This window comes from Micromonospora sp. 050-3 (assembly GCF_046549335.1).
Lineage (GTDB): Bacteria > Actinomycetota > Actinomycetes > Mycobacteriales > Micromonosporaceae > Micromonospora > Micromonospora trifolii.
This window is the reverse complement of record NZ_JAJPVX010000004.1, coordinates 113336-168378: the sequence shown is the minus strand read 5'-3', so window position 1 is coordinate 168378 and position 55043 is coordinate 113336. Positions and strand designations below refer to the sequence as shown.

58 protein-coding genes and 1 tRNA gene (2 of these 59 running past the window's edge) are annotated in these 55043 nt (G+C 71.4%); 20 read left to right on the top strand and 39 right to left on the bottom strand.

Annotated features, from left to right (window positions below; genetic code table 11):
- The 3 genes from ACLJOK_RS32955 to ACLJOK_RS32945 all read right to left on the bottom strand — a co-directional run.
- Positions 1–406, bottom strand: partial view of a LamG-like jellyroll fold domain-containing protein gene (locus tag ACLJOK_RS32955; RefSeq protein ID WP_410822378.1) — the 5' end (the start) only. The gene continues 11192 nt to the left of window position 1, outside the view; 406 of the gene's 11598 nt are visible here — the first part of the coding sequence; the start codon lies at positions 404–406; the stop codon falls past the left edge of the window.
- Between the two features lie 109 nt (positions 407–515).
- A complete protein-coding gene (locus tag ACLJOK_RS32950) occupies positions 516–962 on the bottom strand; it encodes a hypothetical protein (protein ID WP_410822377.1) in 447 nt (148 codons plus the stop codon).
- Between the two features lie 190 nt (positions 963–1152).
- Positions 1153–3123, bottom strand: a complete 1971-nt coding sequence (locus tag ACLJOK_RS32945; RefSeq protein WP_410822376.1) for a potassium channel family protein — start codon at positions 3121–3123, stop codon at positions 1153–1155.
- A gap of 95 nt (positions 3124–3218) precedes the next feature.
- Here ACLJOK_RS32945 and ACLJOK_RS32940 point away from each other — a divergent pair, with 95 nt between their 5' ends.
- The 4 genes from ACLJOK_RS32940 (at position 3219) to ACLJOK_RS32925 (ending at position 7210) form a co-directional block, all read left to right on the top strand.
- Positions 3219–3707, top strand: coding sequence for an MSMEG_6728 family protein (locus ACLJOK_RS32940; protein ID WP_410822375.1), 489 nt, complete (start codon positions 3219–3221; stop codon positions 3705–3707).
- 24 nt (positions 3708–3731) lie between these two features.
- Positions 3732–5279, top strand: a complete 1548-nt coding sequence (locus tag ACLJOK_RS32935) for an FAD-dependent oxidoreductase (RefSeq protein WP_410822374.1) — start codon at positions 3732–3734, stop codon at positions 5277–5279.
- A gap of 67 nt (positions 5280–5346) precedes the next feature.
- Positions 5347–6555 (top strand): hypothetical protein, encoded by a 1209-nt coding sequence (locus ACLJOK_RS32930; protein ID WP_410822373.1) that lies wholly within the window; start codon positions 5347–5349, stop codon positions 6553–6555.
- Between the two features lie 211 nt (positions 6556–6766).
- Entirely contained in the window at positions 6767–7210 is a 444-nt protein-coding gene (locus ACLJOK_RS32925) for an HNH endonuclease (protein WP_410822371.1), read from the top strand.
- A 73-nt stretch (positions 7211–7283) separates the two neighbouring features.
- Here ACLJOK_RS32925 and ACLJOK_RS32920 read toward each other — a convergent pair whose 3' ends face one another.
- The 4 genes from ACLJOK_RS32920 to ACLJOK_RS32905 all read right to left on the bottom strand — a co-directional run bounded on the left by ACLJOK_RS32920 (position 7284) and on the right by ACLJOK_RS32905 (position 11052).
- A complete protein-coding gene (locus ACLJOK_RS32920; RefSeq protein WP_410822370.1) occupies positions 7284–8840 on the bottom strand; it encodes a serine/threonine-protein kinase in 1557 nt (518 codons plus the stop codon).
- Between the two features lie 78 nt (positions 8841–8918).
- A complete protein-coding gene (locus tag ACLJOK_RS32915; protein ID WP_410822369.1) occupies positions 8919–9434 on the bottom strand; it encodes a hypothetical protein in 516 nt (171 codons plus the stop codon).
- Between the two features lie 184 nt (positions 9435–9618).
- Positions 9619–10155: a hypothetical protein gene (locus ACLJOK_RS32910; RefSeq protein WP_410822368.1), complete on the bottom strand. Its 537-nt coding sequence runs from the start codon at positions 10153–10155 to the stop codon at positions 9619–9621.
- Positions 10156–10338: 183 nt separating this feature from the next.
- A complete protein-coding gene (locus ACLJOK_RS32905) occupies positions 10339–11052 on the bottom strand; it encodes an enoyl-CoA hydratase/isomerase family protein (protein ID WP_410822427.1) in 714 nt (237 codons plus the stop codon).
- 292 nt (positions 11053–11344) lie between these two features.
- On the opposite strand from ACLJOK_RS32905, the gene ACLJOK_RS32900 reads away from it, so the two are divergent.
- Complete coding sequence (locus tag ACLJOK_RS32900; protein ID WP_410822367.1) at positions 11345–11896, top strand: hypothetical protein; 552 nt, start codon at positions 11345–11347, stop codon at positions 11894–11896.
- Here the strand turns inward: ACLJOK_RS32900 and ACLJOK_RS32895 are convergent.
- The 5 genes from ACLJOK_RS32895 to ACLJOK_RS32875 all read right to left on the bottom strand — a co-directional run bounded on the left by ACLJOK_RS32895 (position 11884) and on the right by ACLJOK_RS32875 (position 14523).
- Positions 11884–12528 (bottom strand): histidine phosphatase family protein, encoded by a 645-nt coding sequence (locus ACLJOK_RS32895; RefSeq protein ID WP_410822366.1) that lies wholly within the window; start codon positions 12526–12528, stop codon positions 11884–11886. The genes ACLJOK_RS32900 and ACLJOK_RS32895 overlap by 13 nt on opposite strands.
- A gap of 67 nt (positions 12529–12595) precedes the next feature.
- Positions 12596–13264: a DUF998 domain-containing protein gene (locus tag ACLJOK_RS32890; protein WP_410822365.1), complete on the bottom strand. Its 669-nt coding sequence runs from the start codon at positions 13262–13264 to the stop codon at positions 12596–12598.
- Between the two features lie 10 nt (positions 13265–13274).
- On the bottom strand, positions 13275–13694 hold the full coding sequence (locus ACLJOK_RS32885) for a VOC family protein (RefSeq protein ID WP_088952055.1): 420 nt from the start codon (positions 13692–13694) through the stop codon (positions 13275–13277).
- Between the two features lie 35 nt (positions 13695–13729).
- Entirely contained in the window at positions 13730–14131 is a 402-nt protein-coding gene (locus ACLJOK_RS32880; RefSeq protein ID WP_410822364.1) for a helix-turn-helix domain-containing protein, read from the bottom strand.
- Positions 14132–14229: 98 nt separating this feature from the next.
- Positions 14230–14523, bottom strand: a complete 294-nt coding sequence (locus ACLJOK_RS32875) for a hypothetical protein (RefSeq protein WP_410822363.1) — start codon at positions 14521–14523, stop codon at positions 14230–14232.
- Between the two features lie 126 nt (positions 14524–14649).
- On the opposite strand from ACLJOK_RS32875, the gene ACLJOK_RS32870 reads away from it, so the two are divergent.
- Positions 14650–15423: a hypothetical protein gene (locus ACLJOK_RS32870; RefSeq protein WP_410822362.1), complete on the top strand. Its 774-nt coding sequence runs from the start codon at positions 14650–14652 to the stop codon at positions 15421–15423.
- Between the two features lie 24 nt (positions 15424–15447).
- Here the strand turns inward: ACLJOK_RS32870 and ACLJOK_RS32865 are convergent, their stop codons facing one another.
- The 3 genes from ACLJOK_RS32865 to ACLJOK_RS32855 form a co-directional block, all read right to left on the bottom strand.
- On the bottom strand, positions 15448–16227 hold the full coding sequence (locus tag ACLJOK_RS32865) for a hypothetical protein (RefSeq protein WP_410822361.1): 780 nt from the start codon (positions 16225–16227) through the stop codon (positions 15448–15450).
- A gap of 111 nt (positions 16228–16338) precedes the next feature.
- Positions 16339–16608 carry a hypothetical protein gene (locus ACLJOK_RS32860; protein WP_410822360.1) on the bottom strand — a complete coding sequence of 90 codons (270 nt, stop codon included), beginning with the start codon at positions 16606–16608 and terminating at the stop codon, positions 16339–16341.
- 227 nt (positions 16609–16835) lie between these two features.
- A tRNA-Thr gene (locus ACLJOK_RS32855) sits at positions 16836–16912 on the bottom strand.
- A gap of 341 nt (positions 16913–17253) precedes the next feature.
- On the opposite strand from ACLJOK_RS32855, the gene ACLJOK_RS32850 reads away from it, so the two are divergent.
- Both ACLJOK_RS32850 and ACLJOK_RS32845 read left to right on the top strand, forming a co-directional pair.
- Positions 17254–18345: an ABC transporter ATP-binding protein gene (locus ACLJOK_RS32850; RefSeq protein WP_210780867.1), complete on the top strand. Its 1092-nt coding sequence runs from the start codon at positions 17254–17256 to the stop codon at positions 18343–18345.
- 169 nt (positions 18346–18514) lie between these two features.
- Complete coding sequence (locus ACLJOK_RS32845) at positions 18515–19114, top strand: hypothetical protein (protein ID WP_410822359.1); 600 nt, start codon at positions 18515–18517, stop codon at positions 19112–19114.
- Positions 19115–19166: 52 nt separating this feature from the next.
- Here ACLJOK_RS32845 and rlmB read toward each other — a convergent pair whose 3' ends face one another.
- Entirely contained in the window at positions 19167–20300 is a 1134-nt protein-coding gene (gene rlmB / locus ACLJOK_RS32840) for a 23S rRNA (guanosine(2251)-2'-O)-methyltransferase RlmB (protein WP_238659111.1), read from the bottom strand.
- Complete coding sequence (gene cysS, locus ACLJOK_RS32835) at positions 20300–21715, bottom strand: cysteine--tRNA ligase (RefSeq protein ID WP_410822358.1); 1416 nt, start codon at positions 21713–21715, stop codon at positions 20300–20302. The genes rlmB and cysS overlap by 1 nt, the downstream gene beginning before the upstream one ends.
- A 255-nt stretch (positions 21716–21970) precedes the next feature.
- Between cysS and ACLJOK_RS32830 the strand changes: the two genes are divergently transcribed.
- On the top strand, positions 21971–22630 hold the full coding sequence (locus ACLJOK_RS32830) for an IclR family transcriptional regulator (protein WP_410822426.1): 660 nt from the start codon (positions 21971–21973) through the stop codon (positions 22628–22630).
- Positions 22631–23114: 484 nt separating this feature from the next.
- On the opposite strand, the gene ACLJOK_RS32825 is transcribed toward ACLJOK_RS32830, so the two are convergent.
- Positions 23115–23255: a hypothetical protein gene (locus ACLJOK_RS32825; RefSeq protein WP_410822357.1), complete on the bottom strand. Its 141-nt coding sequence runs from the start codon at positions 23253–23255 to the stop codon at positions 23115–23117.
- A 252-nt stretch (positions 23256–23507) separates the two neighbouring features.
- Between ACLJOK_RS32825 and ACLJOK_RS32820 the strand changes: the two genes are divergently transcribed.
- The gene (locus ACLJOK_RS32820; protein WP_410822355.1) at positions 23508–24107 is read left to right on the top strand and encodes an endonuclease domain-containing protein; all 600 of its coding nucleotides are present in this window, start codon (positions 23508–23510) and stop codon (positions 24105–24107) included.
- Between the two features lie 205 nt (positions 24108–24312).
- Here the strand turns inward: ACLJOK_RS32820 and ACLJOK_RS32815 are convergent, their stop codons facing one another.
- Genes ACLJOK_RS32815 through ACLJOK_RS32805 form a run of 3 tightly spaced genes read right to left on the bottom strand, consistent with a single transcriptional unit; the run spans position 24313 to position 27776 of the window.
- On the bottom strand, positions 24313–26007 hold the full coding sequence (locus ACLJOK_RS32815; RefSeq protein ID WP_410822354.1) for a S8 family serine peptidase: 1695 nt from the start codon (positions 26005–26007) through the stop codon (positions 24313–24315).
- 56 nt (positions 26008–26063) lie between these two features.
- Complete coding sequence (locus ACLJOK_RS32810) at positions 26064–26780, bottom strand: HAD family hydrolase (protein WP_410822425.1); 717 nt, start codon at positions 26778–26780, stop codon at positions 26064–26066.
- Between the two features lie 30 nt (positions 26781–26810).
- Complete coding sequence (locus tag ACLJOK_RS32805) at positions 26811–27776, bottom strand: EamA family transporter (protein WP_410822353.1); 966 nt, start codon at positions 27774–27776, stop codon at positions 26811–26813.
- 86 nt (positions 27777–27862) lie between these two features.
- On the opposite strand from ACLJOK_RS32805, the gene ACLJOK_RS32800 reads away from it, so the two are divergent.
- Positions 27863–28408: a CGNR zinc finger domain-containing protein gene (locus ACLJOK_RS32800; protein WP_410822352.1), complete on the top strand. Its 546-nt coding sequence runs from the start codon at positions 27863–27865 to the stop codon at positions 28406–28408.
- Here the strand turns inward: ACLJOK_RS32800 and ACLJOK_RS32795 are convergent.
- The 3 genes from ACLJOK_RS32795 to ACLJOK_RS32785 form a co-directional block, all read right to left on the bottom strand.
- Positions 28375–28974: a GNAT family N-acetyltransferase gene (locus tag ACLJOK_RS32795; RefSeq protein WP_410822351.1), complete on the bottom strand. Its 600-nt coding sequence runs from the start codon at positions 28972–28974 to the stop codon at positions 28375–28377. The genes ACLJOK_RS32800 and ACLJOK_RS32795 overlap by 34 nt on opposite strands.
- Positions 28975–29141: 167 nt before the next feature.
- Positions 29142–29324, bottom strand: a complete 183-nt coding sequence (locus ACLJOK_RS32790) for a DUF397 domain-containing protein (RefSeq protein ID WP_410822350.1) — start codon at positions 29322–29324, stop codon at positions 29142–29144.
- Complete coding sequence (locus tag ACLJOK_RS32785; protein WP_410822349.1) at positions 29315–30127, bottom strand: helix-turn-helix domain-containing protein; 813 nt, start codon at positions 30125–30127, stop codon at positions 29315–29317. The genes ACLJOK_RS32790 and ACLJOK_RS32785 overlap by 10 nt, the downstream gene beginning before the upstream one ends.
- Before the next feature lie 420 nt (positions 30128–30547).
- Between ACLJOK_RS32785 and ACLJOK_RS32780 the strand changes: the two genes are divergently transcribed.
- Positions 30548–30838, top strand: a complete 291-nt coding sequence (locus ACLJOK_RS32780) for a hypothetical protein (protein ID WP_410822348.1) — start codon at positions 30548–30550, stop codon at positions 30836–30838.
- Positions 30839–30919: 81 nt separating this feature from the next.
- Here the strand turns inward: ACLJOK_RS32780 and ACLJOK_RS32775 are convergent, their stop codons facing one another.
- From ACLJOK_RS32775 to ACLJOK_RS32755, 5 genes are all read right to left on the bottom strand, one after another.
- Entirely contained in the window at positions 30920–32329 is a 1410-nt protein-coding gene (locus ACLJOK_RS32775; protein ID WP_410822347.1) for a class II fumarate hydratase, read from the bottom strand.
- Between the two features lie 35 nt (positions 32330–32364).
- The gene (locus ACLJOK_RS32770) at positions 32365–35346 is read right to left on the bottom strand and encodes a BTAD domain-containing putative transcriptional regulator (protein ID WP_410822346.1); all 2982 of its coding nucleotides are present in this window, start codon (positions 35344–35346) and stop codon (positions 32365–32367) included.
- A gap of 259 nt (positions 35347–35605) precedes the next feature.
- Entirely contained in the window at positions 35606–37273 is a 1668-nt protein-coding gene (locus ACLJOK_RS32765; protein WP_030490011.1) for a fumarate hydratase, read from the bottom strand.
- Positions 37274–37398: 125 nt separating this feature from the next.
- Complete coding sequence (locus ACLJOK_RS32760) at positions 37399–38841, bottom strand: PQQ-binding-like beta-propeller repeat protein (protein WP_410822345.1); 1443 nt, start codon at positions 38839–38841, stop codon at positions 37399–37401.
- 72 nt (positions 38842–38913) lie between these two features.
- The gene (locus ACLJOK_RS32755; RefSeq protein ID WP_410822343.1) at positions 38914–39417 is read right to left on the bottom strand and encodes an Lrp/AsnC family transcriptional regulator; all 504 of its coding nucleotides are present in this window, start codon (positions 39415–39417) and stop codon (positions 38914–38916) included.
- Positions 39418–39556: 139 nt separating this feature from the next.
- Between ACLJOK_RS32755 and hppD the strand changes: the two genes are divergently transcribed.
- From hppD to ACLJOK_RS32725, 6 genes are all read left to right on the top strand, one after another.
- Positions 39557–40762, top strand: coding sequence for a 4-hydroxyphenylpyruvate dioxygenase (hppD, locus tag ACLJOK_RS32750; RefSeq protein ID WP_145789857.1), 1206 nt, complete (start codon positions 39557–39559; stop codon positions 40760–40762).
- 11 nt (positions 40763–40773) lie between these two features.
- Positions 40774–41475: an RDD family protein gene (locus tag ACLJOK_RS32745; RefSeq protein ID WP_410822342.1), complete on the top strand. Its 702-nt coding sequence runs from the start codon at positions 40774–40776 to the stop codon at positions 41473–41475.
- A gap of 76 nt (positions 41476–41551) precedes the next feature.
- Positions 41552–42544: an RDD family protein gene (locus tag ACLJOK_RS32740; RefSeq protein WP_410822341.1), complete on the top strand. Its 993-nt coding sequence runs from the start codon at positions 41552–41554 to the stop codon at positions 42542–42544.
- Positions 42541–43644: a histidinol-phosphate transaminase gene (gene hisC, locus ACLJOK_RS32735; RefSeq protein ID WP_410822339.1), complete on the top strand. Its 1104-nt coding sequence runs from the start codon at positions 42541–42543 to the stop codon at positions 43642–43644. Before ACLJOK_RS32740 ends, hisC begins: the two co-directional genes overlap by 4 nt.
- 139 nt (positions 43645–43783) lie before the next feature.
- Positions 43784–44338 (top strand): hypothetical protein, encoded by a 555-nt coding sequence (locus ACLJOK_RS32730; RefSeq protein ID WP_410822338.1) that lies wholly within the window; start codon positions 43784–43786, stop codon positions 44336–44338.
- Positions 44339–44498: 160 nt separating this feature from the next.
- Positions 44499–45380: a hypothetical protein gene (locus ACLJOK_RS32725; protein WP_410822336.1), complete on the top strand. Its 882-nt coding sequence runs from the start codon at positions 44499–44501 to the stop codon at positions 45378–45380.
- A 76-nt stretch (positions 45381–45456) separates the two neighbouring features.
- On the opposite strand, the gene ACLJOK_RS32720 is transcribed toward ACLJOK_RS32725, so the two are convergent.
- The 6 genes from ACLJOK_RS32720 to ACLJOK_RS32695 form a co-directional block, all read right to left on the bottom strand.
- Complete coding sequence (locus tag ACLJOK_RS32720) at positions 45457–45864, bottom strand: LPXTG cell wall anchor domain-containing protein (protein ID WP_410822335.1); 408 nt, start codon at positions 45862–45864, stop codon at positions 45457–45459.
- A gap of 101 nt (positions 45865–45965) precedes the next feature.
- A complete protein-coding gene (locus tag ACLJOK_RS32715) occupies positions 45966–47222 on the bottom strand; it encodes a PQQ-binding-like beta-propeller repeat protein (protein WP_410822334.1) in 1257 nt (418 codons plus the stop codon).
- Positions 47223–47303: 81 nt separating this feature from the next.
- A complete protein-coding gene (locus tag ACLJOK_RS32710; RefSeq protein WP_091403139.1) occupies positions 47304–47786 on the bottom strand; it encodes an SRPBCC family protein in 483 nt (160 codons plus the stop codon).
- Between the two features lie 144 nt (positions 47787–47930).
- Positions 47931–48140: a DUF397 domain-containing protein gene (locus tag ACLJOK_RS32705; RefSeq protein ID WP_354940223.1), complete on the bottom strand. Its 210-nt coding sequence runs from the start codon at positions 48138–48140 to the stop codon at positions 47931–47933.
- 167 nt (positions 48141–48307) lie between these two features.
- Complete coding sequence (fahA, locus tag ACLJOK_RS32700; RefSeq protein ID WP_410822333.1) at positions 48308–49504, bottom strand: fumarylacetoacetase; 1197 nt, start codon at positions 49502–49504, stop codon at positions 48308–48310.
- Positions 49501–50370, bottom strand: a complete 870-nt coding sequence (locus ACLJOK_RS32695) for a hypothetical protein (protein WP_410822332.1) — start codon at positions 50368–50370, stop codon at positions 49501–49503. The genes fahA and ACLJOK_RS32695 overlap by 4 nt, the downstream gene beginning before the upstream one ends.
- A 94-nt stretch (positions 50371–50464) precedes the next feature.
- Between ACLJOK_RS32695 and ACLJOK_RS32690 the strand changes: the two genes are divergently transcribed.
- Positions 50465–51631, top strand: coding sequence for a homogentisate 1,2-dioxygenase (locus ACLJOK_RS32690; protein WP_410822331.1), 1167 nt, complete (start codon positions 50465–50467; stop codon positions 51629–51631).
- 157 nt (positions 51632–51788) lie between these two features.
- On the opposite strand, the gene ACLJOK_RS32685 is transcribed toward ACLJOK_RS32690, so the two are convergent.
- Genes ACLJOK_RS32685 through ACLJOK_RS32670 form a run of 4 tightly spaced genes read right to left on the bottom strand, consistent with a single transcriptional unit; the run spans position 51789 to position 54567 of the window.
- Positions 51789–52820, bottom strand: a complete 1032-nt coding sequence (locus ACLJOK_RS32685; protein WP_410822330.1) for a tetratricopeptide repeat protein — start codon at positions 52818–52820, stop codon at positions 51789–51791.
- A gap of 10 nt (positions 52821–52830) precedes the next feature.
- The gene (gene ispF / locus ACLJOK_RS32680; protein WP_410822424.1) at positions 52831–53316 is read right to left on the bottom strand and encodes a 2-C-methyl-D-erythritol 2,4-cyclodiphosphate synthase; all 486 of its coding nucleotides are present in this window, start codon (positions 53314–53316) and stop codon (positions 52831–52833) included.
- Positions 53317–53329: 13 nt separating this feature from the next.
- The gene (ispD, locus tag ACLJOK_RS32675; protein WP_410822329.1) at positions 53330–54025 is read right to left on the bottom strand and encodes a 2-C-methyl-D-erythritol 4-phosphate cytidylyltransferase; all 696 of its coding nucleotides are present in this window, start codon (positions 54023–54025) and stop codon (positions 53330–53332) included.
- A gap of 56 nt (positions 54026–54081) precedes the next feature.
- Positions 54082–54567 carry a CarD family transcriptional regulator gene (locus ACLJOK_RS32670; RefSeq protein ID WP_088950500.1) on the bottom strand — a complete coding sequence of 162 codons (486 nt, stop codon included), beginning with the start codon at positions 54565–54567 and terminating at the stop codon, positions 54082–54084.
- Positions 54568–54895: 328 nt separating this feature from the next.
- Between ACLJOK_RS32670 and ACLJOK_RS32665 the strand changes: the two genes are divergently transcribed.
- Positions 54896–55043, top strand: the 5' end (the start) of a protein-coding gene (locus ACLJOK_RS32665; RefSeq protein ID WP_410822327.1) for a hypothetical protein. Its footprint extends 545 nt past the window's final position; only the first 148 of its 693 coding nucleotides appear in the window; the start codon lies at positions 54896–54898; the stop codon falls past the right edge of the window.

The window sequence follows — 55043 nt, the reverse complement described above, 5'->3', positions numbered from 1 at the left end:
CCGAGCGCGCACTCGACTTGCGGGCGTCCCGGGTGCTGGTCCGGGCGTCGAAGCCCGGCTCGGCCACATCCGTGACCTCGGGGGTGGTGGCCAACTGGTGCGGCTGGTACGCCTCCAGGGTGCCGGGCGCGGGCTGGGGTGCGCGGCCCGCACCCGTGCCGGCATCGGTCGCCGAAGCCGGGACGTGCGGGTCGACAGTGACCGGCTTCCCCCTCTGCTGCACGGGGAGGCCCACGAACGCCGCGGTCGCCGACCAGGCGGGACGCTGCGCGAACCAGGTCAGCCACGTCAGTGGAAACTCGCCGCCCGGCCGCACCACGTCGGCCGGTATGGCGACCGTCAGCCCGAAGACAACGGCGACCACAAGTGCCGCGCGGCGCGCGCCAGTGGTAACGGATCGGCGCATGGCCGGTCCCCTCCCCCGTGAAGTGAAATTACCAACGCGGAGTGTGAGGGCTCGTCGATCTTCGGCACAAGCTGTCCGAACGGCCAATCCTGAGAGAAACCTTGGAGCGTCAGTCCTCCGAGGAGGCGAGCGCGGAAACCAGGTCGCGCGCCTTACGCTGCACCGTTTCCGGGTCGCTGGCGTCCTCGACGACCACATTGGGCCCCGGCGTCGCGGCACCGAAGGCGACGAATTTCGCAGCGGGGAACCGCGCGGCGGTGGGGCCCACTCCCCGCACCGGCGCCTCGCCGACGGCGAGGATCACCCCGCAGCGGCTCTGCACCAGGCTGGCGAGGAAGGTTTCGGCGTTCTCGCCGGTCTGGGGGCCGTCCACCTCAAGGAACTGCACCTTGACCTGCGTCGCGAGTGAGGCTTCCTGCATCCCTGTCCACACCGGACGGGCTTCCGGAGCCGCCACGCCCGCCGTGCCGGTGAGCAGGCACGCCGTCTCGGCCCGGTACTCACGCTGGCGCGGCTCGGGCTCGGCCGTGGGCCACAGCGCCCAGCCGACGACCACCACAACGATCAGACCGGCCGCCGCGAGCGGCCACCACCTGGGCCGAGCCAGCAGCCACCGTACGACCGCCGTGTCGCGTCGCGGTCGTTGCGCGTCGCGGGCTCGTCGACCCACCCCACCACCAAGCACGGGCGCACCATACTCGGCCGTCTCCACCGGTGGGTGCCGCACCGGCCGCCCTCGGGTGGCGTCAGCTCACCTCGCCGGGCCCGTCATGCCGGCGGGTCAGCTCGAGTTCGTCGGGTTCGCCGCCGTTGGTCGTGGACGGCGCCTCACCGGCGGGCGGATCAGGATGTGCCGCGCCAACTCCCGAACCCGCCTGGCCCGGCACCGACGGGGGTGCCGCCGCTGGGGCGTGGACTCCGCCGTGGACCGACCCGGCCGGCCGGAGGACCGGGCCCGGGTGGGCCGGCGGGGCACACTGCCGCGTCAGCCAGTCCAACCCGCGGCGCCGGGCGACCACTGTCAGCCGGTCACCGGCGAAGATCACCTGCCGGGGGTCGAGGTCCTTCCACCAGATCGTCCTGGCGCCGCCCGCCGGGGTGCGGGCGATCAGCCGGACCTGCCCGTCCCGGTTGACCACGTCCAGGGGTCGGCCGTCCAGCTCGGAGCCGGCGGCGACCGGCACCTCGGCGACCGGCAACGCGTGCCGGTCGACAGGGATGGTGGTGATGACGGCACGTTCGGTGAGCGCCCCGATGAAGGCCGGGGCAGCCAGGTAGGACACCGAGCGGGACACCCCGAGCGCGAAGGTCTCCTCCACCCGTTCGGCGAAGTCACCGTCGAAGAGCCGAAGCACGACGCGCAGGTCGGCGCGGAGATCGCGGGCGGCGAGCGCCGCCTCCAGGTTGGCCACGTCGTCGGTGGACGCCACCACCAGCGCCAGGCAGTCGGCCACCGAGGCGGCGACCAGCGTCTCCGGCAACGCGGCGTCGCCGACGATCAGCGGCACCTCCAGTTGGCGGGCCAGGGCGGCGCCGCGCGGCTCCGGATCCTTGTCGATCGCCACCACCTCGACGTCGTACTCGCGCAGCTGCGCCACCACGCGGGTGCCGACGTTGCCCAGGCCGATCACCACCACGTGCCCGACCCGCGGGGGTTGCAGACGGCCGGTGTGCAGGGCCAGCCGGGCGTTGACGATGCCGTCCACCACGACGGCGGTGATCAGCGGAATCAGCGCCAACCCGGCCAGGTTGAGCACCACCTGCATGATCTGGGCGTCCGCCGCCTTGGTGGTGTCCGGGTCGGCGCCGCTGAGCGTGGTGACCAGCGTCAGGTACAGCGCCTCCAGCGGAGAGACGTCCTCGGCCCGGGAGATCAGCGCCCCCAGCACCGCGATCAGCGCGAGCACCGCCATCACCGCAATGCCGATCTTGCGGGTGGCGAAGCCGCGGACCGCCCCCATCACGACCGCGACGGGACGACGCCGTCGACGCGCCCGAACCAGCCGGCGGGCGGCGACCTCGGTGCCCGGTGGCTGACCGGTCGCCTCGGCGAGCACCAGGTCGGCTCCGGCCTGATCGGCCGGCAGCAGCTCCACCCCCTGCGCCTCGCTGAGGTGCGCCAACGCGCAGACCACGTCCTGCGGTCGGACGTCGGCCCGCCGCGCCACCCGCAGCGTCTTGTCCCGATGTTGGAAGGAACTCGGGTCGACCTCGTTGAGCGCGGCGGCCACGAAGGCCGGCGCTGCCATCTCGGCGTCGGAGAGCACCTCGACCGGTGCCTTGAGCAGTTTGCGTACGCCGTCGGCGAGGGTGCCGTTGAACATCCGCAGCACCTGACGGACCCGCTGGTCGACGGCCTGGGCGCAGAGCGCGGCGTGCAGGTTGCCCACGTCGTCCTGGTGCAGCAGGGCCAGCCCGGTCGCGCCGGCCAGACCGGCGGCCTCGAAGGTGGCCACGTCCAGCCGGTCCGAGCGGACCACCCGGACCCCGCGCAGCCCGGCCACGTCCGGCCCGTTGCTGCGGTAACGCTCCGGCACCACGACTGTCACCCGGGCCCCACCCGCCGGCAGCTCGGATTCGAGCATCGCCCGGGCCACGTAGTAGGCGAGCGCGTCCTTCCCGCAGATCACGTAGAGCGGGCGCGGATCACCCACGGACCGCAGCCGCCAGTTCCACTCGACCGCCCGTCGCGCCCGGTCCCGCCACGGCTCCGCCATGCCCGGATCGTAATCAGCACGGCCACGGTGGGCGACCCCGTCCGGATCATCCCGTGACCAGGTATGTCCGCCCCGACGACGGGTAGAGCAGCGACATGCAGACGTTCCTCCCGTACCCGGGCTTCCTGGCCAGCGCCCGCACGCTGGATCAGAAGCGGCTGGGCAAGCAGCGGGTGGAGGCCATTCAGGTGCTGCGCGGGCTCACCCGACCCGGGTACGGCTGGCGCAACCACCCGGCCGTGAAGATGTGGGCCGGGTACGAGGAGGCGCTCGTCCGCTACGGGTTGGACATGTGCGCGGTCTGGACCGAACCGGGGCGGGCCGACACCTGCGCCACGACGATGACAGTGGACCTCGCCGACGCCTGCGGGGCCGGCGTCGTACGGACCCAGGACGAGCTGGCCCGAGCCGGTGAGCTGCCACCGTGGCTGGGCCGCGACGACCTGCACCTGAGTCACCGCTCGTCGCTGCTGCGCAAGGACCCGGCGCACTACCGCCCGCTGTTCGGCGACGACGTGCCGGAGGATCTGGAGTACGTCTGGCCGGCCTCCGACCGTGCCCGCCGCTGCCTACCGGCCGACTGAGCCGAGGTGGGGCAGACTGGGCCCATGGCGCTGTCGCAAGTGGTAGGTCGGCTGATCGGCGTTCGGCAGCACCAGGTGGACCCGGGCGGCGGTGGCGCCGACCGGGTGCCGCGACCGACCACGGCGCTGGTGGTGGGTGGCGGCATCGCCGGGATGTCGGCGGCGGTGGTGCTGGCCGAGCGGGGTGTGGCGGTCACGGTGCTGGAGGCGGCACCCACCCTCGGTGGTCGGCTGGGCGCCTGGCCGGAGGCGCTCGCCGACGGCAGCCAGCAGAACGAGCATGGCTTCCACGCGTTCTTCCGGCAGTACTACAACTGGCGGTCCATCCTCCGCCGGATCGACAGTGACCTGGGCTTTCTCAAGCCCATTCCGGGCTACCCGATCCTCAGCGAGCAGTGGCCGACCGAGGAGTTCGGCAAGTTGCCGCCAGCGCCGCCGGCGAATCTGCTGGCGCTGCTGCTGCGCAGCCCGAGCCTGCGCCTGGCCGACCTGCGACTGATGGATCGGGACGCGGCGCTGCCGCTGCTCAGCTACGACCCGGTGCGCACGTACGCCGACCTGGACGACACCACCGCCGACGAGTTGCTGGCGTCGCTGCGACTGCCAGACCGGGCGCGGGCGATGCTGTTCGAGGTCTTCTCGCACTCGTTCTTCAACCACGAGGCGGAGATGTCGGCCGCCGAGATGGTCGCCCAGTTCCACTTCTACCTGCTCGGCAACCCGGAAGGGCTGGCCTTCGACTGCCCCGACGAGGACTACGCCACGGCGATCTGGGAGCCGCTGACCCGGCACGTGGAGAAGCACGGCGGCCGGGTCCTCACCGGCTGCGCCGCTACCGGGGTGCACCGCGACGCCGAGGGCTGGCGGGTGACGACCACCGACGGCGGTAGCCATCCGGCGGGTCACGTCGTGCTCGCCGTCGACCCGCCGGCGCTCGCCGCGCTGGTAGCGGCCTCTCCGGACCTGGCCGAGCAGGCACCCGAGCTGGCGGGACGGATGGCGGCGTTCGGCACCCCCGGCCCGCCGTACGCGGTGGCACGGTACTGGTGTGACGGCGACGTGGCCGCCGAGCGGGCGGTGTTCAGCGGCGTGTCCCGCCAGCCCACGCTGGACTCGGTGACGCTCTACCACCGGCTGGAGAACGAGCCGCGGCGCTGGGCGCGGCAGACCGGCGGGTCGGTCATCGAGCTGCACGCGTACGCCTGCGAGCCTGGCGTGCCGGCCGAGGAGCTGGCCGAGCGGATGCGCCGCGAGCTGGTCGCGCTCTGGCCGGAGGCCGGCGACCTGCGGGTCCGCGAGCTGCGGGCCCGGGTGGAGGCGCAGGCGCCGGCGTTCACGCCGGGCAGCCACGCCTGGCGACCGGGGGTACGCACCGACGCGAACGGCATCTACCTGGCCGGCGACGGCATCGCCACGGCCTTCCCGAGCGCGTTGATGGAACGCTCGGCCGCGACCGGGATCATCGCCGCGAACCACATCCTGCGCGCCGAGGGTGGCGCGGCCGAGCCGGTGCGCTCGATCCGACCGCGCGGGCTGCTGGCCGGCAGGCCAAATCGACAAAACACAACATAAGCCACGGTACGCTGCCGTACGCTCGAATGATCAACCGTCGATCGGCCGGGCGGGAGGGCAGCGGGAGATGTCACCACTGCACCGCGCCGGCGCGGAGAACGGTCAGTCGATCGACGAGATCGGCCGCGACGACACGTACCCGCTGATCCGCGACGAGCGCGCCTGCATCGTCACCGCGCTCCGGCTGGGTTGGTGGATGGCGGACGCCTACCACCACGGGCAGCACGCCGAGCCCCGCGCCTTCGTCGAGGCGCGCCCTGCCGTACCGCCGGCCAAACTCTCCAACCTCACCGAGATGTCCGCCCACCGGCGGATGCGGATGTACCTCGACGGGGTGGACGTCGCCCTGGCCCAGATCGCCGACCTCACCCGGCACACCGGGCCGGTACCCGACACGTCGGCCGCCCGAGCCCTGCTCCCCGACCTGGGCCAGCCCGACCCCGCCGACCCGGTACCGCTGCTGCTCGCCCTCGACGACCTCAACGTGGAGGTGCTGCGCTGGGCGATGGCCGCCAACCACCGGGTCGGGCTGGCGTACCGACTGGGCCGATCAGTGGCCGACACCGTCCGGGCCGGCGACGTCACGCAGTTGCTGCGGCAGTTCGGCGGCCGGCAGGTCCAGATCAGCAGGTGGTTGGACGAACTGGCCAGCGTGCTGCCGCCGTACTCGGCCGCAGTGGTGCGGCGCTCGCTGGCCGCCTGGGCGACCGCCGTCGACCGCGCCGGCCACGGGGACCCGACCGAGCCGACGCCCGCCACCCTGAGCCGGGCGCTGCGCGGCCAGGGTGACCTCTGGCGCGACGTGCTCACCGGCGGCCTGCACCCGCGCGACCTGCTCGACGAGGAGGACTACGCGGTGATCGCCAAGAACCTCATCATCCGGGACCGGCGACTGGTGGCGCAGGCGGCCCGGGGCATCTTCTGGCCGGTGCTCGTACCCCTGCTGCTGGTGCTCTTCGCGGTCGTCGGGGTGAGTGCCGCCGCGGCCGCCGGCTCACCGACCACCCGGGCCACCGTCGCCCTGGTGGGCCTCGGCGCCGGGTTGGCCGCGATCTGGCGGTCGGTCTCCGGGCCCGCCCTGGCCGTCGCCGGTGAGGTCAACCGGCCGCTGTTGGACAGCGAACTCACCGCGCGGATGGCCCTACGGCTGAACCGGCCGCTGACCACCGCCCAGGTATCGGCGAAATCAGCTCCCCGCACACGCCGCCAGCGGCGCCCCGAGGAGACCGGCCGATCGAAATACGTTGCTCGCGTCTCCCGCGTCGACCTACCGTGAGCGCGCAAGGTCAACCACCACCGCGGGAGCAGTTCATGACGATGTGGCACGTCAGCACCGTGCTGTCGACGCTGCCCGGTGACGGTTACCGAGCGGAAGGTCCCCGGGCGGGCCGGCCCGACTGACGCGTACCCGTACGCGCTGAGCCGCCCCGTCCGACAGCCGGACCGGGCGGCTTCTTGCTGTCCGTCCCCTCTGGAAAGGAGTCCCGGTGGACGCCGTCCTCGTCATCAACGCCGACCTCGGCCCGCTGCACCGGGTCACCGTCCAACACGCCGTCCGCATGCTCTGCCGTCGGGTGGCCGAGATCCACGAGGCCGAGCCGGACCGGGTGATCGGGGTCTTCCCGATGCCCCGGGTGGTGCGGCTGGTCCGCTTCGTGGTCACCCGATGGAGGTTCAACTCCGGGCCGGCCTGGTCGCGGGCCGGTGTGCTGCGCCGCGACGACAGGTGCTGCGCGTACTGCGGGGGCACGGCCTCCACCATCGACCACATCCTGCCCCGCTCGCGCGGCGGCCGGAACACCTGGCGGAACACCACCGCCGCCTGCTACGCCTGCAACCAGCGCAAGGGGGACCGGACGCCGGCGGAGGCGGGCATGCCGCTACGCCGGGAGCCGGTGAACCCGGGCTGGGCGGTGCTGGGCGGGCGGTGACGGACCGGGCCGGCGGGAACGGGGGGCCGCGTCCCGGGTACGTCCCGGGCGCGGCACCCGCCGGCCCCCCGAATCACGCGGCGCGTTCCTTGACCTGCGACTTCAGCCGGCCATTGGGGCACTGCACCCGGATCTCGCTGCTGTGCTCCGCCGAGGTCAACTCGACCACGATTTGCTTCGCCGGCCCCGGGTCGTACTCCTCGGCCCGGAAATCGGGTGCAAGCACGACTGTGAGCACCTCGACTGACTTCCCCACACAGCGAGCGGTGACCGTCCCGCCCCGCGCGTCGACGGGTACGCCGGCGGCAGAGGTGGGAGTCGGCGCGGCCCCGGTCGGGGTCGGTCTTGCGGTGGTGGTTGTCGGTCCCGGGGCCGCTGTTCCCCGCGGACCGGTCGGAGGGCTGATCCGGGTGGCAGGCGCGGTGTTCCTCGTCGGCGGCACGGACGGCCCGGCATCGGCCACGTCGGTCGGCTCCTCGGTGCGGGGCATCCCCACAGTGGTGGTGCCCGGGCCGCTACCGGTCGGAAGGGCGCTCTGTCCCTGTCGACGATTGCTGAAGTCGCCGAGCGACCCGGCCAGCGCCACAGCGGCGACCACGGCACCGCTGACCGTCAGAATGGCCCGCCCCCGACGCCACGGCCCGCGCCTCATCGACCCCGCCGAACCGCCGGTCGGCCCGGTGCTAGCCGACCCGGTGCTGGTCGGCTCGGCGCTGGTCGGCTCGGCGCTGGTCGGCTCGGCGCTGGTCGGCTCGGCGACGTTTGCCGCCGGGTCGGCGGCAACGGCAGCCGCCTCAGGGGCGGCCCCGCTGAGGGCGGCCCCGCTGGCGGCGGCGAGCAATATGCGGGCCGCGTCGGCGGCCGACGGCCGGTCGGCGGGATCGCCGGCCAGGCACCAGCGGTAGAGTCGGTGCACCTCCGGCGGTACGCCGTCGATCGGGGGCAGCGGATCCGGCTCGACGTGCGTGTGCGCGCGGAGCATCCCGCTCTGCGCTTCGGCAGGCCACGGCAACCGGCTGGTGAGCACCCGGTACAGCAGCAGGCCGAGGGCGTACACGTCGCTGGCCGGCAGCACCTCGCCGGCCTGCAACCGCTCCGGCGCCAGGTAGGCCGGCGTACCCAGCAGCCGCCCCTCGAAGTCGATTTCCGGCGCGCCGGCGGCTGCCGCGATGCCGAAGTCGAGCACCTTCGCGCCGGTCGGTGTGAGCATCACGTTGCCCGGCTTGATGTCGCGGTGCACCAACCCCTGCTCGTGCGCGGCGGCGAGCGCCGAGGCCACCTCGGCGCACACCCGCAGACCGGCGCGCGGCGGCAACGGTCCGACCACCAACCGGTGTTCGAGGGTGTGACCGCCGAGCAACTCCATCACCACGAACGGGACCTCGGCACCATCCAGCACCGACTCGCCATAGTCGTAGACGCTTGTCACGTGCGGATGCGACAGCCGGGCGGCAGCCTTGGCCTCGCCCCGGATCCGCTGTCGGGCGTTGGTGTCCGAGGCGACCAGCACCTTCACCGCCACGTCCCGTTCGAGCACCTCGTCGTACGCCCGGTGCACCGCCGACATGCCGCCACTGCCGAGGCGCTCCAGGAGCCGGTAGCGGCCCGCAAGCAACTGATCACGCTGCACGACGGACAGCCTGCCGTACCGGCCTGAGAACGGGGCACCCGGGATCGAAATATCGCGATGAGTGGGACCGGCTTGCGGCTACCGTCCGCTCGGGTCCGGGTGCGCGCGCAGGAACGCCTCGCCCCGGCGGGCATTCCGGAGGACCGACACGATCAGCACCGCCCAGTTCACCAGCAGCAACCCGCCGATCGCCGCGAAGAACGGCGCGAACGCCAGGAACGCCTGACCGACGCTCGTCATCGCCAACCCGGCGACCAGCACCACAAACCAGCGTTGGCCGGCGAGCTGTCGGGCGGTCTCCACGAGGAGGGCCGGGTCTTCGTCGGCCTCGGGCGTGCCACGTCGAACCTGCCGCGCCAGCCGCCGACGGTGCGACCAGCTCAACGTCAGCAACGGGGACCGGCGGGACGCCCGGTAGCGCCCGGTGCGTACGGCCCAGACGACAGCGGCCACCTCGACGATGACTCCGAGGATCAACAGAACACGCCCGAGGTTACTGACCCAGCGCGGTGGATCACCCTCGAAGATGCCGGAGTTCTGGCCACCCATCACGACACCGACCGCGAGCGCGCCGACCACGGCGGGCAGCAGCACGAACCCGAGGATCAGACGGACTCGCAGTTGTTTCCGCCCGGTCCGGCCGGGATTCGTCGCTGTCGCGTCCATAGTGGTCCCCCGATCACCGCGTGGCGCGGAACTACCCATCGACGGTGGCGGCCGAAACGCTCGCCAACCGCCGGTCGGGTGTCGAGGCTGCCGGATACTGCGGTGAGCCGCGTCAGTCGTGCGAATCCTGCTCTTCCGGCTCCGGGTGGGCGCAGAGGAATGCCTTGGCCCGACGGGCATCACGGAAGGAGAACGCGACGGCACCGACGCCCAGCGTCGCCATGACGGCGAAGAGACCGGTGAACAGCGGTGTGAACTTCAGCAGCACCTGCCCAAAGCTCGAGATCACGAAGCCGACAAGCATCAGCGAGTACCAACTTTGGTTGATCATCGTCCGCGCGGCGGCCCGGAGCAGTCCGTGGTCCGCATCGTCCTGCGGCGCGCCCCGCCTGACCTGTTGCTGCAGGCTTCGGGTGTCCGACGGGTGCAGCCGCCGCAGTGGCGACTCGCGGTCGGCGCGGAACCGGCCACTGCGCACCAGCCAGACAAGGGTCGCGATCGCCAGGGCCAGCCCGGCGAGTTGCAGGACGCCGCCGATAGCTGTCGCCCAGGCCGGCGGGTCGCCGCCGACGATGCCGGTGTCACGGCCAACCACTACCGCACCGACGATGATGGCTACCGCCAGAATCGACAGCAGCACTACGAGCATCAGCCGCCGACGATCACGGCTTCGCGGTGCAGTCGACATCTCCATGAAGGCCCCCGCCCCTGTTTGGTCCGGGGGATACCCATCGATTGTCGTACGACAAACGCGATCAACTGCCCGGCGCCTCGGGCCCGGCAGGATTTCGGGTGGCTCCGGTCGTCACGGCACCCGCAGCAGCCGAGGCGGTCAGTCGCCGGTCGGGGGCTGCCAGGCGAAGCGCGGCTGTCGGCGTTCGGCGATCGCCGCGACCCCCTCCCGGGCCTCGCCGGTGGTCGCCACCTTCCGGTGCCACCAGGCGATCCGCGCGGGCTCGGCCCGATCGTCGATGATCTCCTTCGCGGCGGCGATGCTCAGCGGTGACCGCTGGGCGATCGTCGTGGTCAGTTCGTCCACCCGTGCGGCGAGCCGGTCGGCGGGCAGCACCTCGTCGACCAGACCGATCCGCAGGGCGCGCTCGGCGTCGATCAGCTCGGCGGTGAACAGCAGAAGCTTGGCGGCGGACGGGCCGACCAGCCGGGCGAGCCGGCGCGTCGTCGGTGCCGGATAGACCAGCCCGAGGCGAGCCGGCGGTACGCCGAAACGGGCGTCGTCCGCGGCGATCCGCAGGTCGCAGGCGACAGCGAGTTGAGCTCCACCGCCGACGCAGGCACCTCGGATGGCCGCGATCGTCGGCTTGGCGAACCGGGCCAGCCGATCCTCGGCGGCCACCGCGATGCTGGCGTCACCGGCGTCCAGCAGCTCGGCCAGGTCACCGAGGTCGGCACCCGCGCAGAAGGCGTCGCCCGCGCCGGTGAGCACCAACGCCCGTACGTCGGGGTCGGGCTCCAGCCGGTCGAGCACCTCGGGGAGCTGACGCCACATGGCCGCGGTCATCGCGTTGCGCCGAGCCGGGTTGTGCATCACCACCGTGGCGACCGGCCCGGCCACCTCGACGGTCAACTCCGCGTCCGACACGTCAGCTCCTTCCCGCGCCACCTGGAGCGACGCCGCCAATCTGCCCGCCGGCGTCGCGCGCCGGTGCGGCGACCCTAGCGAACACGACCGGTCAACCCCCGGCGCAGGCGCACTACTGAAGCAATCTTGGACACTTTCCGTTAGCTCGGAACGGAAACTGTCCAAGATTGCCATAACGACGCGGACCGCTTCCGGTCGGATGGGGGAACCGACGGTTGGGGTCGCGCGTCCGACGGAGATGAGACCCGCATCGACGACCGTCGTCACGGTTGCGCTCCTGGCCGCGCTCCTGACCGGTTGCACAAGCGTCGACCGAGCCCCCACCACCACTCCGACCCAGCCCTCGGCCACCACAGCTACCGGCCCGGCCAACCCGGCCAGCGACACCGCGCAGCCGACCAGCGCCCCCACTGTCAGCGCCGGGGCCAGCGGTGTGGCCCAGCGAGTGACGTTGCGAGTCTCCGGTGGCTTCGCCGGGCGTGGTGAATCCATAGTCGTCGAGCCGGACGGCCAGTGGACAGTGACGGACCGGGCCGGCAGCCGGCGCAACGGTCGGCTCACCCCCGCCGATCAGGGCATCCTGGCGGGGCTGGCCGCCGACCCCCGGCTCGCCACCGAGGCACGGCGGCCGACCACCGCGACCAAGTGCTCGGACGTGATGCTCTACCGCCTCACCGTTGCCAGCAACGACACCGGGTACACCACCTGCCCGGACGACGGGACCCCGCCGCCGGCCACCCAGGCGGTGGTCAAGCTGCTCCTGCGGGCCACCGAGACTTACGTCAGATAGTCCGGGGGCAGGCCGGTGCCCCGCAGCTCCGGCGGTAGGTGGGCCACGTCGTTGACGGCGACCAGATTCGGCGGACCGCCCGCGCTGTACCGGATGACGGTCAGCCCCGCGTTGTGCGTGTTCAAGCCCAGCCAGCGACACTCCGGCGCGTCGAGGGCGTGCCGCACCAGCCAGGCGATCAGGAAGCTGTGCGTCACGACAAGCTCGCGGACCGGTTCGCCACCGGCGGGCCCCTCGGCGACCGGGCCGGCGAACCGCCGCACCGCGTCCGCCGTCACTCGTGGCCCGTCGACCCGCTCGGCCGCCGAGAACTGGGTCAGAAACTCGGCGTACGCGGGCGGCAGACCAGCCGGATCGGTGTCGTGTGGAAGGTGGTCGCCGGCCAACTCCGTCTCGTACACCGGTACGTCGGGCAGCGACTTGGCGACCAGCTCGGCGGTCTGCGCGGCCCGGCGCAGCGGCCCGTGATGGACGGCGGCGAACCGCCGGGCTCGCAGGCGTTCGCCCAGCAGGGTGGCCTGCCGACGGCCGCGCTCCGACAGGCCGGTATCTGGTTCGCCGGCATCCGGCCCACTCGGCTCGGAGAGATCCTGCTCGGCGTGTCGGGTCAGGTACAGCAACCGGGTAGCCATAGCCCTCACCTCAACACACCGGGAGGTACGAGTTCGACCCGCACCTCCCGGTCCTGCGGCCGTCGGATCAGTCAGCCCGACCGGACGCCGCCCGCGCGAAGGTGACCGACACCCACAGCCAGCCTGCCGTCACCGCCAGGCCGAACGCGACCATCACGGCCGGCGCCGGCCGGACGATCAGCGTCACCCAGGCCACCGCGAAGAACACCCCGGTCACCAGGCTGTACACGGATCGACCGCGCGCCCCCTGCCGGGCGGCCCGACGGGCGGCCACCACCGTCGCCACGATCAGCGACACGAAGGCCACCGCCGCCACCAGGAAGTGCAGACCCCCGTGCCAACTGATCTCACCGGCGCCCCGAGGCGTACCTGCCGGGAACCCATCGGCCGGGTCGGCGCTGAAAATCGCCGCCCCGACCAGGCCCAGGCCGTACAGCGCGAGCAGTCGGGGCAACCACATCGATCCGTCGCCTCCGCTGGTACGGCGCAGCGCTTGGGCGGCCAGCGCGCAGAGCACCCCGGTGACCAGGAACGTGACGATCTGGATCCAGCCCAGCTCGCCGGTGCTCAACACGCTGACCGGGTGGCGACGGAAGTCGAATCCGTCCCGGGTCGCCGCCTGCACGATCGCCGAGCCGGCGAAGATCGGGCCGGCGAGCACCCCGCCGATCAACAACAGGCGGTCCCGACCGACGGCTGTCGGTCGTACCACTGGAAACGCCGCGGTCTGGCTCATCGCCCGCCCCCTACGCCCGGGGGAACATCTGGCCGATGCGGATCCGGTTGCCGAACGGGTCCCGGATGCCGAAGTCGATCCCGTACGGGCGCTCGGTCGGCTCGTCGGTGATCTCGACGCCCTTCGCCACAAGATCCTCGTGCGTCTTGCGGGCGTCGTCAGTGGTCATGAAGAGGTACCCGCCGAGGGCACCCTTGGTGAGCAGCTCCCGGACCTGCTCGGCGGTGGCCGGGTCCAGCGCGGGCGGGCCCGGCTTCTCCAACAGGATCTCGCGCTCCGGGTCGCCGGGCAGGTTGACAGTGAGCCACCGCATGAAGCCGAGATCCTGGTCGGTGTTGACCTCCATGCCGAGCTTGTTGACGTAGAAGTCAAGCGCGGCGTCCTGGTCGAGGACGTAGATCTGGGAGCGGCTGATCGCGTTCATCGTCATGCCCATGACGCTAGAGGTAGACCGTGACCTGCGGCTTATCCAAAACTGCTGGGTCGGGTCCAGGCTTTGGTGAAGCACGACGGCACGTTGGCCAGCGCGACGCGCTGACGCCGGAAGTCCGAGGGCGACTCGCCGACGATCTGTCGGAACGTCCGACTGAACGTGCCCAGGCTGCCGAAGCCGACGGCGTAGCAGATGTCCGTCACGTCCCGGTCGGTCTCCACCAACAGCGACATCGCCCGCTCCACCCGCCGGCGTTGCAGATAGCGGTGCGGGGTCTCACCGAAGGTGGCCCGGAAGGTACGGATGAAGTGCGCCTGCGAGACGTGCGCGATCCGGGCCAACGCGGGAATGTCCAGAGGCTCGGCGTACGCCCGGTCCATCGCGTCCCGGGCGCGCAGCATCGCCCGGTTCGACTCCTCCACTGCCCGACTCATCGGCCCCCCGGCACCACTCTGCTCGCCGCCGGAGCCCAGGCTACCGCCAGGCACCGCGCCGTCCGGTGTGCCGTTGCCGGCACCAGCCGTCCGACCACCTATGCCGGGAACTTCCCGGCCACGGCGTGCTCGAGGTGTCGCACCCTTCCGTCTCCCAGCAGTTCCTTCAGCCGTCGGAGGTTGGACCGCACTTCGGCGGCTGGGGGCTTTCCGATCAGCGTCAGACCGACGCGGCCCAGGCTCCCCAACGGTGCCTTCATCACCTCGCGAACCTCCGTCTGCCCGGCCTCGGGCGCGGGCCGGAAGGAGACCTCCCAGCAGGTGCTCAAGCCGGAAGGCGACACCGTCTCGTAGCGGATCAACTCGTTCGCGCGCTCCTCGGTCAGCCTCATCGTCAATTTGACGTGAATACCCAAAGGGCCCTGAATCGTCCACCGAGTGGTCTTCGGTCCCGCCGCCCGCCTCTCCCTCGGCCTCAGCGCTGGCGACGACGGTCTCCGATCACCGACAATTCCCGGGTGCCCGAACCCGAGGCGGACGATGCGGTGCGCTGGCTGGCCGAACACGGCGTGACGCCGCTCGGTGAGGGACACTGGCGGGAGTCCGCCTCGTCGAGTGGCCCCGAACGGTCCGATGAGGATCTCGCCCACGAGTGGGCGGCCGCCGCCCTGGGAGACGACCGGTTGGCCCCGATGCAGCGGCTACGCACGGGGCTCGGCCTCCTCGATCTGCTCGACGAATACTGGGTGACCGTCGAGCTGCGGACCTTCGTCACCGAGCAGGCGGATTCGATGGTCACCGACGCCTTCTGGGCCGGATACCGACAGCGTCTCGAAGCCGTCGAACCGGCGGAACAGGTGCTGTACTCGCTGTGGGTTGACTGGTTCGAGGACCAGGACACCGTCGAGGCAGCGTTCTCGCAGGTGGGCGGCGACGACGTGCGCCACCTGCTGACCCGACAGCGCCTGTGCGATCTCGCCAGCGGTCCGGTGCACCGTCGAGTCGCCCGGGTCCTAGAGCACTCGGGACCGGTCGGCTGGTCCCACAAACACGATGTCTACGAAACTGTCGCAACTGTGCCCGAGTTGCGGCTGGCGTTGTTCGAAGGCCTCCGGGCCAGCTACCACGACGTTTACGGCGATCTCGAACCGGTGCCGGCGCTCGCCCTCTTGAACGGCCTCCAACTACCCGCGGACACCCCGCACCTCGCCCCGCTGCGGGCGGTGCTGGCGGCTGGTGCTCGCAACCACTACCGCCACCCACACCTGTGGGGCACCGTGTGCCAGGAGTGACACCGGCCGGGTACGGCTGGGCTTTTACTTGCGGTAGTAGAAGTCGGCGGCCTCACCAGCGCGTGCCGGCGCGTTGATCTTCAAGGATTTGCCGTGATCCTTCATGGTGGTGGTCAACGTCAGTTTCGGGCCCTCGCTGGGACTCAGCTCCACCTTGATCGAGGTGACCCAACCCTGGTCATCGGTGGTGATCGTGAACGGCGACAGCCGTATGCCGATCGAGACGATGCTTGGTGCCCCCACGGGGAGGAACGAAGTGGCGTCCTTGCCGGTGGGGTCGAAACGGCCCGTGTAGGCATGCGGGTCGACGCGGTCCACCGAGGCGATCGACGAGGTGAACGCCTTCAGGCCGGTCGGGTCGACCCAGTCGAAGCGCAGGAAGGGATCGTCGCGCTTCACTCGCTTCAGATCGACGTGCACCCAGTCCTTCTCGTCGGACGGCCGTACGTAACTGTCGTTGCCAATCACGATCCGGCTCCCCGCCGACGGGTACTTCCCACCGGTGACCGAGATTGTGGTCTGGAAACGGCGCTTCTTCGGATCGAAGGCGCCCGTGCCGGTGACCTTTTGCCCTTCGGGCAGGTTGCCGCGCACTGCGTACCGGTGGGCAGCCCCCTGCGACCGCTGCAATGCCGCGACCAGCTCGCCACGGACGTCGGGCGTCGGGGACGGCGCGGCGGTGGCCGTGGCGGTGGCCTGGACCGGTCTGTCGGCGCGGGTGGGCTCCGGCGTCGGAGTGCAGCCGGCAGCAAAGAACAGACAGCTGGTCAGACCCAGCACGAGCAGACTGGTGCTCTGTTTCATCGTGATTCCCCCGTGGACCGCCGCCTGATGGCGGGACGGAGGCACGATAGCGAACTTGATCGACGCCCGGGCGCCCCTCGCCACCACCCATGAACCGTGACGCCGGTCAGATCACCGCGAGTCTTCAGCCGTGACGCCGCCGAATGGTGTTGCCGTCTTCCATCGAAATTGGTGATCAGGCTCGTCGCGGTACTCCAGAACGCCCGCCTTCACCAGCGCATGCAGCATGTCCCATAGCGCCTGACCGAGCGGATTGTCTGACCAGAACACCCACTTGACCTGCAAGAACATTTGATCCGTGAACAGGCCCACCGCTCGGCCCAACTCGTACTGAGCGCCATCCACATCCGTCCACTCAGCGAGTTCATCCGCCAGGGCCATGACTACAGATCCTCGCAGCAGACAGATCGCGTGGGTACTGAGCCTGGGCGCCAAGCTTGCCCGACTGACCTTCACGCTCGGCGTGGTCCTGGCACCGGATGGTTGGATGTCGAGCGGCACCATCTCGCGCCGGCTACCCACCCGAAGCCCAGCTCGACGGGAAGCTGTCGCGAGTGCTGTCAACAGGTCGACTCGCGGCAGCGCCGCTCGGATAGGTCTGATGTAATTGGAGCCCCCGGCCGGGATCGAACCGGCGACATCTCGCTTACAAGGCGAGTGCTCTGGCCAGCTGAGCTACAGGGGCGCGTGCGTCGAGGTCAGCATAGCGACTGACGTCCGGTAATCCCGATCGCGAGGCCTCCCGAGAACGGGAATCGTCAACAACCCGACGCAGAAGCCTTTGACACGGCGCCGATTGATGTCTGACCGTGCCCGAGTGCCCGGAATGCGTAGCCCGCCTGGTGGGCTGGGCGGCCCCCAACCTTGGCAGCACGGGTAAACGCGTTTACGGTTCACTGACACGGACGACAACCGGGCGCCCCCGCGACCGGGCCGCCGTCCGCTGAACCGGCACGGACACGTGCCGGTTGCTCCTTCACTCGGATCGTCCGGCACGTTCCTGCCGGTGAAAGGAAGCGCTTCACCATGGCTACGGTCACCTATTCCAAGGCGTCCCGGGTCTACCCGGGCCAAGAGCGTCCCGCCGTCAACGAGCTGGACCTCGAGATCGGCGACGGGGAGTTCCTCGTCCTGGTCGGCCCCTCGGGCTGCGGTAAGTCCACCAGCCTGCGGATGCTCGCCGGCCTGGAGGACGTGGACGCCGGTTCGATCTACATCGACCAGCGTGACGTCACCCACCTTCCCCCGAAGGCCCGCGACATCGCGATGGTCTTCCAGAACTACGCCCTCTACCCGCACATGACGGTGTACGAGAACATGGCGTTCGCCCTCAAGCTGCGCAAGACCTCCAAGTCGGAGATCGACCGACGGGTCAAGGAGGCGGCCGGGCTGCTCCAACTGGAGGAGTACCTCAGCCGTAAGCCGAAGGCGCTCTCCGGTGGTCAGCGTCAGCGTGTCGCGATGGGCCGGGCGATCGTCCGCGAGCCGCAGGTCTTCCTCATGGACGAGCCGCTGTCGAACCTCGACGCCAAGCTCCGCGTGCAGACCCGTACCCAGATCGCGTCCCTCCAGGCGAAGCTGGGCGTCACCACTGTCTACGTCACGCACGACCAGGTCGAGGCCATGACCATGGGTCACCGGGTCGCGGTGCTGCTCGACGGTGTCCTTCAGCAGGTGGACACCCCGCGGGCGCTCTACGACACCCCGGCCAACGTGTTCGTCGCCGGCTTCATGGGCTCTCCCGCCATGAACATCAAGACCGTTCCGCTGAACGAGCGGGGCGCCGAGTTCGCCGAGCTGCAGATCCCGCTGACCCGGGAGCAGGTCGAGGCAGCCCGCGCCGAGGGTGGCGACGGCAAGGTCACCGTGGGCTTCCGCCCGGAGGACTGCGAGCTGGTCAGCCCGACCGAGGGCGGCATGCCGGTCGTGGTCGAGCTGGTCGAGGACCTCGGCTCGGACGCCAACGTCTACGGCCACGCCGCGCTGGGTGGCAACTCGGAGCGCTTCGTCGTCCGCACCGACCGGCGCAACATGCCGAACATGGGTGACACCGTGTTCGTCAGGCCGGTTGCCGGTCGCAGCCACGTCTTCCACGCCTCCACCGGTGGCCGGATCTGACGTAACGCCGTACCGACAAAGGGGCGGTCCGCTTCGGCGGGCCGCCCCTTCGTCGTACCTGAAGTGGCTCTTCACCCTGTGGAGCCAGCGCCGGGATGGCTCTGTGGGGTGATTCGGCACGGCTGGCCGTCCTCGTACGGTCACGGCGACCCGAACCGGAGGAGGCGCCGTGCCCACCGATCTCGCCCAGCCCGCTGCTCACCACCCGACCGCGCGTTCCCGGTCGTACCGGGTGGTCCGCCTGGCCGGACGGAGCCTCGTCTACTGCGCGACGCTGGTCCCGGTCGCCGTACTCACGCTGGTGACCGCCCCGCTGGGCGGAGCCGGCGCCGCCGCCGCCCGCTGGCGTGCCCTGCGTACCGGACTGCTCGGGATGCCACCGACGGCCGTACCCGCCCGGCGGCCCGGCACGGTCGCGGTGCTCGGCCACGCCCTGCTCAGCCTGCTCGTCGGTGCCGTGGCCCTGTTGCCACTCGGCGTCGAGCTGCTGGTGGTGCTGCGCGGCGTGCTGTACGGCCTGGTGGACTCCGGGCCGTACGTCGGCGCCTGGGGTGGTCCGACCCGGGCCGGCGCGTGGCTGGCGCACTTCCTCATTGGCCTGCCGATGGCCGCCGCCGGGCTGGCCGCCCTGATCGGCATCGCCGCCGTGCACCAGCGGCTGACCCGACGCCTGGACGGCGAGCGCGGTCCGCTCTGGTTGCTCCCGACCGTGCTGCTGATGGCGCTCGCCGGGGCGCTGCTCTTCGTCGGGTGGACCCGTCAGATCTGAGCACGAAGGCCCCCTCCCGCGCTCGGCGGGAGAGGGCCCTCGTCGACGAGCGCTACAGCTCGACGGAGCGCCGGCGGGCGACCTCGGCCAGGGCGACCGCCGCGGCCACGCTGGCGTTCAGCGACTCGACCTCGGAGATCATCGGGATGCTGACGGTCAGGTCGCAGGTCTCCCCGACCAGGCGGGAAAGACCGCGCCCCTCGGAACCGACCACCACCACCAGCGGACCGACAGCGGCCTCCAGGTTGTAGAGGTCGGTGTCGCCGTCGGCGTCCAGGCCGACGACCATGAAGCCGGCGTCGCGGCACGCCTTCAGCGACCGGGTCAGGTTGGTCACCTGCGCCACGGGCACCCGCGCGGCCGCGCCGGCACTGGTCCGCCAGGCGGTCGCGGTGATCCCGGCGGCACGACGCTCGGGTACGAAGACACCCTGCGCGCCGAACGCGGCAGCCGACCGGATCACGGCGCCCAGGTTGCGCGGGTCGGTGACACCGTCCAGCGCGACCAGCAGCGGAGCCTGCTGCTCCAGGGCAGCGGCGACCATGTCCTCGAACGGCTGGTACGCGAAGGGCGGCACCTGCAGGCCGACACCCTGGTGCAGCACCCCGCCGGTCATCCGGTCCAACTCGGCGCGGCTGATCTCCAGGTTGGCGATGCCCCGGTCGGCGGCGGTCCGGATGATCTCGTTGATCCGGTCGTCCATGTCGATGCCCTGGGCCGTGTAGAGCGCCGTCGCCGGCACGTTGGCGCGCAGCGCCTCCAGCACCGGGTTACGCCCGACCAGCAGCTCCGGGGTGTCCTTGGACGGGTTGGACTTGCGCCCCGGCGTGACCCGGGGGCCAGAGCGGCCGGTGGGCTTGCCGCCCCGTCCGCCGGTGGCGGCACCACGACCGCCCGGTACGCCCCGACCGCCACCCCGACCCCAGGTGGTGTCCTTGCTGCCGGGCTGGCCGATCTTGGGGGCGCGCCCCTCCTCGGCCGCCGCGCGGCGCTCCTTGTCCTGCTTCCAGGCGGTGCGCTGGGGCAGCTTCTCGGTGCCCGAGTAGCCCTTGTGCCACGGCCGCTCGTCAGCGGGCAGGGTGCGACCACGCCCGGCCAACGAGTCCTTGTTCTTGCCGCCGGTGCCCTTGGGGGCGCCTGCCTTCGACGTCAGTCGCCGGCCACGGCGCTGCGAGTTGCCGGCCATCAGTCCTGCTCTCCAATAGTCCAACGGGGGCCCTGGGGGGTGTCCTCGACCACCACGCCGGCCAGCTTGAGCTGGTCACGCACGGCGTCCGCGGCAGCCCAGTCCTTGCGGCCCCGCGCCTGCGCACGCTGCTCCAGGGCCAGCGCGATCAGGGAGTCCACCACGGCACGAAGGTCGTCCGATGGGCCGCCACCGGTCCAGGCCGGGTCGAGGGGGTCGATCCCGAGAATATCCAGCATTGCCCGCACCACGGCCAGCGTGGTGCGGACGGTCACATCGTCACCGACGCTCAGCGCGGTGTTGCCGTCCCGAATGTGCTGTTGCAGCACGGCCAGCGCGGCGGACGTGTTGAGGTCGTCGTCCATCGCCGCGACGAAGCCGGCGGGCAGCTCACCGAGCTGCCCTGCGCCGACCCGCTCGACGGCCCGCTGCACGAAACCCTCGATCCGCCGGTACGCGGTGGCCGCGTCGCGCAGCGAATCCTCCGAGTAGTCGATCACCGAGCGGTATTGCGCGGCGGCGTAGTAGTAGCGAAGCTCCACCGGCCGCACCCCGAGCGAGTCCACGTACGCCAGGTCCAGCGCGTTGCCGGCGGACTTGCCCATCTTGGCCCCGCCGATGCTCAACAGCCCGTGGTGCACCCAGTAGCGGGCGAACGGCAACCCGGCCGCCTGGGACTGGGCGATCTCGTTCTCGTGGTGCGGGAACGTCAGATCCAAGCCACCGCCGTGGATGTCGAACTCCGGACCGAGATAGCGCCAGCACATCGCCGAGCACTCGATGTGCCAGCCCGGACGGCCCAGCCCCCACGGCGAGGGCCAGTAGGCGTCCGCCGGCTCGTCCGGTTTCGCACCCTTCCACAGCGCGAAGTCGCGCGGATCCCGCTTGCCCCGATCCGGGGCGTCCCCGGCCGACTGCATCGCGTCCGGAGACTGACCCGACAGCGACCCGTACGCCGGCCAGGACGCCACGTCGAAGTAGACGTCGCCGGAGCCGTCACTCGCCGTGTACGCGTGCCCGTCGGCGATCAGCTTCGTGATCAGCTCATGCATCTCGGGGATGTGCCCGGTGGCGCGCGGCTCATAGGTGGGCGCCAGCACGTTCAACGACCGGTACGACTCGGCGAGCAGCAACTCGTTGGCGTACGCGATCGACCAGAACGGACGGCCCTGCTCGCCGGCCTTGACCAGGATCTTGTCGTCGATGTCGGTCACGTTGCGAATGAAGGTGACCTCATAGCCGGCGGCCAACAGCCAACGACGCAGGACGTCATAGTTGACGCCGGAGCGAAGGTGACCGATGTGCGGCGGAGCCTGAAGGGTGAGACCACACAGGTAGACCCCCACCTTGCCGGCTTCCCGCGGGACGAAGTCCCGCACCGATCGGGTGGCGGTGTCATACAGGCGTAGCGTCACCGTACAAGGGTAGCTGTCCGTGCCTGTCCGGGTCCGCCGGTGCCGGGTCGTACGCTGCCAGGCGTGGATGCGACCGCACGCTCCGGTGGCTCCGGTGACCCGCCAGCCAACCCCACCGGCCCCGCCGACCCGGCCTTCGAACAGGCCACCGGGCCGGCCGACGTGGCCTTCGGGTCGGCCTCCGGCTCGACGGACGTGGCCTTCGGGTCGGCCTCCGGCTCGGCCGACGTGACCTTTGGGCGTGCTGAGGCTGGCGTGAGGCGGGCCGACGGGGTTGTGGGGCGGGGCGGGGAGACGTCGCAGACGCTGGACCGGGGGTTGCGGCTGCTGCACCTGGTCGCCGACGCCTCTGGCGGTCTGACCGTCACCGAGGCCGCGAATCGGCTCGGCATCGGCCGGGCCGCCGTCTACCGGCTGGTCAGTGCGCTGACGGGGCACGGCATGCTGCGCCGCGACGGAGAAGGTCGACTGCGCCTCGGTGCCGGGTTGCTGCACCTGGCCCGTCGGGCCCAGCCGCTGCTCGCCGAGGGTGCGCTGCCCGCGCTACGCCGTCTCGCCGAGCAGGCCGGCGCGACAGCACATCTGACCGTCGTCGAAGGTGGGGAGGGCGTCGCCCTGGCCGTGGTCGAGCCGAGCTGGACGTCGTTCCACGTCGCGTACCGGACCGGGGCACGGCATCCACTGGACCGGGGAGCTGCCGGCCGGGCGATCCTGGCCGGTCGCGCCGGGGTGGCAGAGCCGGTGAGTAGCAGCGGAGAGTTGCAGGCCGGGGCGTACGGGGTGGCCGCACCAGTGCTCGGCGTACCCGGGCTGGAGGCCAGCGTCGGCGTGGTCGCGCTCGCCCCGCTGGACGTCGACACGCTCGGCCCCCAGGTGCTGGCCGCCGCCCGAGCCATCACCACCGCCCTCAGCTGACCCCGACCGCCGCGCGCCCCCACCTCACCGCCGCGCGCCACTCCGCGCCGGCCCCCGCGCCTTGATCCACTCGGGTTCACGGAAGTCGCGGTATCCCAAGCCCGGTGACCGCCCGACTTTCAGGAACGCGAGTGGATCACCGCCCGTCGGCAGCCCGAAAGTCCTGATCCAGCCGGGGCCATAGCACGATCGACAGGCGGATTCGTGGTTGTCCACAGGCCCGGCGGCACCCGCAGTCCGGGTTGTCCACAGGGGTTTCGGTGCCCGGTGCGCGGTCGGCAGGCTGCTCGGCATGCCACCACGTCCGCACCGCCCCGATGCCCTGGCCTGGCAGGTCTTCCGCGGCTCCGACGCTGTTCGGGACGGCCTGCTCACCGAGCATCAGTTGCGCAACTCCGCCTGGGTGCGGTTGCGCCACGACATCTACGCCGACTCGCGACTGGACCGGGACCACGCCCTCGCGTGTCGCGCCGCCCTCCTCCGGCTACCGCCCGGAGTGGTGGTCGGCGGCCCGTCCGCCGCCTACCTGCACGGCGTCCAACACGCCGCGAGCTTCACCGATGATGTGCACGTCCTCGTGCCCCGACCGCTGCGGATCGGCCCACAGCGCGGCCTCCGCGTGCACGTCAACGCCATCACCCCGCTCATGGCGAGCGAGCCCTCTGAGCTGGCCGCGCCAACCACACGACGACCGGCAGGCACGAGACAACCACCGGACGCTGGCCGACCGCCAGACGCAGGCCGACCATCGAACGCTGGACGTCCACGTGAGGCAGCGCGACCTACGGGAGTAGGCCGCCCACCTGCCGGCGGGAGGTCACCACGCCCAGCACGGCCTGTGTCCCGCCCGGCCACCGTGTCCGTCGGAGCAGGGGGCATGGTCGCGGCCGGCCGGGGCGATAGGTGGTCGGCGACCAGTCCCAGCGAGCGGGACCTTCCGATCCCCCGCTCCGACCCCGGCCGGGCCGCCTGGGAGACGGCTGTCTGGCTCGACCCGGTCCGGGCGGTCGCCATCGTCGATTCGCTGCTCGGGCAGGGGCTGGCCGATCGCGACACCCTGGCCGCCATGGCTGCCCGCAATGCTGATCGGCCGGGCGCGCGACGAGCACGTTGGGTGTTCGACCTGGCCGACGGCGGCGCCGAGTCCCCGCCGGAGTCACACCTGCGCGTGCGGTTGGTGCTGGGCGGGCTGCCGCGCCCGGCCGTTCAACATTCGGTACGCCTGCCCACCGGCGTTGTTCTGCACCCCGACCTGGCCTGGCCGCAATATCGGGTGGCGGTGGAGTACGACGGCAAGTGGCACTCCGACGTGGAGCAGCTGGACCGCGACCGCCGTCGGCTGAATCAGCTGGTCGGCGCGGGTTGGCTGATCCTGCACGTGACCAGCCGGCGGCTGCACGGCGAGTTCCCGGCGGTGCTTCGTGAGGTACGCGACGCGCTGGTCAGCCGCGGCTGGCGACAGGGATCGTCCAGATGACCAGGATCACCTCGGATTCCTGGAAACCGCGCCATCCTTCAGGCACCAACACCGCGCCTTCCAGGAAACCGAGTCGATCATGATGGGCGCTGGGCGGCGGCGGCCCGGGACAACGGGCCCGGACGACCGCAGGGCCCGGTCGACGAGGTGTCGACCGGGCCCCGAAGGCGGTGGCGGTTGGGCCACCTCCGTAGTGCGATGTGCGCTACGGGCGGGCGTTCGGCTTGAGCGGGGTCTTCACCGCCGCGTAGGCGTCGACGATGCCGTAGCCGTAGAAGCCGTTGAAGTTGACCCCTCCGGCGCAGTACGCGTCGTAGGTCTCGTCCCGGCCCTCGTTGCGGTACTGCTGGAGGCGCGGCTCCGGGCACGCGTGCTCGGCGGCCGTGCGGTAGAGGTGCTGCTCGACCTGGTCCGGCGACATCCCGAAGCCAGTCCGACCCTGCGCCTTGCCGTGCCGGCTGACGATCAGCGCGGCCACACCGGCGGCGTGCGGGGACGCCATCGAGGTGCCCTGGAGGTACGTGTAGTAGCCGCACTCACCGTTGGCCTTGCACTGCTTGAAGACCGAATTCTCGAAGCCGGCGACGATGTTGCCGTCGGCGTCGACCGATTCCTCCTCCTGAAGCACGTGCTTCGGGTACGAGGAGAGGATCATGTTGGCGTCGGTACGGAAGGTGTCGGTGCCGAAGCCATCCCGGAACCAACCTCCCGGCGCGGCGACCGAGATCTGCTCGGTGCCGTAGTTGGAGAAGTCCGACTTCTTGCCGGACGGGCCAACCGACGACACACCAATCACGTGCGGGCCTTCGGTGGGCAGGTCCCAGCAGCTCTCGTTGTCGATCGGTCGGGGGTACGGGTCGGCACCGTAGTCAGGGCTCGTGACGTCGGTGCGCGGCGCGCCCAGGTCCTCGTTGTTGTTGCCGAGCGCACCGACGAGGGTCACGCCCTTGTTGTGCGCGAAGACCAGCGCCCGCTTCATCGCCTTGATGATGGCCCGCTGCTCGGCCTGGTCCTCGGGCGAGTCGGCCGGGTTGGCGGTGCAGTTGTACAGCCACGGGTCGACGTAGAACGACATGTTCACCACGTCGATCCCGGACCGGCCGGCGTAGACCAGGGCGTTGACGACCGGGTCGAGGAAAAAGTAGCCGGAGTCCTGGCCACCCTTGAGCTCGACCAGCGAGACGTTCGGGGCGACGCCGGAGAGGCCGAAGCCGTTGGCCGCAGCGCCGATGGTGCCGGCCACGTGGGTGCCGTGCCCGCCGTCGTCGGTGCCGACCGGGTCGAGGCAGCTCTGCACCTCGCAGGGGCCGTCCACGTCGGTCAGGTCGGGGGCGAAGTTGCGCGACAGCGACCAGTTGAAGTTCGGCGCGATGTCCGGGTTGCTGGCGTCGACGCCGGTGTCCAGTACGCCGACGGTCACCCGACGGTCACCCGGTTCGATCTTGCGGGCCTTGTCGGCCCGGATCATCTCCAGGCCCCACAGCTTGTCGTCGAGCGGATCGAGCTTGGCGCCCTTCTTGGCAGCACCGGCAGCACCGGCACGAGCACCGGCGGCGGCCAGCAGGTGCTCCTGCTCGACCCGGTCCAGCTTCGGCTTGCGGCCGATGGCCTTCTGCTCGGCGGCGCCGATCAGCGTCGGCGCGGCGGTCGCTCTGGTCGCGAAGTCGGCCCGGTCGCTGCTGACCTGGAACATGCCGACTTCGTCGGACCGGGACACCACAGTGCCGCCAGCTGCCCGGATCGCGGCGACGGCCGTGTCGGTGGCGACGCCATCCTCGGCGACGACCGTGAAGGTGCGGGAGTCGCTCGGCGCGGCGTTGGCCGGCACACCCAACCCCGTGGCCGTGAGTGCCAGCACAGCCGCGATCGCGACGGTACGGGCGGTGAAGCGCTTGCTCACCACATCGGATCCTCTCGTTGAGGGACGTGGCAGCCATCACACAACAACGATCCGGATTACGCCAGTTGAGCGCCCGTTATGGCCGTGAATCTCGCCAGTTCGAGGTTCGCCAGCGCGGCCGGCAGCTCGGCCAAGTTGGAAACCTCGGCGTCGGGCGTGCAGCCGAGGGGGCGAGGCAGGCCGAGCCGGTTCAGCCACACCGATCGCAGGCCGGCCCGCTGGGGCGCCACCACGTCGTGCTCCCACGAGTCGCCGACGTACACGATCCGCCCGGCTGGCACCCCGGCCGCCGCGACCACAGCGGCGTAGAACTCCGGGGCAGGCTTCTTGGGCAGGCCGTTCTCGTGCGCGTACAGCTCGAAGGCGAACCCGCCGGCGAGCCCGCACCGTTCGGCGCGGCTGTTGCCGTTGGTGGCGAAGCCCAGCGTGTACCGGCTGCGCAGCGTGGCCAGCGCCGGTGGTACGTCCGGAAACGGTCGGGTGAGAGCGAAGCGCTGGGCGAAGAAGAGGTCCGCGATCTCGTCCAGGTGGTCGACCAGCGCGGCGCGGGCCAGCGACCGGGCCAGTGCGGCGCGCCGGATCTCCGCCACCGGGGCGGCCTTCAGCTCGCCGAAGACCGCGCCCCAGTCCGACTCCAGTTCGGCGAGCGTCACCCCGGCCGCCCCAGATGTGCGTCGCCGCATCTCGTCGAGCACGGCCACCAACCCGCCTGTGACCGCTGGACGCAGGTCCAACAGCGTTTCGTCAGCGTCGAACACCACAGTGGTCAGCACGACACCCACTCTCTCACCGACCGTCGAACCTCACCGACCGTCAAGCGCCAGCTCGGGCTCGGGCGTGACCGGCGCGGGCGTCGAGGGCGACCCGCGCAGTTCGTCGAGGCGTACCAGGGCGACGCCGGCGACGATCAGCGCACCGCCGAACAACTGCCAGCCGGTGGGCAGTTCGTTCAGGAACAGCCAGGCGATCAGCACCGCGAAGAGCACCTCGGTCAGCCCGACGAACGACGACAGGCGGGGCCCGAGGATCCGGGTGCCGGCGATGCCGGCGAGGTACGCGATGACGGCGGCCACCAGCGACAGCCCGGCGATGGGCACCAACCAGCTGGTGGGCTGCCCGGCGAAGGTGACCTCGCCGAAGGTGGCGTGCAGCGGCAGCAGGCCGGTCAGCCCGATGAGGAGCAGCACTGCGGCACCGACGGCCATTCCACCGCTGGCCATGGCGACCGAGGGCAGCCGGGGGTCGACCCGACCGGCGAGCACGAAGTATCCGGCCAGGCCGAACGCCGCGCCCAACCCCCAGAGCACGCCCACCGGGTGGAAGTCGGCGGTGCCGGCGAGGTCGAGCACGAACGCCAGCCCGGCCAGCGCGGCCACCGACCCGGCGACGGTGAGCCGGCGGGGCGGCTGCCCGTGCCGCAGCCACATCCAGACCACGACGAGGATGATGCCCAGGTATTCCAGCAGCAGCGCGACACCGACCGGCAGGTAGCGCACGGCGTTGAAGAAGCACACCTGGGCCAGCGCCACCCCGAGGAGCCCGAACAGCCCGATGGCCGTGGCGTTGCTACGCAGCACGTGCCATCTGCCTCGCAGCGAGAGCAGGGCGGGGATCGCCAGCACCAGGGCGGCCACGCCGACGCGGGCGATCACCGCGGACTCGGCTGACCAGCCGGCCTCGATGAGCGATCGCGCAAAGGTGCCGGAGGTGGCGAAGGTGACTGCGGAGAGCAGCGCCAACCCGACGCCGGCAGCAGGTCGTGAGTGCATGTCGCGCTCCTCGCAATGGGCACCGTGTCATGGGCAAACTATCCTTGTGCTGATGACGCTAGGCGGAAGCCATGACAGGAGTCAAGTTGCTATTCGCTCATGACACCGAGTGTTCGCTGATCGCCGCCGCGGCGCTGGTCAACACCGCAGGTCGGGACGGTGAGTTGCTGCCCGACATCGCAGCGCTGGACGCGTTCTTCGTCCGCTACTCCTACAGCGGCCGGCACGAGCACACCGACGCCGAGCTGCACGCCGTCCGGGAGCTTCGCCCCCAACTGCGCCGCATCTGGTCTGCCGAGCCACCCGAGATCGTCGCGGTGGTCAACGGTCTGCTGCTGGAACACAAGGCGCTGCCCCAGCTCATCGAGCACGACGATGAGCCGTACCACCTGCACGCCGTGCCCCGCGACGCGCCGCTGGCCACCCGGATCGCTGTCGAGGCCGCCATGGCGATGGCCGACCTGGTTCGTGCCGGCGAGCTGAGCCGGCTGCGGATCTGCGAATACCCGGACTGCGACAACGTGGTCGTCGACCTGTCCCGCAACCGGTCCCGACGGTTCTGCGAGGCCGGCTGCGGCAACCGCGCCGCGGTGACCGCCTACCGCGCCCGACGGGCCGCCGGCCGCTCCTGACCGACGGTCGCCCACTCCTCGGCCCGCACCTCGTACTCCACCTCGCCCTGCTCGGTGCCCGGAATCGGGTGTTCCCACTGGAGGTGGAAGGTCCGCACGTAATGCAGCCCGGCCTTCACCATCACCCGCCGGGAGCGCTCGTTCACAGTCATCGTCTCGGCCCAGACCCGACGCACCCCGACAATGTCGAAGGCGTACCGGACCAGCGCCCGCGACCCCTCGGTGGCCAGCCCTCGCCCCCACGTCGAGCGGCGCAGCCGATAACCCAACTCGGCCTCCGTCCCGTCCGCCGACGGGTCCAACGCGAACCAGCCCAGGAACTCGCCGGACTCCCGATCATGCGCCGCCCACCGACCCAGCCCCGGATGCCTGTCGTACTGGGCCAGCAGCCTCGGCAACTGCTCGTCGCGCACTGTGGCCAGCGAAGTCGCCACACCGCCGGTGAGGAAACGCATCACCTCGGGGTCGCTGTCCAACTCGACCAGCGCGTCCACGTCGGCAATGGTCAGCCGCCGCAACCGCAGCCGCTCGGTCTCCGCCGGAAAACCCGCGCCGTCGTCACCCATAGCCCGGATCATCCGTGCCGCCCCGAACCCCGTCGACCCCTTTTACCTAGGGCCGTCCAAGATCGACGCAACTTCGGGGAAACTGCTGCCTCAGGCCGCAACGAGGCAGCAACTTCGGTGAAGTTGCGCGGGAAACCCCCGACCGCCGCCGCGGGTGAGGCGTCGGGTCAGCGCGGGGGCGCGGCCACGAGGAGCCGCCAGGAGTACGCGTCGACAACGAGCACGGGCCCGTCCGAGTCCTTACTGTCTCGCACCCCGACGACCTCGCCAAGATTCGTCGCCACCTCGACGCAAAAGTTGTCCTGGTTGCTGCGAGTGCTCTTGCGCCAGCGAGCGTCGGTCAACTCCACGACTCGGCCACCTCGTTCATCAATTCGATGGACGCCTGCGGAGGCAGGGCTTCGCCCAAGGTAGCCTCCCAGACCCGCTGCAACCGCAACAGATCCCGCGGCTGGTCCAGCTCCTGGCCGCGAACCTGGCACTCCAGATAGGCCAGTTCCGTGCCGTCGGGCAAGGCAGCGAGCGCGAACGGCCCGCCGAGCCCCGGGTACTCGTCGGCGGATCGTGGCACCACGTGCAGCCGGACCCGAGGGTGCGCGGTGGCGATGCCAACCAGGTGCCGCGTCTGGTCGCGCATCACCTTTCGCCCGCCCACCCTCCGCCGCAGCACCGCCTCGTCCAACACCGCCACGATCTGCGGCGCACGCTCGCTATGCAGCATCTCCTGACGCTCCATCCGGGCGGTCAGTCGCCGGTCAACCTCGTCGGGAGCGAGCAGGCCGCCAGCCTCGAAGACGGCCCGCGCATAGGCCTCCGTTTGAAAGAGCCCCGGCACGTAGCAGTGCTCGTACAACCGAACCGCGCGCGCCTGCTCGAAGATCGCCTGCCAGCCGCGTAGCCAGGGCTGCGCCCGGTCCAGGCTGACCAGTTCGGTGGACATCCGGCCGAAGAGGCCGCCGGTGTCCAGGGCGCTGTCGACGAGTTCCAGGTACTTGGCGGTGGGCGGCTGCTGACCCAGCTCGACGGCGCTGACCATCGACGCCGAGTAGTTGACCGCCTTGGCCAGCTCGTCCTGACTCCAGCCGCGCCGAGCCCGCGCCCGCCGTAGCTCAGCGATCAGGAACGCCGCCGCCGTCATCTGTCCATCGGCCATGCCGTGCCCGCCCTCCACCCCGCCGACGATCATCTCCAGCCGGCCGCCAGCGGCGTTGCCACCCAGAACAGGGCGACTATGACGACGCGGCCAAACCCTTCCGACCGTAGTCGCCTGATCACCAGACTGTGAAGCGCGGCGCCGCTCCCCGTCCCCCGGGATCTGCCGGCACCGCAAGGGACCGCCCGCTCCCCTGCCGGGCGGTCCCACCTCCCGGACAGCCACAGCCGGAGCGCGCCACCACCGGCGCGAGCCACGACCGACCACGCAAGATCGTGCTCGATCCTGGGAAGAGTGGGGTCCTGGCGTGCGGATGCCACTACATCCAGGATCGAGCGCGATCTTGGCGCAGCCCGGCCCCGTCCAGGTGGGCACAGCGCCCGCAAATCCCGGCGCAGCCCGGTCAAGGAAGGCCTCACCATGTCCCGGATCGCCCCGGACAACCGCGCGACGACGCCACGTCGACAGCACCTGCCGCTGCGCCCGCTCTGGCTCTGCCGGGTCTGCGCCGCGCCCTGGCCGTGCCCGGTCGCCCGACTCACCCTGCGTCAGGAGTACGCGCACGACCGGATCGGGTTGAGCATCTACCTGTGCACTGTCCTGCACGAGGCCGCTGCCGACCTGTACCGACTCAACCCGCACGACGGCCCGGACCCCGCCGCGCTCTTCACCCGCTTTCTCGGCTGGGCGAGACCACGGCACCTACCCTGACCAGGGCAGACCGCAGCAGACCGCAGCAGACCGTGGCGGGCCGTGGCGGGTCAGCGCCGAGCGCGGGCGGGGCGAGTCGGGTCAGGGGTGGGTCATCCGGAGCAGGTCCAACGTCTCGTCGAGCTGAGTCTCGGTGAGCTTGCCGGAGTCGACGTGGCCCCGGGAGATGACCACCTCGCGGATCGAGGTCTGCTTGGCCAGCGCCTCCTTGGCGATCGACGCGGCCTCGTCGTACCCCAGGTAGCGGTTAAGTGGGGTGACGATCGACGGTGAGCCCTCGGCGTACGCCAGACAGACCTCGGCGTCCGCGACCAGGCCGACCACCAGCCGGTCGGCGAAGAGCCGGCTCACCGCGGAGAGCAGCCGGATCGATTCCAGCAGGTTGCGGCCCATCACCGGGAGCATCACGTTCAGCTCGAAGTCGCCCTGCGAGCCGGCGAACCCGACGGTCGCGTCGTTGCCGATGACCTGGGCGCAGACCTGCCGCATCGCCTCGGCGACCACCGGGTTGACCTTGCCCGGCATGATCGACGAGCCGGGCTGGAGGTCCGGGATGCGCAGTTCGCGCAGACCTGCGCGGGGGCCGGAGCCCATCCAGCGAATATCGTTGGCGATCTTGTAGAGGCCGATCGCCACGGTCCGCAGCTGCCCCGAGGTCTCCACCAGCGCGTCCCGCGCGCCCTGCGCCTCGAAGTGGTTACGCGCCTCGCTCAGCGGCAACCCGGTCGACTCGCGCAGCTTGTCGATCACGGCGGCGGCGAATCCGAGCGGTGTGTTGATCCCGGTGCCGACGGCGGTGCCGCCCAGCGGCAGCTCGGCCAGTCGGGGCAGCGCGCCCTCCAGCCGTTCGATCCCGTAGCGGACCTGGGCGGCGTACCCGCCGAACTCCTGGCCGAGGGTGACCGGGGTGGCGTCCATCAGGTGGGTACGGCCGGCCTTGACAACCGTCTCGAACTCAGCGGCCTTGGCCTCCAACGCCGACGCCAGGTGCGCCAGCGACGGCAGCAGGTCTTCCACGATGAACTGTGTGGCCGCCAGATGGATCGAGGACGGGAAGACGTCGTTGCTCGACTGGGAGGCGTTGACGTGGTCGTTCGGGTGCACCGGCGAGCCCAGCTCACGGCTCGCCAGTGTCGCGATCACCTCGTTGGTGTTCATGTTCGACGAGGTGCCCGAGCCGGTCTGGAACACGTCCACCGGGAACTGGTCGTCGTAACCACCGTCGGCCACGTGCGCGGCGGCGGCCGCGATGGCGGCGGCCACGTTGGCGTCGACCACGCCCAGCTCGCCGTTGACCTCGGCCGCCGCGCCCTTGATCTGCGCGAGGGCCTTGATCTGGGCCGGTTCGAGGCCCCGGCCGGAAACCGGGAAATTCTGCACCGCACGCTGGGTCTGTGCCCGCCACAGCGCCTCGGCGGGCACCTCCACCTCGCCCATCGAGTCGCGTTCGATGCGGTAACCGGTCGCCTCTGGAGTCGTCACGCGTACCATCCTGCCGCGCCCGTGGCCGACCCGCAGATGATCCGTCAGCCCAACTCGGTGAGCAGCCGTTCCACCTCGTGCTGGTCCGGCGACTCGATCTGCCGGAGCAGCGCCAGCGCTCGGAACCAGTGTGACCGGGCCCCGCCCGGGTCGGTGTCCCGCAGACAGCGAGCGATACCGTCCAGCGCGTGGGCCTGCTCGTGCCGGGCGCCCAACCGAATGGCATCGGCGAGCACCCGCCGGTGCAGGTCAACCGCGCTGGCCACGTCCCCCTGGTCGAGGAGCGCACGGGCCAGCAGGTTGCGCGACATGCAGGCGGTGATGCGGTCTCCGGACTTCGTCACTGCGGCGAGCGCCTCGCGGTGCAGCATCGCGGCGGCCTCGGGCCGGCCCAGGATCCGCTCGATGGTGCCCAGTTCGTTGAGGACCTCGCCCTCGCCGAAGCGGTTGACCTGGCGGCGCTTGAACTGCAACGCCAGCCGCAGGAACCGGCGCGCGCCCGGGTAGTCGCCGAGTCGGGCTCGCACCGCGCCGAGGTGACCGAGGGCGTTGCACAGGCTGTTCATGTCCCCGATTTCGCGGGCCAGGCGCAGCTGGCGCCGCGAGACCAGCCGCGACTCCGGGTAGCGGCCCCATGCAATCAGCAGGAACGCCTGGTTGTTGAGCATCGCGACGACCTCTGCCGGCTGGTCGCCGGCGGAGACGAGCGCCAGCGCCGCGGCGGAGTGGGTCATCGCGCGAGCCAGTTGCCAGTTCGCGCCGTACGCGACGGCCAGGTTCCGGCGGACCGTTGCCTCCCCCCGCCGGTCGCCGAGCTGCTGCCGCAGTCGGAGCGCGACCTCCATCAACTCGATGGCCTCGGGGAACCGCCCGAGCCGGAAGTAACCCGACGAGAGGTAGTTCTGCACTGTGGCGATGGCCCCCGCGTCACCGAGCTGCTCGGCGGCGCGCAACGCGACGGTGTGGATGTCCACCAGCTCGTCCAGGTGGCCGTGCATGAAGAGGTAGTACCAGGACGTGCGGGCCAGCTGCCAGCAACGTTCCAGCTGCCCCCCGGCGGCGGCCAACCGCACCAGCGCCGGCAGCGCGGCCCGGTTGGCATCGAACCAGCCGACGCCATCCGGAACCGACGCCAGCACCAGATCGGCTCGGGGAGGTTCCGGCAGCACCAGGACGGCCCTGCTGGCCACCGGCTCCATCCGACTGGCGATGGCGTGAGCCACGTGCAGGTGGTGATCAAGCAGTCGCACCGTGGCGGCGGTCCGCTGTGCACCTGTCTCGACCGTCTCCACCAGCTGTCGGGCGTACTCGCGCATCAGGTCGTGGAAGCGGAAGCGGCCGGGTTCCGGCTCGTCGACGAGGTGCGCGTCGACGAGACTGTCCAGTAGATCCTGGGCGTCCGGCAGCGGAAGGTCGACGACCGCCGCCGTCACCCGATCATCGAAGAATCCGCCCGGATGCAGCGCCAACAGCCGGAACATCCGCTGCTGGTCGGGGTCGAGCTGCGCGTATGACAAAGCGAAGGCCTGCCCGACGGAGCGTTCGCCGGCCGACAGCTCGGTCAGGGTGTCCCGTCCGCTGCCGAGCCGGTCCGCCAGGTCGCGGACCCGCCATCGGGCCCGGTGGGCGAGCCTGGCCCCGGCCAGCCGGATCGCCAGCGGCAGGTACCCGCAACGGGCGGTCACCTCGGCGGCCGCCTCCGGCTCGGCGGCGACCCGATCGGCGCCCACCACCCGTCCGAGCAGCTCCACGGCCTCGTCGGGGTCCAGCACGGCCAGCGACGACGGCTTGCCGCCGTCCAAACCGGCGAGCCGGCGGCGGCTCGTGATCAGGGTGAGGGTGTCCCGGCCACTGGGCAGCAGCGGCTCGACCTGAGCGGCGCTGCCGGCGTTGTCGAGCACCACGATCGCCCGCCGTCCGGACAGTTGACTCCGCCAGAGGGCCGCGCGTTCGTCGGAGTCGGCGGGGATCCGGTCCCCGGGGACACCGAGCTGGCGGAGCAGCACGGCAAGGGCAGCGGTGGCCGGCAACGGCTCCCGCTCGCTGTGCCCGTGCAGATCGATGAAGAGGTGTGCGTCGGGGTAACGATCCCCGAGCGCCGTGGCGACGTGCACGGCCAGCGTGGTCTTCCCGCTGCCTGCCATGCCGTCGACGAGCTGGATGCGGGCGTCGTCCTCCTCGATCTCCTTCACCAGCCGGGCGAGCGTCTCCTGTCGTCCGATGAAATCGCTGATCGCCCGGGGCAGCGCCCGGACCGGGGTGAAGGACCGCTCCTCCGGACCGGTGAGTGCCAGGTCGCCGGCAAGTACGCGTTGGTGCAGCGCCTGCAACGCGGCACCCGGTTCGATGCCCAGCTCGTCGGCGTAGAACTGCCGGCCCGCCCGGTAGACCGCGAGCGCGTCGGCCTGCCGACCCACCGAGGAGAGCGCCAGCATCAGTTGGCCACGCAGACGCTCCCGCAGCGGATGCTGGTCGACGCTCTCTGTCAGCTCCTCGATCAGCTCCGCGGCCTGCCCGAGGCGCAGCTCGACGTCGACGCACTCCTCCAGTGCTGTGAGGCGCTGCTCGTCGAGCGTCTGCGCCCGACGGCGGACGCTGCGGCTGGAGATGCCGCCGAGCGCCGGCCCGCGCCAAAGTGCGAGGGCAGCGCGGAACCGTTCACTCGCCTCGGCCTGCCGGCCGGCCGCGACGGCGGTCCGGGCCGCCTCGACAGTTCGGGTGAAGACCTCGGCGTCCAGGTCGGTCGTTCCGGCACGCACGCCGTACCCGGCCGGGTCGGTGACGATGAGGTCCGGTGCCAGCTCGAGTTCGGTGAACCGGCGGCGCAGCCGCGACACGCAGGTCTGCAACTGCGCCCGGGCGGTGGCCGGCGGGCGGTCCTCCCACACCGCGTCGACCAGTTCGTCGACCGGCACGAGCCGGCCGGCCCGCAGCAACAGCATGGCGAGCACGATCCGGTCGCGTCCGGCGGTGACAGTGGACTCGCCACCGCCCACTCGCAGGGGCCCCAGGATCCCGAACCGCATCTACTCCCCCGCTTCAATGGTGCAACTTCCAGCAGAGTAGTCCGGTGGTAACAGATCGCCTCGGTCAGGCGATAGTGATCTGAGAGCGGATCGACAGCGGTGCGCGGCACACTCATTCCGGGTTGTCGGTGACGGCATCCGACGGGGGCGGTGCGCCCGTCCCACCCCAGCGGGGCGGGCGTACCGGTGTCGGTAGAGCACGGGCGACAGAACGGGCGCCGGGCGAGTTCGCCCGACGCCCGTTCGCGTACCTGTCGCGTCAGCGGCGGCCGACGGTGAGCACCGGCTTGGTGACCTCGGCGAAGAAGTCGTTGCCCTTGTCGTCGACCACGATGAAGGCGGGGAAGTCCTCCACCTCGATCTTCCAGACCGCCTCCATGCCCAGCTCCGCGTATTCGAGCACCTCGACGTGCTTGATGCAGTCCTGGGCGAGGCGGGCCGCAGGGCCGCCGATCGAGCCGAGGTAGAAGCCACCGTGCTGCTGGCAGGAGCGAGTCACCTGACCCGACCGGTTGCCCTTGGCCAGCATCACCTGGGAGCCGCCGGCGGCCTGGAACTTCTCCACGTAGGCGTCCATCCGGCCGGCGGTGGTCGGGCCGAACGAGCCGGACGCGTACCCCTCGGGGGTCTTCGCCGGGCCGGCGTAGTAGACCGCGTGGTCACGCAGGTACTGCGGCATCGGCTCACCGGCGTCCAACCGCTCGGCGATCTTGGCGTGCGCGATGTCCCGGGCGACCACGAGCGGCCCGGAGAGCGAGAGGCGCGTCTTCACCGGGTACTTCGACAGCTCGGCGCGGATCTCGTCCATCGGCCGGTTCAGGTCGACCCGGACCACCAACTCGGCGTCGAGCGCATCGTCGGTGACGTCGGGCAGGAACCGCGCCGGGTCGGTTTCGAGGCGCTCCAGCCACACGCCCGACGGGGTGATCTTGGCGACGGCCTGGCGGTCCGCCGAGCAGGAGACGGCGATCGCCACCGGGCAGGACGCGCCGTGCCGGGGCAACCGGACCACCCGTACGTCGTGGCAGAAGTACCGCCCACCGAACTGCGCGCCGATGCCGAAGTTGCGGGTCAGCTCCAGCACCTCCGCCTCCAGCTCCAGGTCGCGGAAGCCGTGCGCGCTCATCGAACCCGCTGTCGGCAGCGCGTCGAGGTACTTGGCGCTGGCGTACTTCGCGGTCTTCAACGCGTACTCGGCGGAGGTGCCGCCGATGACGATGGCCAGGTGGTACGGCGGGCAGGCGGCGGTGCCGATCAGCCGCAGCTTCTCCTCCAGGAACTGCATCATCCGCGTTGGATTGAGCAGCGCCTTCGTCTCCTGGTAGAGGTACGACTTGTTGGCCGAGCCGCCGCCCTTGGCCATGAAAAGGAACTTGTACGCGTCGGGGTGCCCGTCCGGGTCCTCGGCGTACAGGTCCACCTGGGCGGGCAGGTTGCTGCCGGTGTTCCGTTCGTCCCACATGGTCAGCGGGGCGAGCTGGGAGTAGCGCAGGTTGAGCTTGGTGTACGCCTGGTAGACGCCCCGGGAGATGGCCTCCGCGTCGGCACCGTCGGTCAGCACGTGCCGGCCGCGTTTGCCCATCACGATGGCGGTGCCGGTGTCCTGGCACATGGGCAGGACACCGCCGGCGGCGATGTTGGCGTTGCGCAGCAGATCCAGCGCGACGAACCGGTCGTTCGGCGAGGCGGCCGGGTCGTCGATGATCGCCCGGAGCTGCGCCAGATGTGCGGGGCGCAGGAAGTGCGCGATGTCGTGCATCGCCTCGGCGGTCAGCGCGGTGAGCGCGGCCGGCTCCACGGTGAGGAACCGGCGGCCCCCCGGGCCGTGTACGACGTCCACGCCCTCGTCGGTGACCAGGCGATAGTCCGTCTGGTCCGGGCCGGTCGGCAGCAGAGGGGCGTACGAGAATGCGGCGGCACTGCTCATGAGCGGCAAGCCTAGGGCAGACCGGTCGATCACTCCCACCCGCCGGGCGGGTCCTGGGACGCCGCTCTCATCCAGCAGGCGTGCCGGGACCGGCCGCCCTCCGGATCATGAAGCGAACCGCCCGCTCAGCCATCCTTGCCGCCGCCCGGGTCGGGGCAGAGTTCGCCCTTCGGCCCGCAGTCGCCGTTGTTCGGCCCGCCGGGGCCGGGGCCGCCCGGCCCGGGATTCCCACCGTCGCCGGGCGGTCGGGTGGGCGAGCTTCCCGACGCGCCGAAGCGGACGTACCCGATCTCCCGCCCCTCGCCGATGATCATCCCCTGTGACCCGACGGCGAGGGCGTTCGCCGAGGTACGCAGGGCGGCCAACTCCCGGCCGGTGCGCGGGTCCAGTGCCGCCAGCCGGGACGGCTTCTCGTCGGCCACCACCGCCGCGTACGGGGTGAGCGCGGCCCCGGCCTTGCCGCTGGCCTGTCGCGTCCAGAGCACCTTCTCGATGCCCAGCTCACGGGCGATGACCGAGCGTTTGTCGGCGGCCCGGAACACCGCCGAACGGTCGTCCACAGCGATCAGCTTGGTGCCCGGCTCACCGACCCAGAGCAACCGCCCGTCGTACCCGTCGATGACCGTCTCGCGGCCGTCCGGGGCGACGCCGATCAGCACGTTCCGCGCACCCTGCGGGTCCTCGCGTTGCACGCAGCCGGCGGAGTCGGCGGTGCGCAGGTTGATGCCGGCCCGCTGCCAGGCCTCCTGCCCGGTCGCCGAGTCCCGGGCGGAGATGGCGAAGTAACAGGTGCCGTCCTGGGAGCGGGCGTTGATTCGCAGCAGCCGGCCACCCACCACGGAGAGCCGCTCCTCCCGGCCGGGCTCGACGTTCTGCAACACCCGGCCGGTGGCGGTGTCGACCACGTGGACCCGACCGTCGACCGGGAAACCGAGCAGCGGTGGTGCGGCCTCCGCCCCGGCCACGCCGTCGTCGATCCGGGTTGCGGTGAGCCGCCGGGTGCCGCGCAGACCCGGGTTGTCGGCGAGCAGGCCGCTGTGCACCCCGGGCAGGAAGGCCGTCCAGAGAGGCGCGGTGCCACGCGGGTCCCAGGCACTCAGGGTGCAGTCGGTGGCGTCCGTGCACCGGGCGTCGAGGAGCAGGTTGCGGTACGTCCAGACGGCCACCGCGTCATCGTCACGTCGCCGGGTCACCCCGGTCGTCGGGTCGAGCAGCTCGTACCCCTTGACCAGGAGCTTGCCCACCGCCACCACCGGGTCGCGGTCGCCGCCGGCGACCGCCGCCCAGTCCGCCTTCCGCTCCCAGAGCTGGGTACCGGTGGCCAGGCTGCGAGCCTCGACGCGGGTGCGCTGCTCGACCACGACGGCGTCGCCGGCGATGGTCACACTGCGCGGAGTGCCGCCGACCCGTTGCTGCCAGACCACGTCCGGCTCGGAGATGGGTTCGCTGCGGTCCACCCAGTCCCACAAGCCGGGGAACGGGTTCCACACGCCGGTCGCGGCAAGCGCGACGACCACGGCGAGGCCGAGCAGCAGCCCACCGCGCACGCTCCCCTTCGCCACCCGCACACCGTAGCCACGATCACGGATCTTCTGTACGCCCGCGCCGCCGTGTCGCCGCGCTTTCTGGGCTCGGAGGTGTTACAGCGCCCTTCCATCGGCCCGAACAGCGCTGCGCACCAACGGAAGCGTGCGGTAGGGAATCTGCTCGGCCAGCGCGATGATCGTCGAGGCGCGGGTGATGCCGGCGGACGAGACGATCTGGTCGATGACCCGTTGCAGGTCGGTGTTCGAGCGGGCCACGATCCGGCAGAGCAGGTCGCTGGAGCCGGTGATGGTGTGCGCCTCCAGCACCTCGGGGATGGCGGCGAGGTGAGCGGTGACCGGGTCGTGGCCGTGCCGCTGACTGATCTCCAGGGTCACGAAGCTGGTCACCCCGAACCCGATCGCGGCCGGGGCGATCTCGGGGCCGAAGCCCTCGATGACCCGCCGCTCGACGAGCTTGTCCAGCCTCGCCTGCACGGTGCCCCGGGCCACCCCGAGCCGCCGGGAGCACTCCAGCACCCCGATCCTCGGCTCCTCGGCGAGCAGTTCGATCAAGCGCACGTCGAGCGCGTCGAGCTGTACATGCTGCTCACCATTCATGAGTGACGACCATACCGAATGCGCAACCTGACCAGCATTTCTGGCAACAGTTGCCCACTCGATGCCGACAGGGCGATCCTCGCCACAAGAACCGACCACGGCGGCCCACAAGGCCGGCCGGTACGCGAGGGAGCCCACCATGACCCAGGCGATCGACCGACCCCAGTCGACCGAGGACGTCGACGTCGACCGGCTCGTCGGAGCTGTCGACCACGACATCAGCCACGACCCGTTCCCGGTCCGGGGCCTCGACCACGTGCACTTCCTGGTCGGCAACGCCAAGCAGGCCGCCCACTACTACTCCACCGCCTTCGGCATGACCTGCGTGGCGTACCGCGGCCCCGAGCAGGGCTACCGGGACCACGCCCAGTACGTGCTGACCAGCGGCTCGGCCCGGTTCGTGCTCACCGGCGCGGTGCGCCCGGACGCCGAGGGCGCCGAGCACGTGGCCCGGCACAGCGACGGGATCAGCGACATCGCGCTGGAGGTCCCGAACGTGGACGCCGCGTACGCGCACGCCATCGCGCAGGGCGCCGCCAGCGTCGTCGAGCCGCACGAGGTGACCGACGAGCACGGCACCGTCCGGATGGCCGCCATCGCCGCGTACGGCGACACCCGGCACACGCTGGTCGACCGGTCCCGCTACACCGGCCCGTTCCTGCCCGGCTTCGTGGCTCGGGGCCCGATCGTGGACCGGCAGCCGATGATCGACGCCGGCATCCAGCCGAAGCGCTTCTTCCAGGCCGTCGACCACGTGGTCGGCAACGTGGAGCTGGGCCGGATGGACGAGTGGGTCGAGTTCTACAAGCGGGTGATGGGCTTCTCCAACATGGCGGAGTTCGTCGGCGACGACATCGCCACCGACTACTCGGCGCTGATGAGCAAGGTCGTGGCGAACGGCACCCGCAAGGTGAAGTTCCCGCTCAACGAGCCGGCGATCGCCCGCAAGAAGTCCCAGATCGACGAGTACCTGGAGTTCTACCAGGGCCCGGGCGCGCAGCACATCGCCGTCGCCACCAACGACATCCTGGCCAGCGTCGACGCGATGCGCGCCGCCGGTGTCGACTTCCTGGACACCCCGGACTCGTACTACGACGACCCGGAGCTGCGCGAGCGAATCGGCAAGGTGCGGGTGCCGATCGAGGAGCTGAAGTCCCGCAAGATCCTGGTCGACCGGGACGAGGACGGCTACCTGCTCCAGATCTTCACCAAGCCGGTGCAGGACCGTCCCACTGTCTTCTTCGAGCTGATCGAGCGGCACGGCTCGCTGGGCTTCGGCAAGGGCAACTTCAAGGCGCTCTTCCAGGCGATCGAGCGGGAGCAGGAAGCCCGCGGCAACCTGTAACACTTGCGAGCGTGACGCAACCTCCGTCGTACCCGATGCCGCCGGCCGGTGGGCCCCCACCCACGGCCGGCGGCTTCGCGCCGCAACCCGGCCCACACCCCCACGGGTACGCCGCGCCGCCGCAGTACGCCCCGCCCGGGTACGCCCCGCCGCCGCTCTACGCCGGGCCACCGCGACCGGTGGCCCCGCCCCCGACGCTGACCCCGGGCGGACAGCCGCTGGCCAGCTTCAGCGATCGGCTACTGGCCTTGTTGCTCGACTGCGCGGTCTTCGTGGTGGTCGGCCTGGTGCTCACTGTGCCCGCGGCGATCATCTTCCTTGTTGTCGTCGCGCCCGACGTCGCCCTGTTCGCGCCGGACGGCTCGCTCCGCGAGGCCGACTTCGTCCGCGACCTCCTGCTGCCCCTGCTGTGGCTGGACCTCGGAATCATCGTGGTCTCGCTCGTACTGGCGTACGTCTATCACGTCGAGATGATGTTCAAGACCGGCCAGACCCTCGGCAAAAAGATGATGAAGCTGCGGATCGTGCCGTTGGACCCGACACGCTCCCTCGACCGCCGAGCCGCCGCGAAGCGGTTCCTGGTGCAGCAGCTCTCTGGCTTTTTTCCGGGGCTGAGCTACCTGGACGGGTTGTGGCAGCTCTGGGACAAGCCGTGGCAGCAGTGCCTCCACGACAAGTTCGCCGAGACGGTCGTCGTTAAGGTGTCCCAGTGAGCGAGCGCAGCGAGCGGACCAGCAGGCTCAGTAGCGTGGCGCCTCGCGCCGTCGCGAAGCGAAGCGGAGCGACGGCGTGAGCGTTCAACCTGGGTGGTACGTCGACCCCGCCGACACCGAGACCCGGCGTTACTGGGACGGCGAGGGCTGGCTCGGTGCGCCCATTCCCGTCGACGCGACCCCGCCGGACGGCCCGCCGCCGGCCGAGCCACCGCCCGCGCCGGTCACCCCGGCCGCGCCTGCGGCGTCGACGACCCCCGACTCGGCGACCGGGGCACCGGGCTGGTCACCCCAGCAGGGCCCACCCCAGGGGCACGGCCCGCAACCGGGCCACGGCCCGGGCTGGGGACCACAGGCCGGGCCTCCCGGCTGGGGCCCGCAGGGCGGTCCGCCGGGCTGGACTCCGCCGGGTGCCCCTCCCGGCTGGGCGCCGCCGCCCGGCCACCCCGGCTGGCCCGGACGGCCGCCCGAGCCGCGACCGCACGGCCTCAGGCTGGCCGGCTACGGCCGTCGGCTCGTCGCCCGGCTGATCGACTTCGGCCTGGTCTTCGCACTGAACGTGGTCGTCAACGGCTGGTTCGTCTGGCGCTGGGCGCAGGAGTGGGCGCCGTACTGGCAGGAGGTCTTCCGGCGCGCGTCGCGCGGCGACACCTCCGCCGACGGACTGCCGATCCCCAGCGAGCAGGCAAATTCTCTGCTGGTGGCGATCCTGCTGATCGCCACCGCGCTCTGGCTGGCGTACGAGGTGCCGACCATGGCCTCCGGCGGGCAGACCGTCGGCAAGCGGGTGATGCGGATCCGGGCGGTACCGATGGCCGCCGACCAGCCGCTGGGCGTCCGCCGGGCGCTGAGCCGGTGGAGCACGATGGGCCTGCCGACTCTGCTGTGGTACTGCGCCGGGCTCGGCCTGGTGCTGCAACTGGTCGACGCTCTCTCCCCCCTCTTCGACCACCCCCTGCGTCAGGCGCTGCACGACAGGCGCGCGCAGACGGTGGTCGTCGAAGTCCCCCACCACACCGATACCGCCCTCTCGAACGACCGTAACCAGCCCCCGGGAGACACCCCATGACCGACTCCGGACGTCACCAGCCGGCGCTGCGGCTGACCCGCGTCGACCTGGACGCGCTGCCTAGCTACGTGCCGGGGCGCAGCCCCGCCGACCTGGCCCGGGAGTTGGGCCTGCCGGAGGCCATCAAGCTGGCCAGCAACGAGGTGCCGTACGGGCCGCTGCCCGGCGTGGTGGAGGCGGTCACCGAGGCGATCACCACCTCGCATCGCTACCCGGACATGGGCGTGGTCGCGCTGCGGGACGCGCTGGCCGAGCGGTACGGGGTGAACGCCGACCGGATTGCCACCGGATGCGGTTCGGTGGCGCTCGCCGAGCACCTGGTGCGGGCCACCTGCCTGCCGGGCGACGAGGTGCTCTACTCCTGGCGGTCCTTCGAGGCGTACCCGATCATCGTGGCGACCAGCGGCGCGACCAGCGTGCGGGTGCCCAACGACGCCGGGCACGGGCACGACCTGGCGGCGATGGCCGCGGCGGTGACCGACCGCACCCGCGTGATTTTTGTCTGCAACCCGAACAACCCCACGGGTACGGCGCTGCGCCGAGCCGAGTTGGACCGGTTCCTCGACGCCGTGCCGGACGACGTACTGGTGGTGATCGACGAGGCGTACCGGGAGTTCGTCACCGACGCGGAGGTACCGGACGGTCTCGACTACCTGGACCGGCCCAACGTGGCGGTGTTGCGCACGCTGTCGAAGGCGTGGGGGCTCGCCGGGCTGCGGATGGGCTGGTTGGTTGCCCAGCCAGTGGTGGCCGCCGCCATCCGCAAGGTGGCGACCCCGTTCTCCAGCAGCACGGCAGCCCAGGCCGGGGCGCTCGCCGCGCTGACCCAGGTGGCGGAGATGGAGCGCCGCTGCGCCCTGGTCGTCGCCGAGCGGGACCGGGTCACCGAGGCGCTGCGCAAGTTCGTGCCCGAGGTGCCGACGAGCCAGGCCAACTTCGTCTGGCTGCCGCTGGGCGAGCGGGCCGTGGCGTTCGGCAAGGCGTGCGAGGCGCGCGGCGTGATCGTGCGGCCGTTCGCCGGGGACGGGGTCCGGGTCACCATCGGCACCCCGGCCGAGAACGACGCGTTCCTGGCCGCTGCGGAGGCGGCGCTCAGCTGACAATCGGGGCAAACGAATGACCCAAGTTGGGCCATAAGTTCCGTTTGTCCAACTGTGCCCGATAACTACCCTATCTTCCGAAGTAGCCGGTTGTGCCGAGGACTCACGCCGGCTCACTTCGAGAACGGGGTAACGAACAGTGCGTACTGCCAAGATCTGTCTCGCCGGCGCGGCCGCCGCCGCCATGGTGGGCTTCCTCGCCGCGCCGGCCGCCGCCGCGCCGACCGACACCACCACCGTCACCTTCGAGGTGCTCGTCGGCACCCTCGACATCGACGCGCCGGCCACCGCCGACCTGGGCAGCGGCGCGCCCGGCGGCACCATCACCGGCCAACTCGGCCCCGTCACGGTCACCGACTCCCGGGGTGCGGCGGACGCCTCCTGGGTGGCCTCGGTGACGGCGACGAACTTCCAGACCGGCGGCGGCACCCCAGCCGAGACGGTGCTTGCGACCGAGATCGACTACTGGTCTGGTCCGGCCACGGCGACCACCGGCACCGGCACCTTCACGCCCGGGCAGGCCACCGCGGCCGCCGCGGCACCACTGAACAACGTCACACCGCTCACGGCGTTCACCCACACCGGCGGCACCGGTGGTAACACCGCGACCTGGAACCCGACCCTGATCGTCAACGTCCCGCTGGACAGCATCGCGGGCATCTACACCGGGACGGTGACGCATTCGGTGGCCTAGCCGCCGGGGCCGGTCGACCGTCGCGGTCGCACTGGCGCTGCTCTGCCTCGCCGGTCCGGGTCTGTCGACCCGGGCCGGCGCGGCCGAGCCGGACGCCGACGACCGCCTCGGGATCCGGCTGCTGGAGGCACCGAGCAACCGCCGCGACGATCCCCGGGCGTTGCGGTACATCGTCGATCACCTCCCGCCGGGCACCACGATCAAGCGGCAACTCCTGGTCACCAATCGCACCGACCAGGACCGCCGCATCGACGTGTATCCGGCGGCGGCGACAGTAGAGGGTTCGGAGTTCAAGTTCGGCGAAGGCCGCGCGAGCAACGAGCTGACCTCGTGGATCACCCTCGACAAAGCCGCCGTGGAGGTGGATGCGTGGGGCGAGGCGCGGGTCCTCGCGACCATCACGGTGCCGTCGGCCGCCTCGCGCGGCGAGCGGTACGGGGTGATCTGGGCGTCCGCCACCTCCGCGCCGCGGGACGGCGGGGAGGTCACCCAGATCCACCGGGTCGGCGTCCGGATGTACCTCGACATCGGACCCGGCGGCGAGCCGGTCTCGGACTTCTCGATCGGGGAGCTTCGCCCGGCCCGCAGCCCCGAGGGCGAACCATCGCTGACCGCTCAGGTCACCAACACCGGCGGCCGAGCCATCGACCTGACCGGCACGGTCACCCTGACCGAGGGGCCAGCCGACAGCCGGGCCGGCCCATTCGCGGTCGGGCAGGGCGTCACGCTACCGCCGGGTGGCTCCGGGCAGGTCATCGCCCGACTACCGGCCGAGTTGCCGAACGGTCCCTGGAAGGTCGAGGTCAACCTGGAGAGTGGAATGGTGAAGCGCAGCGTCACCGCGCAGATCCAGTTCCCCGATGCGGGTCAGGTCGGAAAGCGGGGCAGCGTCATCTCCCGGATGACATCCGTCTGGACCGTGGGGGCCGCCGTTGCCGGCCTGCTGCTCATCACCGGCCTCGCGGTGTTGGCCCGCCGATCCCGTCGGTCCCCCCGACCCCCCGCCGGCAGGCCACGGGAGCGGGTCCCAGCCGGACGGTGACCCACGCCGGCGGCCGAGCACCGGACCGTCGGCCGCTGGCGGCTGGCTTCCACCGGCCGCCGGCGGCGGTCGTACGTCAGACCGGGCGCCGACGCCGGACGGCGAGCCAACCGACGATCAGCAGGGTCACGCCCAGCCCGGTGAGCAGCAACGTCGACCCACCCGAACCGGTGACCGGCAGCTGGCCACCGTGGCTGGGCGTGGGCTGAGGTGGCGCCGGTGCGGGTTGCGTCGGCATGGGCGTGGGTGGCCCCGGTTGCGTCGGCGTGGGTGTGGGTGGCCCCGGTTGCGTTGGCGTGGGTGTCGGCGTCGCCGGCAGGATCTCGAAGGTGACGCCGGTGTCCGCCGACGGCTCGGCCCGGACGGCGCCGAACCCGCGCGCGGAGGCGGGGTCGGCGGCCAGCACCGGCGACACCGCCAACGCCAGACTCGCCGTGGCGGCGAGCGCGCCGCCCACGAGATAGTTGGCTGCTGTCCTGGCCATGCGCCGACCCCTTCCACCGGGAACCTGAACCGTGAAAAACGTACCCTTTCACGACAAAGGGAATGGAACGGTTCGGTGTTCCGCTGTCGAAGACGCCACGATCAGGTGGCGGCCAGGATCACCGTCTCCCCGGTGTAGTAGTAGCGCCGGTCGTCGCCGGTGGGATCCACCGGCTTGCGGAGCCGCTCGACCGCGACGAACCCGTCCTCGGCCGTCACCGCCCCCGGCGCCCAGCCGGTTCCGTCCGAGCCGACGTTGAGCGCGAAGCGGGACAACTGCCTACCGCTTGCCGGATCCAGCGTCACCAGATCGTTCGTCTCGGTCAGCAGGTGCACCCGGCCAGGTTGCCCGGCCAGCACACGGGCCGTGCCCAGGCCAGCGGACCGCCACAGCTCGCTGCCGGTACGCGCGGATCGACCCACAACGACCCCGTCGAGAACGGCGACGGACTGCTCACCGACCAGCGCGGCGCCGGCCGGGTCCAACGCGGGGGCGGCGACCGGCGAACCGGCAGCCAACAGCCAACCCCGACCGCCCTCGTCGCCCGGCCCGGCGGTCCGCAGCCCCAGACAGTCCGACCCGCCGGTACGACAGCCGAGCGGCGTCACCACCAACCCGTCCGGGCCGCCCGGCGGTCGCCAACGCTCACGCACGGCACCCGTCGCCGCGTCCCGGAACTCGACGGTGGCCGCCCCGGCGCAGGTGTCCAGACCGATCAGCAGCCCGGTGGCGCTGGTGCCGACATCGCTACGGCACCTGCCGGGCAGGTCGACCCGCCACAACTCCCGGCCGCCGCTCAGTTCGACCCCACGCGCCTGGGAATCCCCGGTCACCACGAGCACGATCCGCCCGTCGGGAAGGTCGGTGAGCTGGAGCCCTGGCGCATCCCAGACCGTCGCCGCCCAGGTACGCCGCGCTGGCGCCGTGCTCTCGACGGGCTCCGGGCCGTCGGCTCGCCAGAGCACCCCGCCGGTCCGGGCGTCGAGTGCGACGAGTTGCCCGTCGGACCAGCGGCTGACCACGGTGCTGCCGCTGGCCACCACCCCGGTCAGCTCAGCCGGCCACCGCCGGTACGACCAGTACGGGCTGGTCCGGTACCGGCCGTCGACCGGCCGGTCGGCGTAGACCTGGCGGTGTGCGGCGTACACCCGCAGTCTCCCGTCGACGATCAACGGGGCGACCGGCAACCGACCGATCACTCCGGCAGCAGGTCGGGCCGGGGCGGGATAGTCGGCCCGCGCCACAGTGCTCACCTCTGCCGGTGCGAGGACCCGGTGGACGATGACCGCGACGGCCGCCGTCGCGAGCAGCGCCGCGACCGCGATCACGAGCCGTCGCCGGCCTCTCGGGAACCTCATGCCGCACCTCCGCCCGGCACCCTACCCAGCGGATTGGGGCGGACCCCGGTCAGGTCACGGCGAGGGCTGACCGCCTGGCGCTCAGGCGGCTTCGACGGAGCCGGTGGCACCGGCCGCGACGGCAAGATCGGCGAGATCACGCCAGAGCGCCGCCTCGACCGCCCGTGCGGCCAGCCCGCCGAGCAGCAGCGCCACCACCCGACCGTACGGAGCGGTCGGCACCGCCTCGTGGGTCACTGTGATCGCCGTGCAGCCCCGACGACGGCGGCGGACCGGCCGCAGGCTCCAGGTGATCCGGTAGTCCGCGCCGGTGCCGGAGGAACAGAGCACCAGTCGCTGCGGTGCGAGCGCCTCGACCACCAGGAACTCTTCGGTCAGCGTGCCGCCGCCCGGCTGGACCCGTTCCTCGCGCCAGGAGGTGCCCGGCCCGAACGACCCCGGGGTGAGCACCTCGATCGGGCCGGCTGCGGTCAGCCGGGCCGCGCGGCCGGGCAGGTCGGTCAGCAGACGCCAGACATCGACAGCGTGCGCCTCGATGATCCCGGTAATCGCCACCGTCGACATGCCACCCTCCCGTGTCCCCGACGGTACGCGGAGTGAGGGCCGGACGGGGCCCCCGGGACGGAAATTCCACCACCCGGGGGCCACGCTGTCCGATTGGGCGGTCGCTCCGGCACCGGTCGTCGTCGACCGGCGCCGAAGCGCCGGTCAGCGCTCGAAGCGACCGGCCCGAATCGCGCCGATGAACGCTGTCCACCCCGGCGGGCTGACCGCGAGTGTGGGACCGGACTGGTCCTTGGAGTCGCGGACTCCGACCAGACCATGGACGTCGACAAGGTTGTCCGCCACTTCCACGCAGAGCCCCTGGTCATTTGAGCGGCTGCTGGTACGCCAGACCGCGCCCGCAAGATCGTGCATCGCCGTTACCTCCGTGTGCGTCGGGATGCCCCACCCCTGTGGCCGGGCGTGGGCCCGGCGCGTGTGGGACGACTTGATCCGCGTGACCAACGGCGCAACGAGGGCTCTTGATCGCACCCGCTGTGCGATCAAGAGTCCCGTGGACGAGACGAATGGCGGGTGCCCGCTCAGCGGGCCGGACGAACCGTGCCGGATACCTCACCGAGGGCGATTGTGGTGCCGTCCGGGCCGGGGGCGGTGGCCGTGATGGTCACCGTGTCGCCGTCGTTGAGGAAGGTACGGCTCTCGTCGCCCACCTTGACCGGCTCGGCCCCGCCCCAGCTCAGTTCCAGGAAGGACCCGACCTGCCCGCGGTCCGGGCCGGAGACGGTCCCGGAGGCGTACAGGTCACCGGTACGCAGTGAAGCCCCGTTGACGGTGAGGTGCGCCAACTGCTGCGCGGGGGTCCAGTACATGCTGGCGAACGGGGGCTCGCTGACCTGGTCGCCGTTCCACTCGACCGCCAGGCGCAGGTCCAGGCCCAGGTGCGGCACGTCCCGCAGGTAGTCCACCACCGGCGGGTCCTGGTCGGGGGCCGCCACGTTGGCCTCGGCGAGGGCGTCCAGCGGCGTTACCCAGGCCGAGACCGAGGTGGCGAACGACTTGCCGAGGAACGGGCCGAGCGGCTGGTACTCCCAGGCCTGGATGTCCCGGGCCGACCAGTCGTTGACCAGCACCACCCCGAAGACGTGCTCGGCGAAGTCGTCCACGGAAACCCGATCGCCCAACGCGCTGGGCACCCCCACCACGAAGCCCACCTCGGCCTCGATGTCGAGGCGTACCGATGGGCCGGTGACCGGGCCTTCGGCGGAGGCCCGCTGCCCGGTCGGCCGGGTCACCGGCGTGCCGGAGACGACCACAGTGCCGGCCCGCCCGTGGTAGCCGATCGGCAGGTGCTTCCAGTTCGGCAGCAGCGGCGGCTGGCCGGGGCGGAAGATCTGCCCGACGTTCGCCGCGTGGTGAACGGATGAGTAGAAGTCGACGTAGTCGGCCACCTCGATGGGGAGCAGCAGCTCCACGTCGGCGAGGGGCACCAGCAGCGGCTCCACAGCGGCCCGGTGCGCCGGGTCGGTCAGAAGCTCGGTGAGCCGCTGTCGCACCGCCGTCCACTGCGGACGACCCAGGGCCATGAAGTCGTTGAGCACGGGCCGGCACAGCGTGCCGGCGGCCAGCACCAGCTCGGCGGCCTCAGCCCCCGCGAGGTCGAAGACCCAGGACCCGATCCGTACGCCGATCCGCGACGGACCCCCGTTCTGCCGGAACACCCCGTACGGCAGGTTCGTCACCCCGTACGGCGAACCGTCGGCGCCGGTCACCCAGGTCATGCGTCGTAGCCCCCGTTCACCAGCCCAAGCCGGATCAGATCGGTCAGTGGTTCCAGGATGCTGCACGAGCCGAAGCCCACCCACAGGGGGCGAGGCCCGTCCAGCCGTGCCGTCGTGCGCTGCACCAGGGGGCGCGGGTCGACCACTGTCAGCAGCTCGGCGACCGAGCGCACACCGTCACCGTCGGCGGCGGCCAGGGTCGCGGCCAGCACGTTGGCGTAGCCGTGGTGGGTGAACCCGGTCTCCGGATCCAGGTGTCGGATCGCCTGGTGCAGCCCGGCGGTGAGCTTGAACGGCAGGCCCCGGTCCCGGCAGGCGCAGATCACAGTGGCCAGCTCGGTCGGGGTGGGGAAGAGTTCGGCGGCCAGGCCGCCGGTGCGGAACTTGGCCGCGATCGGCGCCCCGTCGGCCCGCGCGGCGACGAGCGCGTCCAGTGCGCCCATCAGCCCGAAGGTCAGCGGCAGCTCGGCGTAGACGGCCTCCACGCCCGGCAGCTCGTCGGTCAGCCGCAGCAACTCGGCGATGCCGGGCAGCGGGTCCTCGCCGCGCTTGGCGACCGCCACCTCGACCTGACGCGCGGTGACGCCGTCGGGGGCGAGAAACGACAGCGCGAACGGCAGGTTCCCGATCCCGGTGTCACCGATCACGCCGACCACCAGGCCCTCGCCCGGGTCGACGAGACCGCTCAGCTCACCGGCGGCCACGTCCGAGGCGGGGATCAGCAGCGGGCCGACCAGGTCGGCGAACCAGGCGGCGCGGTGTTGGCGGTGGGCGGCCAGGGCGTCGTGCAGCGCGGCGCTGCCCGGTGGGAAGACGGCGGCGTCGTCCACCAGGCCGTGGAGGAGTGCTGGCACCTGCGTTGACACGGAACAAGAATGTACGGGACGCTACGAGGAACGGACAACAGCGTCCGATTATCGGACGCCTTCGGCCGGTGAACGGGAACTATCGGGAGGCGAGATGCCGTATTACCGCAGCGTCGGCGAGGTGCCGCGCAAGCGCCACACCCAGTTCCGGCAGCCCGACGGCAGCCTCTACGCCGAGGAGTTGATGGGCCAGGAGGGCTTCTCCTCCGACTCGTCCCTGCTCTACCACCGGCACGCGCCCACCGCGATCCTGGCCGCCGACGAGTTCACCCCGCCCGCGTTCACCAGGGCGCCGAACCTGCCGCTCAAGCCCCGCCACCTGCGCACCCACAAACTGGACACCGGCGGTTCCGACCCCATCCTCGGCCGGCAGTACCTGCTCGCCAACGACGACGTACGGATCGGCTACGTCCTCGCCGACCGCCCCTCACCGCTGTTCCGCGACGCCACCGGCGACCACTGCCTCTACGTCGAGTCCGGCACCCTGCGGGTCGAGTCCCCGTTCGGGGTGCTGGACGCGGTCGCCGGCGACTACGTCGTCATCCCCACCTCGACCATCCACCGGCTGGTGCCCACCGGCGACCAGCCCGTTCGGCTGCTCGCCGTCGAGGCCTCCGGGCACATCGGCCCGCCCAAGCGCTACCTCTCCGTACGCGGCCAGTTCCTGGAGCACTCGCCGTACTGCGAGCGGGACGTCCGCGGCCCCGACACCCCGCTGCTCGTCGACGGCGAGGAGGTCGAGGTGCTGGTCCGGCACCGGCGCGGCTGGACCCGCTACGTCTACGCCCACCACCCGTTCGACGTGGTCGGCTGGGACGGGCACCTCTACCCGTGGGCGTTCTCCATCCACGACTTCGAGCCGATCACCGGCCGCATCCACCAGCCGCCGCCGGTGCACCAGACCTTCCAGGGGCCCAACTTCGTCATCTGCTCGTTCGTGCCCCGCAAGGTCGACTACCACCCGCAGTCGATCCCGGTGCCGTACAACCACCACAACGTCGACTCCGACGAGATGCTCTTCTACACCGGGGGCAACTACGAGGCGCGGCGCGGTTCCGGCATCGAGCAGGGCTCGATCTCCCTGCACCCGTCCGGTTTCACCCACGGCCCCCAGCCGGGTGCCGCCGAGCGTTCCATCGGCGCGGACTACTTCGACGAGCTGGCCGTCATGGTCGACACCTTCCGCCCACTGGATCTCTGCGACGCAGCCAGCGCCTGCGAAGACGAGGGGTACGCCTGGACCTGGGCGCGTTCCGTCTAGCCCGCCCCGCCCCCGCCCCCACCGACCGCCGGGTCGATCATGGAGTTGTGGTGGGTGACAAAGCGTCCGCGAGGTTACAAGACGGGCACCACAACTCCATGATCAACGTGGGGCGGGGCACAACGCCCGTGGGACTGCATTCCTGCGGGCCGCAGGGTCAGGGGCGGATTGCGGTTCTGGTGAAGACGGCGAACTCGGCTACCGCACTCACGGCGATGGCCAGCACCAGGGGCCACGGGGAGCCGACCATGGCATACACCAGCAGCAGCAGCGGCGCGGCGGCCACGGCGTAGATGGCAAGGGCCATCGCCCGGTCCGAGTGCAGCAGGGTGGGCAGGACGGTCCGGGTCAGCCCGGGCAGCCGGGCCGCGAGCTGCCAGACGATGACCCCGCCGGTGAGCGCGGCGAGCACCGCCAGGACGCGAGAGAACCCGTCGCTCGCCGACGCGGCGAACGCGACCAGCACCGCCGTGACCAGTGACCAGCCCGCGCCGTAGAGCACCAGGCGGTGCAGCCCGTACGCGAGGGTTCGTGGCGAGTCGATCCGGCTCGGGCTGACCGTCACCGCCTCGGCGACGTGCTCCAACGCCTCCGACCAGCGGCGCTGCTCCAGCCGCATGACCCCCACGTCGTGGCCGGCCTCGCCGATCCGCGGGTCGAGCCGCAGCGCCTCGCGGTAGGCCCGCTCGGCCAGGTCGAACAGGTCCAGGCGGGCGGCGACCAGGCTGAGCACCAGGTGCGCCTGGGGCTCCTGCGGGGCCAACTCGACACCGCGCCAGGCCGCGTTCAGAGCCGGCTGACCGTTGCGGGCGCCGGCCAGGATCGCCGCCGCGCTCCGCTGGGCGTACGCGTCGGCAGGGCCGAGGGCGAGGATCCGGTCGGCGGTGGCCGCCGACTCGCTGTAGCGCTCCAGGTCGGCCAGGGCCATGCCCTTGGCGACCAGCGGCGGCAGAGCCTCCGGCGCGGCGGCCACTGCCGTGTCGGCGGCGGTGAGCGCCTCGGCGGGGCGGTCGGCGGCCAGGTGCACCCGGGCCAGCATGGTGAGCGCGTCAACGTCATCCGGCTGGAGGGCCAACCCGTAGGCCAGTTCCCCGGCCGCCTCGTCGTAGCGGCCGAGTTCGGCGAGGAGTTGGGCCCGCTGGACGTAGCCGTCGGCGGCGGACTGGTCGGGGGCGGGGTCGCTGGACATCGCGGCGAGCTTAGGCGGCCGGCGCGTCGTACACCAGGGCCACAGCGACCCCGGCCAAGCCTTCCTCACGGCCGGCGAAGCCGAGCCCGTCGGTGGTCGCCGCCGAGACGGTGACCGGGGCGCCGACCGCGGCGGAGAGGACGTCCTGCGCCTCCGCACGGCGCCGGCCGATCTTGGGACGGTTGCCGATGACCTGCACGGACACGTTGCCGATCTCCAGGCCGGCGGCCCGCACCCGGCGGGCCGTCTCGGTCAGCAGCGCCACCCCGGACGCGCCGGCCCACTCCGGCTGGCCCACCCCGAAGGCGGAACCGAGATCACCGAGACCGGCGGCGGAGAGCAACGCGTTGCAGGCGGCGTGCGCGGCCACGTCGGCGTCCGAGTGCCCGGCGAGGCCGTCCTGGTCGGGCCAGAGCAGCCCGGCCACCCAGCATGGCCGGCCCGGCTCGAACGTGTGCACGTCGGTGCCGATGGCCACCCGGGGAACGATCATGATCAGAGGGTACGCGTCAGCCGGCCGCGGCAAGCAGATGCTCGGCCAGAGCCAGGTCGAACGGTCGGGTGATTTTCACTGCGTACTCCGAGCCGGGCACGCAGCTCACCGTGACGCCCTGCTTCTCGACCAGCCCGGCGTCGTCGGTGAGGGAGTCACCGGCGGCGGCGTGGGCGGCGCTGAGCACGGCCCGACGGAAACCCTGCGGGGTCTGCACCGCGCGCAGGGCGGACCGGTCGACGGTGCCGAGCACCACCTCGTCGGCGCCGACTTCCTTGATCGTGTCGACGACCGGCAGAACCGGGATCACCGCGTCACGCCCGCCACGGACCGCCGCCGCGACGGATTCGACCAGCTCGGGTGGGGTGAGCGCCCGGGCGGCATCGTGCACCAGGACGATCGTCGGGCCGGCGGGCACCGCGGCCAGCGCGGCGGCGACCGACGCCTGTCGTTCCGCACCGCCGGGCACCACGATCACCGGTGCGACCGGAGCCAACAACTCGCGGACGGCCTGCACCTCGGCGGCCGGCGCGGCCACCACGATGGTGTGCACCGACGGCGCGGCGGCCAGTCGACGCACGGCGTGCACCAACAACGGTTCACCGGCGAGCAGGCGCAGCGCCTTGGGTCGGCCGGGGCCGAGCCGTACGCCGGCACCCGCCGCAGGCACGAGGACCGCGACGTCACCGCGCGGGTTGAGCTGCGCGGTCACGTCGCGGTCCTCGGTGGTTTCTTCACTGTGAAGTGGGTACGACGATGCTGTGCGGACTAGGCCTCGGTGAGGACCTTGTCGAGCAGCGTCTCCGCCTCATCCTTGGTGCTCTTCTCGGCCAGCGCGACCTCGCCGACGAGAATGTCGCGGGCCTTGGCGAGCATCCGCTTCTCGCCCGCAGAGAGGCCCCGCTCCCGCTCCCGGCGCCACAGGTCACGCACGACCTCGGCGACCTTCAGCGGGTTGCCGGAAGCCAGCTTTTCCAGGTTGGCCTTGTAACGCCGCGACCAGTTGGTCGGCTCCTCGGTGTGCGGAGCCCGGAGAACGTCGAAGACCTTACCGAGGCCCTCTTCGCCGACCACCTCGCGCACACCCACGATCTCGGCATTCTCGGCGGGCACCCGGACCGTCAGGTCACCCTGCGCGACCCTCAGGACGAGGTATTTCTTAGGCTCGCCCTTGATGATCCGAGTCTCGATTGCCTCGATGAGTGCGGCCCCGTGGTGGGGGTAAACAACGGTCTCGCCGACACTGAAAACCATAGGTTCGAAACCCCTTTCGCTGTGTCTAGGGTAACACGGTCAGGCACTGATGTCTCTCCGATGTCCTGACCATTGGCGCAGCTCAGGGGCCCTGTGAGAGGTCTTGCTTCAGCTTGACAGGCGGTCAAACCAATGGTTCGCACACGCTCCGTAACGCACAAATGACTGGCCGGTACGGGCGAACAGAACGTCGAGATCAAGGGCTATGCGCTCCTCCCATGGTAGCCCGGCCAGCAGGACCGCGCCCAGATGTAGCGGGAGGAGCCCCTGGTGCGCGACCCTGGAGACCGAGCCGCACTCCGCTCTCGAGACGCTTCCAGGAGGTCCGATGGGCAAGCCGGACGCAGAGGGTCACGGGCCAGCCGACGGCCTGCCCGGCCTTCCGCCTGAATGGGGCCGCGTGGTGGTTCCCGACGACGCCTCCGCGCTGGCCGCCGAGGCCGCCCAGATCCGTCGTGAGCTGCGCCGGGCCAGCG

What these genes read in the sequence shown, in the direction of transcription:
- ACLJOK_RS32720 (WP_410822335.1), bottom strand. Translation starts at nt 45,864, where the DNA reads ATGGCCAGGACAGCAGCCAACTATCTCGTGGGCGGCGCGCTCGCCGCC.
- ACLJOK_RS32775 (WP_410822347.1), bottom strand. Translation starts at nt 32,329, where the DNA reads ATGGTACGCGTGACGACTCCAGAGGCGACCGGTTACCGCATCGAACGC.
- ACLJOK_RS32875 (WP_410822363.1), bottom strand. Translation starts at nt 14,523, where the DNA reads ATGAGGCTGACCGAGGAGCGCGCGAACGAGTTGATCCGCTACGAGACG.
- ACLJOK_RS32895 (WP_410822366.1), bottom strand. Translation starts at nt 12,528, where the DNA reads ATGGCTACCCGGTTGCTGTACCTGACCCGACACGCCGAGCAGGATCTC.
- ACLJOK_RS32685 (WP_410822330.1), bottom strand. Translation starts at nt 52,820, where the DNA reads ATGTCCAGCGACCCCGCCCCCGACCAGTCCGCCGCCGACGGCTACGTC.
- ACLJOK_RS32795 (WP_410822351.1), bottom strand. Translation starts at nt 28,974, where the DNA reads ATGGGTGACGACGGCGCGGGTTTTCCGGCGGAGACCGAGCGGCTGCGG.
- ACLJOK_RS32755 (WP_410822343.1), bottom strand. Translation starts at nt 39,417, where the DNA reads ATGAATGGTGAGCAGCATGTACAGCTCGACGCGCTCGACGTGCGCTTG.
- ACLJOK_RS32860 (WP_410822360.1), bottom strand. Translation starts at nt 16,608, where the DNA reads ATGGCCCTGGCGGATGAACTCGCTGAGTGGACGGATGTGGATGGCGCT.
- ACLJOK_RS32785 (WP_410822349.1), bottom strand. Translation starts at nt 30,127, where the DNA reads ATGGCCGATGGACAGATGACGGCGGCGGCGTTCCTGATCGCTGAGCTA.
- ACLJOK_RS32765 (WP_030490011.1), bottom strand. Translation starts at nt 37,273, where the DNA reads ATGAGCAGTGCCGCCGCATTCTCGTACGCCCCTCTGCTGCCGACCGGC.
- ACLJOK_RS32900 (WP_410822367.1), top strand. Translation starts at nt 11,345, where the DNA reads ATGAGACCCGCATCGACGACCGTCGTCACGGTTGCGCTCCTGGCCGCG.
- ACLJOK_RS32670 (WP_088950500.1), bottom strand. Translation starts at nt 54,567, where the DNA reads ATGGTTTTCAGTGTCGGCGAGACCGTTGTTTACCCCCACCACGGGGCC.
- ACLJOK_RS32770 (WP_410822346.1), bottom strand. Translation starts at nt 35,346, where the DNA reads ATGCGGTTCGGGATCCTGGGGCCCCTGCGAGTGGGCGGTGGCGAGTCC.
- ACLJOK_RS32945 (WP_410822376.1), bottom strand. Translation starts at nt 3,123, where the DNA reads ATGGCGGAGCCGTGGCGGGACCGGGCGCGACGGGCGGTCGAGTGGAAC.
- ACLJOK_RS32715 (WP_410822334.1), bottom strand. Translation starts at nt 47,222, where the DNA reads ATGAGGTTCCCGAGAGGCCGGCGACGGCTCGTGATCGCGGTCGCGGCG.
- ACLJOK_RS32690 (WP_410822331.1), top strand. Translation starts at nt 50,465, where the DNA reads ATGCCGTATTACCGCAGCGTCGGCGAGGTGCCGCGCAAGCGCCACACC.
- hppD (WP_145789857.1), top strand. Translation starts at nt 39,557, where the DNA reads ATGACCCAGGCGATCGACCGACCCCAGTCGACCGAGGACGTCGACGTC.
- ACLJOK_RS32850 (WP_210780867.1), top strand. Translation starts at nt 17,254, where the DNA reads ATGGCTACGGTCACCTATTCCAAGGCGTCCCGGGTCTACCCGGGCCAA.
- ACLJOK_RS32820 (WP_410822355.1), top strand. Translation starts at nt 23,508, where the DNA reads ATGGTCGCGGCCGGCCGGGGCGATAGGTGGTCGGCGACCAGTCCCAGC.
- ACLJOK_RS32780 (WP_410822348.1), top strand. Translation starts at nt 30,548, where the DNA reads ATGTCCCGGATCGCCCCGGACAACCGCGCGACGACGCCACGTCGACAG.
- rlmB (WP_238659111.1), bottom strand. Translation starts at nt 20,300, where the DNA reads ATGGCCGGCAACTCGCAGCGCCGTGGCCGGCGACTGACGTCGAAGGCA.
- ACLJOK_RS32940 (WP_410822375.1), top strand. Translation starts at nt 3,219, where the DNA reads ATGCAGACGTTCCTCCCGTACCCGGGCTTCCTGGCCAGCGCCCGCACG.
- ACLJOK_RS32805 (WP_410822353.1), bottom strand. Translation starts at nt 27,776, where the DNA reads ATGCACTCACGACCTGCTGCCGGCGTCGGGTTGGCGCTGCTCTCCGCA.
- ACLJOK_RS32910 (WP_410822368.1), bottom strand. Translation starts at nt 10,155, where the DNA reads ATGCTCGTAGTGCTGCTGTCGATTCTGGCGGTAGCCATCATCGTCGGT.
- ACLJOK_RS32880 (WP_410822364.1), bottom strand. Translation starts at nt 14,131, where the DNA reads ATGAGTCGGGCAGTGGAGGAGTCGAACCGGGCGATGCTGCGCGCCCGG.
- ACLJOK_RS32710 (WP_091403139.1), bottom strand. Translation starts at nt 47,786, where the DNA reads ATGTCGACGGTGGCGATTACCGGGATCATCGAGGCGCACGCTGTCGAT.
- ACLJOK_RS32905 (WP_410822427.1), bottom strand. Translation starts at nt 11,052, where the DNA reads ATGCACAACCCGGCTCGGCGCAACGCGATGACCGCGGCCATGTGGCGT.
- ACLJOK_RS32935 (WP_410822374.1), top strand. Translation starts at nt 3,732, where the DNA reads ATGGCGCTGTCGCAAGTGGTAGGTCGGCTGATCGGCGTTCGGCAGCAC.
- ACLJOK_RS32885 (WP_088952055.1), bottom strand. Translation starts at nt 13,694, where the DNA reads ATGACGATGAACGCGATCAGCCGCTCCCAGATCTACGTCCTCGACCAG.
- ACLJOK_RS32865 (WP_410822361.1), bottom strand. Translation starts at nt 16,227, where the DNA reads ATGAAACAGAGCACCAGTCTGCTCGTGCTGGGTCTGACCAGCTGTCTG.
- ACLJOK_RS32930 (WP_410822373.1), top strand. Translation starts at nt 5,347, where the DNA reads ATGTCACCACTGCACCGCGCCGGCGCGGAGAACGGTCAGTCGATCGAC.
- fahA (WP_410822333.1), bottom strand. Translation starts at nt 49,504, where the DNA reads ATGACCTGGGTGACCGGCGCCGACGGTTCGCCGTACGGGGTGACGAAC.
- ACLJOK_RS32890 (WP_410822365.1), bottom strand. Translation starts at nt 13,264, where the DNA reads ATGAGCCAGACCGCGGCGTTTCCAGTGGTACGACCGACAGCCGTCGGT.
- hisC (WP_410822339.1), top strand. Translation starts at nt 42,541, where the DNA reads ATGACCGACTCCGGACGTCACCAGCCGGCGCTGCGGCTGACCCGCGTC.
- ACLJOK_RS32705 (WP_354940223.1), bottom strand. Translation starts at nt 48,140, where the DNA reads ATGCACGATCTTGCGGGCGCGGTCTGGCGTACCAGCAGCCGCTCAAAT.